At 73.4% G+C, this 55,986-nt stretch carries 51 protein-coding genes (2 of these 51 running past the window's edge); 12 read left to right on the forward strand and 39 right to left on the reverse strand.

Translation table 11 applies throughout. From position 1 onward, the window contains the following. The 3 genes from CP967_RS03055 to sigJ all read right to left on the reverse strand — a co-directional run. On the reverse strand, positions 1 to 613 hold the beginning of the coding sequence (locus CP967_RS03055) for an esterase/lipase family protein (protein WP_150486435.1). It extends 647 nt beyond the left edge of the window; the window shows 613 of its 1,260 coding nt (coding positions 1-613); the start codon lies at positions 611 to 613; the stop codon falls past the left edge of the window. A 518-nt stretch (positions 614 to 1,131) separates the two neighbouring features. Then, the gene (locus CP967_RS03065; protein WP_150486436.1) at positions 1,132 to 1,602 is read right to left on the reverse strand and encodes a hypothetical protein; all 471 of its coding nucleotides are present in this window, start codon (positions 1,600 to 1,602) and stop codon (positions 1,132 to 1,134) included. A gap of 172 nt (positions 1,603 to 1,774) precedes the next feature. Then, positions 1,775 to 2,674 carry an RNA polymerase sigma factor SigJ gene (gene sigJ / locus CP967_RS03070; protein WP_150486437.1) on the reverse strand — a complete coding sequence of 300 codons (900 nt, stop codon included), beginning with the start codon at positions 2,672 to 2,674 and terminating at the stop codon, positions 1,775 to 1,777. 103 nt (positions 2,675 to 2,777) lie between these two features. Here sigJ and CP967_RS03075 point away from each other — a divergent pair, with 103 nt between their 5' ends. Together CP967_RS03075 and CP967_RS03080 are read left to right on the forward strand one after the other, a co-directional pair. After that, the gene (locus CP967_RS03075; RefSeq protein WP_150486438.1) at positions 2,778 to 3,140 is read left to right on the forward strand and encodes a hypothetical protein; all 363 of its coding nucleotides are present in this window, start codon (positions 2,778 to 2,780) and stop codon (positions 3,138 to 3,140) included. Positions 3,141 to 3,268: 128 nt separating this feature from the next. Then, on the forward strand, positions 3,269 to 3,667 hold the full coding sequence (locus CP967_RS03080; RefSeq protein WP_150486439.1) for a hypothetical protein: 399 nt from the start codon (positions 3,269 to 3,271) through the stop codon (positions 3,665 to 3,667). Here the strand turns inward: CP967_RS03080 and CP967_RS03085 are convergent. After that, complete coding sequence (locus tag CP967_RS03085) at positions 3,624 to 4,565, reverse strand: aminoglycoside phosphotransferase family protein (RefSeq protein ID WP_150486440.1); 942 nt, start codon at positions 4,563 to 4,565, stop codon at positions 3,624 to 3,626. The two genes, CP967_RS03080 and CP967_RS03085, sit on opposite strands and share 44 nt — an antisense overlap. A 28-nt stretch (positions 4,566 to 4,593) precedes the next feature. Beyond that, complete coding sequence (locus CP967_RS03090; RefSeq protein ID WP_150486441.1) at positions 4,594 to 5,058, reverse strand: ATP-binding protein; 465 nt, start codon at positions 5,056 to 5,058, stop codon at positions 4,594 to 4,596. Positions 5,059 to 5,271: 213 nt separating this feature from the next. Between CP967_RS03090 and CP967_RS03095 the strand changes: the two genes are divergently transcribed. Both CP967_RS03095 and CP967_RS03100 read left to right on the forward strand, forming a co-directional pair. Further along, a complete protein-coding gene (locus CP967_RS03095; protein ID WP_150486442.1) occupies positions 5,272 to 6,147 on the forward strand; it encodes a helix-turn-helix domain-containing protein in 876 nt (291 codons plus the stop codon). Next, positions 6,144 to 6,350: a DUF397 domain-containing protein gene (locus tag CP967_RS03100; protein WP_150486443.1), complete on the forward strand. Its 207-nt coding sequence runs from the start codon at positions 6,144 to 6,146 to the stop codon at positions 6,348 to 6,350. Before CP967_RS03095 ends, CP967_RS03100 begins: the two co-directional genes overlap by 4 nt. 79 nt (positions 6,351 to 6,429) lie before the next feature. On the opposite strand, the gene CP967_RS03105 is transcribed toward CP967_RS03100, so the two are convergent. The 4 genes from CP967_RS03105 to CP967_RS03120 are packed head-to-tail and all read right to left on the reverse strand — an operon-like array spanning position 6,430 to position 10,200. Then, positions 6,430 to 7,587: an acetyl-CoA C-acetyltransferase gene (locus CP967_RS03105; protein ID WP_150486444.1), complete on the reverse strand. Its 1,158-nt coding sequence runs from the start codon at positions 7,585 to 7,587 to the stop codon at positions 6,430 to 6,432. 32 nt (positions 7,588 to 7,619) lie between these two features. Continuing rightward, positions 7,620 to 8,213, reverse strand: a complete 594-nt coding sequence (locus CP967_RS03110) for a TetR/AcrR family transcriptional regulator (RefSeq protein ID WP_150491671.1) — start codon at positions 8,211 to 8,213, stop codon at positions 7,620 to 7,622. A gap of 5 nt (positions 8,214 to 8,218) precedes the next feature. Next, the gene (locus tag CP967_RS03115; RefSeq protein ID WP_150486445.1) at positions 8,219 to 9,037 is read right to left on the reverse strand and encodes an SDR family oxidoreductase; all 819 of its coding nucleotides are present in this window, start codon (positions 9,035 to 9,037) and stop codon (positions 8,219 to 8,221) included. Continuing rightward, on the reverse strand, positions 9,034 to 10,200 hold the full coding sequence (locus CP967_RS03120) for an acyl-CoA dehydrogenase family protein (RefSeq protein ID WP_150486446.1): 1,167 nt from the start codon (positions 10,198 to 10,200) through the stop codon (positions 9,034 to 9,036). Before CP967_RS03120 ends, CP967_RS03115 begins: the two co-directional genes overlap by 4 nt. Positions 10,201 to 10,246: 46 nt before the next feature. On the opposite strand from CP967_RS03120, the gene CP967_RS03125 reads away from it, so the two are divergent. The 5 genes from CP967_RS03125 (at position 10,247) to CP967_RS03145 (ending at position 15,277) form a co-directional block, all read left to right on the forward strand. Continuing rightward, positions 10,247 to 11,095 carry an enoyl-CoA hydratase gene (locus CP967_RS03125; RefSeq protein ID WP_150486447.1) on the forward strand — a complete coding sequence of 283 codons (849 nt, stop codon included), beginning with the start codon at positions 10,247 to 10,249 and terminating at the stop codon, positions 11,093 to 11,095. Then, entirely contained in the window at positions 11,095 to 12,270 is a 1,176-nt protein-coding gene (locus CP967_RS03130; protein ID WP_150486448.1) for an acyl-CoA dehydrogenase family protein, read from the forward strand. The genes CP967_RS03125 and CP967_RS03130 overlap by 1 nt, the downstream gene beginning before the upstream one ends. Continuing rightward, positions 12,270 to 13,262, forward strand: coding sequence for an acyl-CoA dehydrogenase family protein (locus CP967_RS03135; RefSeq protein ID WP_150486449.1), 993 nt, complete (start codon positions 12,270 to 12,272; stop codon positions 13,260 to 13,262). Before CP967_RS03130 ends, CP967_RS03135 begins: the two co-directional genes overlap by 1 nt. Positions 13,263 to 13,319: 57 nt before the next feature. Beyond that, complete coding sequence (locus CP967_RS03140) at positions 13,320 to 14,396, forward strand: acyl-CoA dehydrogenase family protein (RefSeq protein WP_150486450.1); 1,077 nt, start codon at positions 13,320 to 13,322, stop codon at positions 14,394 to 14,396. Between the two features lie 92 nt (positions 14,397 to 14,488). Further along, on the forward strand, positions 14,489 to 15,277 hold the full coding sequence (locus CP967_RS03145) for an SDR family oxidoreductase (protein WP_150486451.1): 789 nt from the start codon (positions 14,489 to 14,491) through the stop codon (positions 15,275 to 15,277). A 314-nt stretch (positions 15,278 to 15,591) separates the two neighbouring features. Here CP967_RS03145 and hsaA read toward each other — a convergent pair whose 3' ends face one another. The 4 genes from hsaA to CP967_RS03165 all read right to left on the reverse strand — a co-directional run bounded on the left by hsaA (position 15,592) and on the right by CP967_RS03165 (position 20,917). Then, positions 15,592 to 16,758: a 3-hydroxy-9,10-secoandrosta-1,3,5(10)-triene-9,17-dione monooxygenase oxygenase subunit gene (gene hsaA / locus CP967_RS03150; RefSeq protein WP_150486452.1), complete on the reverse strand. Its 1,167-nt coding sequence runs from the start codon at positions 16,756 to 16,758 to the stop codon at positions 15,592 to 15,594. Positions 16,759 to 16,788: 30 nt separating this feature from the next. Further along, entirely contained in the window at positions 16,789 to 18,417 is a 1,629-nt protein-coding gene (locus tag CP967_RS03155) for a FadD3 family acyl-CoA ligase (protein WP_150486453.1), read from the reverse strand. A gap of 53 nt (positions 18,418 to 18,470) precedes the next feature. Further along, the gene (locus tag CP967_RS03160; RefSeq protein WP_150486454.1) at positions 18,471 to 19,265 is read right to left on the reverse strand and encodes an SDR family NAD(P)-dependent oxidoreductase; all 795 of its coding nucleotides are present in this window, start codon (positions 19,263 to 19,265) and stop codon (positions 18,471 to 18,473) included. A gap of 101 nt (positions 19,266 to 19,366) precedes the next feature. After that, positions 19,367 to 20,917, reverse strand: coding sequence for an FAD-dependent oxidoreductase (locus CP967_RS03165; RefSeq protein ID WP_150486455.1), 1,551 nt, complete (start codon positions 20,915 to 20,917; stop codon positions 19,367 to 19,369). Between the two features lie 188 nt (positions 20,918 to 21,105). Between CP967_RS03165 and CP967_RS03170 the strand changes: the two genes are divergently transcribed. Beyond that, complete coding sequence (locus CP967_RS03170; protein ID WP_229888518.1) at positions 21,106 to 21,801, forward strand: TetR/AcrR family transcriptional regulator; 696 nt, start codon at positions 21,106 to 21,108, stop codon at positions 21,799 to 21,801. 37 nt (positions 21,802 to 21,838) lie between these two features. On the opposite strand, the gene CP967_RS03175 is transcribed toward CP967_RS03170, so the two are convergent. The 15 genes from CP967_RS03175 to CP967_RS03245 all read right to left on the reverse strand — a co-directional run bounded on the left by CP967_RS03175 (position 21,839) and on the right by CP967_RS03245 (position 38,444). Continuing rightward, positions 21,839 to 22,825, reverse strand: coding sequence for a 3-oxoacyl-ACP reductase (locus CP967_RS03175; protein ID WP_150486456.1), 987 nt, complete (start codon positions 22,823 to 22,825; stop codon positions 21,839 to 21,841). Between the two features lie 130 nt (positions 22,826 to 22,955). After that, positions 22,956 to 23,744, reverse strand: coding sequence for a 2-keto-4-pentenoate hydratase (locus CP967_RS03180; RefSeq protein ID WP_150486457.1), 789 nt, complete (start codon positions 23,742 to 23,744; stop codon positions 22,956 to 22,958). Then, positions 23,737 to 24,618, reverse strand: coding sequence for a MaoC/PaaZ C-terminal domain-containing protein (locus CP967_RS03185; RefSeq protein WP_150486458.1), 882 nt, complete (start codon positions 24,616 to 24,618; stop codon positions 23,737 to 23,739). The genes CP967_RS03180 and CP967_RS03185 overlap by 8 nt, the downstream gene beginning before the upstream one ends. Next, positions 24,615 to 25,826 carry a lipid-transfer protein gene (locus CP967_RS03190; protein WP_150486459.1) on the reverse strand — a complete coding sequence of 404 codons (1,212 nt, stop codon included), beginning with the start codon at positions 25,824 to 25,826 and terminating at the stop codon, positions 24,615 to 24,617. Before CP967_RS03190 ends, CP967_RS03185 begins: the two co-directional genes overlap by 4 nt. Continuing rightward, the gene (locus tag CP967_RS03195; RefSeq protein WP_150491672.1) at positions 25,823 to 26,248 is read right to left on the reverse strand and encodes a MaoC family dehydratase; all 426 of its coding nucleotides are present in this window, start codon (positions 26,246 to 26,248) and stop codon (positions 25,823 to 25,825) included. Before CP967_RS03195 ends, CP967_RS03190 begins: the two co-directional genes overlap by 4 nt. A gap of 47 nt (positions 26,249 to 26,295) precedes the next feature. Further along, the gene (locus CP967_RS03200; protein ID WP_150486460.1) at positions 26,296 to 27,426 is read right to left on the reverse strand and encodes an acyl-CoA dehydrogenase family protein; all 1,131 of its coding nucleotides are present in this window, start codon (positions 27,424 to 27,426) and stop codon (positions 26,296 to 26,298) included. Further along, positions 27,426 to 28,523 carry a bifunctional MaoC family dehydratase N-terminal/OB-fold nucleic acid binding domain-containing protein gene (locus tag CP967_RS03205; RefSeq protein ID WP_150486461.1) on the reverse strand — a complete coding sequence of 366 codons (1,098 nt, stop codon included), beginning with the start codon at positions 28,521 to 28,523 and terminating at the stop codon, positions 27,426 to 27,428. The genes CP967_RS03200 and CP967_RS03205 overlap by 1 nt, the downstream gene beginning before the upstream one ends. Next, positions 28,520 to 29,686 (reverse strand): acyl-CoA dehydrogenase family protein, encoded by a 1,167-nt coding sequence (locus CP967_RS03210; RefSeq protein WP_150486462.1) that lies wholly within the window; start codon positions 29,684 to 29,686, stop codon positions 28,520 to 28,522. Before CP967_RS03210 ends, CP967_RS03205 begins: the two co-directional genes overlap by 4 nt. Positions 29,687 to 29,736: 50 nt before the next feature. After that, a complete protein-coding gene (gene casI / locus CP967_RS03215; protein WP_150486463.1) occupies positions 29,737 to 31,392 on the reverse strand; it encodes a steroid-22-oyl-CoA synthetase in 1,656 nt (551 codons plus the stop codon). Between the two features lie 385 nt (positions 31,393 to 31,777). Next, positions 31,778 to 32,539, reverse strand: a complete 762-nt coding sequence (locus tag CP967_RS03220) for an SDR family NAD(P)-dependent oxidoreductase (RefSeq protein WP_150486464.1) — start codon at positions 32,537 to 32,539, stop codon at positions 31,778 to 31,780. A 14-nt stretch (positions 32,540 to 32,553) separates the two neighbouring features. Next, positions 32,554 to 33,303 (reverse strand): PaaI family thioesterase, encoded by a 750-nt coding sequence (locus CP967_RS03225; protein WP_229888519.1) that lies wholly within the window; start codon positions 33,301 to 33,303, stop codon positions 32,554 to 32,556. Then, positions 33,300 to 34,190 carry a MaoC/PaaZ C-terminal domain-containing protein gene (locus tag CP967_RS03230; protein ID WP_150486465.1) on the reverse strand — a complete coding sequence of 297 codons (891 nt, stop codon included), beginning with the start codon at positions 34,188 to 34,190 and terminating at the stop codon, positions 33,300 to 33,302. The genes CP967_RS03225 and CP967_RS03230 overlap by 4 nt, the downstream gene beginning before the upstream one ends. 5 nt (positions 34,191 to 34,195) lie before the next feature. Continuing rightward, on the reverse strand, positions 34,196 to 36,391 hold the full coding sequence (locus tag CP967_RS03235; RefSeq protein ID WP_150486466.1) for an acyl-CoA dehydrogenase family protein: 2,196 nt from the start codon (positions 36,389 to 36,391) through the stop codon (positions 34,196 to 34,198). Between the two features lie 8 nt (positions 36,392 to 36,399). Further along, positions 36,400 to 37,560, reverse strand: a complete 1,161-nt coding sequence (locus CP967_RS03240) for a steroid 3-ketoacyl-CoA thiolase (protein WP_150486467.1) — start codon at positions 37,558 to 37,560, stop codon at positions 36,400 to 36,402. 134 nt (positions 37,561 to 37,694) lie between these two features. Continuing rightward, positions 37,695 to 38,444 (reverse strand): SDR family NAD(P)-dependent oxidoreductase, encoded by a 750-nt coding sequence (locus CP967_RS03245; RefSeq protein ID WP_150486468.1) that lies wholly within the window; start codon positions 38,442 to 38,444, stop codon positions 37,695 to 37,697. Positions 38,445 to 38,663: 219 nt separating this feature from the next. Here CP967_RS03245 and CP967_RS03250 point away from each other — a divergent pair, with 219 nt between their 5' ends. Together CP967_RS03250 and CP967_RS03255 are read left to right on the forward strand one after the other, a co-directional pair. Continuing rightward, positions 38,664 to 39,827, forward strand: coding sequence for a 3-ketosteroid-9-alpha-monooxygenase, oxygenase component (locus CP967_RS03250; protein WP_150486469.1), 1,164 nt, complete (start codon positions 38,664 to 38,666; stop codon positions 39,825 to 39,827). After that, complete coding sequence (locus CP967_RS03255; RefSeq protein WP_167535318.1) at positions 39,827 to 40,090, forward strand: ferredoxin; 264 nt, start codon at positions 39,827 to 39,829, stop codon at positions 40,088 to 40,090. Before CP967_RS03250 ends, CP967_RS03255 begins: the two co-directional genes overlap by 1 nt. 249 nt (positions 40,091 to 40,339) lie before the next feature. Here the strand turns inward: CP967_RS03255 and CP967_RS03260 are convergent, their stop codons facing one another. The 11 genes from CP967_RS03260 to CP967_RS03310 all read right to left on the reverse strand — a co-directional run. Continuing rightward, on the reverse strand, positions 40,340 to 41,881 hold the full coding sequence (locus CP967_RS03260) for an FAD-dependent oxidoreductase (protein WP_150486470.1): 1,542 nt from the start codon (positions 41,879 to 41,881) through the stop codon (positions 40,340 to 40,342). Then, positions 41,878 to 42,807, reverse strand: coding sequence for a VOC family protein (locus CP967_RS03265; protein WP_150486471.1), 930 nt, complete (start codon positions 42,805 to 42,807; stop codon positions 41,878 to 41,880). The genes CP967_RS03260 and CP967_RS03265 overlap by 4 nt, the downstream gene beginning before the upstream one ends. A 65-nt stretch (positions 42,808 to 42,872) precedes the next feature. Further along, positions 42,873 to 44,057, reverse strand: a complete 1,185-nt coding sequence (locus CP967_RS03270) for an acyl-CoA dehydrogenase family protein (RefSeq protein WP_150486472.1) — start codon at positions 44,055 to 44,057, stop codon at positions 42,873 to 42,875. A gap of 8 nt (positions 44,058 to 44,065) precedes the next feature. Continuing rightward, positions 44,066 to 45,145 (reverse strand): 4-hydroxy-2-oxovalerate aldolase, encoded by a 1,080-nt coding sequence (dmpG, locus tag CP967_RS03275; RefSeq protein ID WP_229888520.1) that lies wholly within the window; start codon positions 45,143 to 45,145, stop codon positions 44,066 to 44,068. A gap of 28 nt (positions 45,146 to 45,173) precedes the next feature. After that, on the reverse strand, positions 45,174 to 46,082 hold the full coding sequence (locus CP967_RS03280; protein WP_150486473.1) for an acetaldehyde dehydrogenase (acetylating): 909 nt from the start codon (positions 46,080 to 46,082) through the stop codon (positions 45,174 to 45,176). A gap of 58 nt (positions 46,083 to 46,140) precedes the next feature. Further along, a complete protein-coding gene (locus tag CP967_RS03285) occupies positions 46,141 to 47,181 on the reverse strand; it encodes a ferredoxin--NADP reductase (RefSeq protein ID WP_150486474.1) in 1,041 nt (346 codons plus the stop codon). After that, positions 47,178 to 48,854, reverse strand: coding sequence for an FAD-binding protein (locus CP967_RS03290; RefSeq protein ID WP_150486475.1), 1,677 nt, complete (start codon positions 48,852 to 48,854; stop codon positions 47,178 to 47,180). The genes CP967_RS03285 and CP967_RS03290 overlap by 4 nt, the downstream gene beginning before the upstream one ends. Next, entirely contained in the window at positions 48,851 to 49,738 is an 888-nt protein-coding gene (locus CP967_RS03295) for an alpha/beta fold hydrolase (RefSeq protein WP_150486476.1), read from the reverse strand. Before CP967_RS03295 ends, CP967_RS03290 begins: the two co-directional genes overlap by 4 nt. 364 nt (positions 49,739 to 50,102) lie before the next feature. After that, positions 50,103 to 53,939, reverse strand: a complete 3,837-nt coding sequence (locus CP967_RS03300) for a S8 family peptidase (RefSeq protein ID WP_150486477.1) — start codon at positions 53,937 to 53,939, stop codon at positions 50,103 to 50,105. A 255-nt stretch (positions 53,940 to 54,194) separates the two neighbouring features. After that, complete coding sequence (locus CP967_RS03305; protein ID WP_167535319.1) at positions 54,195 to 54,860, reverse strand: helix-turn-helix transcriptional regulator; 666 nt, start codon at positions 54,858 to 54,860, stop codon at positions 54,195 to 54,197. A gap of 567 nt (positions 54,861 to 55,427) precedes the next feature. After that, positions 55,428 to 55,986, reverse strand: partial view of an MFS transporter gene (locus tag CP967_RS03310; RefSeq protein ID WP_150486479.1) — the 3' end only. 914 nt of this gene lie beyond the right edge of the window; only the last 559 of its 1,473 coding nucleotides appear in the window; its start codon lies off the right edge, out of view — the gene reads right to left on this strand; it ends in the stop codon at positions 55,428 to 55,430.

The raw sequence follows: 55,986 nt of genomic DNA on the forward strand, positions 1-55,986 counted from the left end.
GCAGCGCGGAGAACTGGCGCAGCTTCTCCCCCACGAGGGGAGCCTCTCCCCAGTTGTCCGCCGCGAAGTGGGTGAACGCCTGGAGGGAGACGGGCAGCCACGCGCCCTCGTGCGGGGTGTCGTAGGAGAGATACAGGGCCGCCTCGTGATCGGGAAGCGCGGGGTCCCGCTCCATCCTGGCCAGCGCGTAGCGGGTGATCAGACCGCCCATGCTGAACCCGCCCACCACCAGCTTCGACCGGCCCACCCGTTCACTGAGGGCCCGGCGGACGCAGTCGATGGCGGTGTCGGCGTTCTCCGTGATCGACGCCGTGCGGTCGTCGTAGCCGAGGATGATCACGTCTCGGCCGGTTGCGTGGAGTTCGGAGATGAAGCGGAAGTCGCCGTTCTCCTCCAGGCCCTGCCACAACTGGTCCAGGTCGCTGGGTCCACCCGAGAAACCGTCGGAGAGGATGACGGGCCGGACCAGCTGCCTGCGGTTCAGCGGACTGTAGTAGATCCAGGCCGTGCCGCCGTGGAGGGACCATTCGTCGTGGGGTTCCGGCGCCGGGGCAGACGAGGTACGGGCCTCAGGGGCCACGCGGCCCCAGATGTCGACGACAGGTGCGGACATGATCGGTTGGCTCCTCGGGAAGGCGAGTGCGGGTTTCACCGGACGGCTGACCCGGTCGGTCACCCTATGCAGTCGAACGAGTACCGAGACATGCTGGCTGAGTGGTTTCACACGAAGGTGGCCCCGCATACCCGAGGAGGTGTGCATGCCCGAGATCATGGGCACACTGCGTCGGCCTCTCCGGCATCAGGCCATGGAACGCGGCACCAGATGCGGCGCCGGCGGACCAAGGCGGGGAAGCGACCGCTGGGACGCTCCCGGACCGACCGGACCGAGCAGGACCGAAGGTTGTCGCAGAACGCCTGGGGCAGGGCGTTCGTCTTGTACGGGTGGGGTGTTGCGGGCTGAACCGTCGCGGGCGGAGACGTACACCGGCTTGCGGACGGGCCGGTCCGGGAAGCTGGTGAAGGCGGTACGGGAGCGGGGCGGAAACGGCCCCGGGCCGGCTTCGGGCGGCCCCGGGCGGGCCTGGCGAGCCCGTTCCGGACCCGTAGGAGCCCGCTCCCGGCTCCGCGGGCTCATGGGGAGACGGCGGTGGGCCTCTGCCGCTTCGGCACGGTCAGCAGGAAGGCCGATATCCCCAGGCCCACGAGGGGGAAGAGGGCCCCCTCGACCACGGGCGGGTACCAGCTGTAGTCGGCTGTGTAGGCGGTCGGGCGGTTCGCTTCGTCGTCCAGGCGTACGTCGGTGACAGCGGCCGGCATCGGGTCGTCGCGCCGGACCTCCTCGGCGTCCTTCAGTTCCACGTGCTCCTCGGTGACCGTGCCGTCGGCGCCGGTGAACGTTCCCAGCCAGGCGCAGGAGGTTTTCCCGCATTCCCGGCCGGTGGGGGTGAACGTGCCCAACGGGCCGTGCGCGAGGGCACGGCGCCCGCCGAGGCCCTCGCCGACCAGGCTCAGGCCGACTCCGCAGGAGACGAGCAGGATGAACACGATCCCCGTCCAGACGAATATCCCGGTGCGGGTCCGCGACGGCTTCCGAGAGGTCATGGTGGGCAGATCCTGACGGCCGGAAGCGCCCCCACGGACTCGGACAGGATGCCGAATACGGCGCGGCGCACGGGCATCGGCTGCTCCGGTGGGCGGGCGGACGGGACTTCGGGACTCACAGCGGCCCCGCGGGAGCCGGGCCACCGCACGCGTCTCCGCGGCACGCTTCATTTCATTCCGCCCGCGTCCAGGGGCGCAGCTTCTCCGGGTTGCGGACCACCCAGATCCGGGTGACACGGCCGCCGGAGACCTCGAACGAGGCCACGGTCGTGACGGCGCCGGCGCGCCGGGCCACCAGGCCCGGCAGACCGTTGACGGACCGCTCCAGGAGTTCGAGGCCCGGGGCCTTGTCGGCGATGGCGGCCATGTACCGGGCGATGTGCGCGCCGCCTTCGACCGGGCGCAGCACGGTACCGGCCATGCCTCCGCCGTCGGCGGTCATCACGGCGGCCGGGTCGAGGAGGTCGACGAGGGCCGCGATGTCCTTCGTCTCCCATGCCTCCTTGACATGCCGTACCACGTCGGCCTGTCCCACCGCCGTCACCGGTGTGCGTGCGGCGCCCGCCCGCCGGCGGGCGGAGGCCGCCAGTTGCTTGCAGGCCGCGGGGGTCCGGCCGAGGACGACGGCGATCTCGGCGAAGGGGTAGCGGAAGACGTCGTGCAGGACGAACGCCACCCGCTCCGCGGGCGTCATCGATTCCAGGACGACGAGGAAGGCCATGGTCACCGATTCGTCCATGACCATCTGGTCGGCGGGGTCGGTGCCGTGGCCGTGGTCCCGTTCGGCGCGGTCGGGCAGCGGTTCGGGCAGCCACGCGCCGACGTAGCGCTCGCGCCGGGTCCGCGCCGAACGGAGCACGTCCAGGCAGACGCGGCCGGTCACCGTCGTCAGCCAGGCGCCGGGGGACACGATCTCCGCCCGCCGGTTCCGCGGCAGCGCGTACCAGCGTGCGTACGCCTCCTGGACGGCGTCCTCGGCCTCGGCCAGTGATCCGAGCAACCGGTAGGCGACATTGATCAGTTGGCGTCGTTCTCCGGCTATCCCGTCGGTGCCCGTCCCGGCCGTCCCCATGAACCCGATCGCCCCCTCGCCTTACCTTTCGCAGGCCCGTTCCGTCGGGCTGGTGAGACCTTATCGATCTACTGCCCCCGGGGCAGAGCAGGAGGACCGTGACATGGCCACCCAGGTGCCGGTACAGCGCAGCTTCTCGTTCCTGACGATCGCGGTCGGCCTGCAGACCCTGACCGTCTTCCTTCAGGCGGTCTCCGCCGGGCTGCTGTTGACCTCGTCCTACGGGGAGGCGCTGCACAGCGTCGGAGCCCGTGTGATGTACGGGGCGTCGATGCTGTACGTGCTCGCGGCGGTACTGGCGTGGAAGCCGGGCGGCGGATCACCCCGGCCCGTCTGGTACGCGTCCGGCTTCCTCGTCCTCGCCTCCGTCCAGGTCGTGCTCGGTATCGCGCACGTACCGTCGGTCCATCTCCCCCTGGGTGTCCTGATGTTCGGGCTGAGTCTGCTGGCGCTGGTGCGGCGGTGAGGTACGGGCCGGCGGCCGGGGAGCCGGGGCGGGCCCGGCTCGGACATGCGTACGGTAGGGTCCGGGCGTCCCGGTGAGCAGGCTGATCGCGCGGAGCGTCCGGGCCCGTTCCGTCGCAAGGGGGTCCGGTGAAGCACGGTGTCGCCCTCGCGGCCCTCTTCCTCGTGCCGGCGCTGTGGGGGGCGGCGGATCTCGCGAGCGCCCTGACAGCGTCCCCCGAGGTCGTGTGTCCCGGGGAGAACGTACGCGGCGGTGAGGAGCACCCCGGTCCCATGCGGCCGGAGGACACCCGGTGCGCGGTGCTCGACGGTTCCGCCTCCGTCGGTACGCGCACCTACGGTCAGCAGCGGACCGTCCAGTCCCTGGAGCGGCGCGAGGACGCTGTGCACGGTGTCCTGCTCCTGGCGTACGGCGCCGGGGGCGGGCTCCTGGTGTGGCGCGCCCGGCTGCGGGGGTCCCGGGCAGGGCGTACATCGCGTACGCCTATCCGCTGGAGCCCGGGGTCCGGGGGGCGGCCGTGGCGGTGAGGCGCCTCAGTGCGGCGTGCGCGGGCGGGCCCCAGGTGGCCTTGCCGCCGGGGCGGCCGTGGACGCCCGCGTCACCGACGAAGATGCCGCTGAACGCCTGGAGCAGGGCCCAGCCGCGGGCGCGGCGCAGTGCCGCCGGGTCGGCCGCCGGTCCGTAGGCGGCGTGGAAGCGGTCCATGGCACCGTCCGGCAGCAGTACCCAGGCGGATGCGAGGTCGCCGGCCGGGTCTCCCGCGCAGAGGTCGCCGAAGTCGATGACGCCGCAGAAGGTGCCGTCCGCGGTGAGGACGTTGGCCGGGTGCAGGTCCGCGTGGAGCCACAGGGCGGGGCCGGTCCAGGGCGGTGCGGTGACGGCGTCCTCCCAGACGGCCCGTACGGCCTCCGGGTCGGTGACCAGCCCCCGTTCGGTGGCCGAGGCGAGTTGCCGGGCGAACGGTTCGGCCAGGTCGGCCAGCGGTCCTCCACGGCCGTAGTTGCCCACGGGGGCGTCGGCGGGCGCGGGCCTGTGGAGGGCCCTCAGGAACGCGGCCAGGGTGTCGGCCGCCTCGGTGGCACGTGTGGCGGGGGCCAGGTCTCCCGGTGTGCCCGGGACCCAGGTGGTGACGGTCCAGGGGCGCGGGAAGCGGCCGGAGGGTTCGCCGAGGCGTTGCGGGACGGGGACGGGCAGGGGCAGGCCCGGCGCGAGGGACGGCAGCCACGCGTGTTCCTTCCGCAGCAGCGCGTCCGCCGTGGGGGTCGCCCAGGGCAGCCGGACGGCGAGGTCGTCGCCGAGCCGCCACAGCTGGTTGTCCCAGCCGCGCGCGCCGAGCCTCAGGGGGCGGCCGGCCAGGTCGGGGTGCTGGTCGGACAGCAGGCCGCGGACGAGTTCGGCGGTGACATCGGTCTCGGTGTCGTTCATGCGGGACCACGGTAGTCGGCCGGGGCTGTTACGTGAGGGGCCGCGGGTGTCCTGTCCGGACCTCCGCCCACACGCACTTGGTGTACGCGTCGCGGACGGCGCATCCCCAGCGGTCCGCGTATGCGTCGACGAGGAGCAGACCTCTCCCCGTCACGGCTCCGGGGCCGCCGGGTGCGGGCGCGGTGGCGGGCAGGAGCCGTTCGGGCCGTGCGTCGGTGACCTCGATCCGGACGGTTTCCGCCAGGAGCCGCAGGGTCAGCCGGAAGTCGCGGCCGGGCAGACGGCCGTGGGTGATCGCGTTGGCCGCGAGTTCGGCTGTGATCAGGGCAACCGTACGGGCCTCGTCGGAGTCGTACGGGCAGGCGCACCACTCGGTGAACTGCTGTACGGCGAGGGCGCGCGCCAGCCGCGCACCGCGCGGTGTGCTGCTGAGCAGGACGCGCGACTCCGCGCGCGGAGTACCGGCCCCGGGAATGTCCGTCTGTGGCTTCACCACGCCATCGTGAGCTGCGCGACCCCCCCTGACCAGGACCGACGGCCGTACGCGGGACGGCGGTACGGGACTGTCCGGAGGCACGGCGGCCCGGTTGTACGGGTCTTGTACGGGTGCCGTACGGGTGGCGGCCGTATCCCGGGAAACGGCCCTCCCATTGAACCTGTCCCCGTCAGGGTGGGGCCGGGGGCAGGGCGGACCGGGGAGGAACCGATGGCGGAGAGGGATGTGAGGCCGGTGCGGGAGACGAAGAGCAGCAGCGCGGTACGTACGAGGGCACGGGAGGACGGCGAGCTTCCGGGGGTGTGGGTGGCCTACGGCACGCTGCTGGGCCACCTGCGCAAGCGGGCGGACCTGAACCAGCAGGCACTGGGGCAGGCCATCGGTTACTCGCTGGAGCAGGTCGCCTCGGTCGAGCAGGGGCGCCGCCCGGCGAAGGAGGCGTTCACCGAGGCCGCGGAACGGGTGCTGGACGCGCGTGGTGTGCTGGAGGTGCTCCAGCCGGACGTGGACCGGGCCAAACTCCCCAGGTTCTTCCGCAACTTCGCGGCCGTCGAGGCGGAGGTCCTCAGCCGCTTCTCGTACGATCCGCTGCTGGTCCCCGGGCTGCTGCAGACGGAGGCGTACGCGCGAGCGGTGTTCGCCGGGCACTGCCCGCCGTTCAGCGAGGAGATCGTGGACCAGCACACGGAGGCCCGGCTGAGCCGCCAGAAGCTGCTCACCCGGGATCCGCTGGCGGAGTTGTCGTTCATCATCGGGGAGGAGGCGCTGCGGAATCCGGTGGGTGGCCCGGAGCTCATGCGAGGGCAGTGGGAGCAGCTTCTGGAAGTAGGAGAGTTGCGTAATGTCGAGGTCCAGGTCATGCCTGCCGGGACCGGTTTCCACGTCGGCCTGGACGGTCCGTTCGTCCTGATCGAGACCAGAGAGCTCCGACGGCTGGGATACGTCGAAGCACAGGAGATCGGGTGCATCGTCAGCGAACCGGCCGACGTCAGCGCGTTCGCCTCGCGGTATGGCAAGCTGCGATCGCAGGCCCTGAACACTCGGGAGTCTGCGCGGCTCATCGAACAGCTGGTGGGAGAGACATGAGCGTGAACCGAGACACCGGGGCCACGGGCGAACTGCGCTGGTTCAAGAGCAGCCACAGCGGATCCGGGGGCGGCGACTGCGTCGAGGTGGCCACCACCCGTCTCGCGGTACACGTCCGGGACACCAAGACCGCAGGACAGGGCCCCACCCTGCGCGTCGGCCACGCGCCGTGGGCCGCCTTCGTCGCCCACACCGGCACCTGAACCGGGCAGGGGCACAAAACCGCTCCGGAGCGCGGGCGGGGCGGGCGGGGCCGTGTCCGGCCCCGCCGGCCGTGCCGGCTCAGAGCCGTTCGATGATGGTGACGTTGGCCTGGCCGCCGCCCTCGCACATGGTCTGGAGGCCGTAGCGGCCGCCGGTGCGCTCCAGTTCGTGGAGGAGGGTCGTCATCAGCTTGGTGCCGGTGGCGCCCAGCGGGTGGCCGAGGGCGATGGCGCCGCCGTTGACGTTGACCTTGTCCGGGTCGGCGCCGGTCTCCTTCAGCCAGGCGAGGACGACCGGGGCGAACGCCTCGTTGATCTCGACCAGGTCGATGTCGTCGATGGACATCCCGGCCTTCTTCAGGGCGTACGCCGTCGCCGGGATGGGGGCGGACAGCATCCGGATGGGGTCCTCGCCGCGTACCGAGAGGTGGTGGACGCGGGCGCGGGGGGTGAGGCCGTGTTCGGCGACGGCCCGCTCCGAGGCGATGAGCAGGGCGGAGGCGCCGTCGGAGACCTGGGAGGAGACTCCGGCGGTGAGCCTGCCGCCCGCGACGACCGGCTTGAGGCCGGCCATCTTCTCCAGCGAGGTGTCGCGGCGCGGGCCCTCGTCCACGGTGACGTCGCCGTAGGCGACGGTCTCGCGGGTGAAGCGGCCCTCGTCGATGGCGCGCAGGGCCCGCTGGTGCGAGCGGAGCGCGAACTCCTCCATGTCCCGGCGGCTGATGCCCCACTTCTCGGCGATGAGTTCGGCACCGTGGAACTGGTTGACGGGGGCGTCGCCGTAGCGGGCGCGCCAGCCCTCGGAGCCGGCGTAGGGGCCGTCGGTGAGGCCGAGGGGTTCGGCGGCCTGGCGGCTGGCGAAGGCGATCGGGATCATCGACATGTTCTGGGTGCCGCCGGCGACGACCAGGTCCTGGGTGCCGGAGAGCACGCCCTGGGCCGCGAAGTGGACGGCCTGCTGGGAGGAGCCGCACTGCCGGTCGACGGTGGTGCCGGGGACCTCCTCGGGGAGGCCCGCGGCCAGCCAGGCGGTACGGGCGATGTCGCCGGCCTGGGGGCCGACGGTGTCCAGGCAGCCGAAGACGACGTCGTCGACGGCGGCGGGGTCGATGCCGGTGCGTTCGACCAGTGCCTTGATGACGTGGGCGCCGAGGTCGGCGGGGTGCACGGCGGAGAGTCCGCCCTTGCGCCGGCCGACGGGGGTGCGGACCGCTTCGACTATGTATGCCTCGGCCATGACTGCTCCTTCGTAAGGGGTATGACGTGGAATCAGGTACGTGGGGTGATGCCTTCCAGGACCATGGAGAGGTACTGGCGGGCGATCTCCTCGGGGCTGTGGGTGCCGCCGGGGCGGTACCAGGACGCGGCGACCCAGACGGTGTCGCGGACGAACCGGTAGACGAGGCGGATGTCCAGGTCGGCGCGGAAGACGTGCTCGGCGACACCGCGTTCCAGGGTGCGCAGCCAGGCGTCCTCGAACTTCACCTGGGAGTCGGCGAGGTAGCCGAAGCGCGGCTGGGCCGAGAGGTGCTTGGACTCCTTCTGGTAGATGGCGACCGCGGGGCCGTGGCGGTCGATCTGCCGGAAGGACTCGGTGACGAGGGCCTCGATGGTCTCCCGGGGGCCGAGTCCGGCGGCGAGGACGGTGTCGTACCCGGCCCAGAGCTCGCCGAGGAAGGCCGAGAGGATCTCGTCCAGCATCGACTCCTTGGAGTCGAAGTGGTAGTAGAGGCTGCCCGCGAGCATGCCCGCGGCGTCCGCGATGCGGCGGACGGTGGTGGCGTTGTAACCCTGGGCGGCGAACACTTCGGCGGCCGTGGCCAGGAGTTCGGCACGGCGTTCGGCGTTGGAGGCTCCGGTCATCGTGTTCACGCCCTCTGGCTGCTGACGGAGACGGTCTCCCCGGTCATGTACGAGGAGTAGCCGCTGGCCAGGAAGACGATGACGTTGGCGATCTCCCAGGGTTCGGCGTACCGGCCGAACGCCTCGCGTTCGGTGAGGTCGGCCAGGAGTCCGGGGGTGGTGACCTTCACCAGGTGGGGGTGCATGGCGAGGCTCGGGGCGACCGCGTTGACGCGTACGCCGAAGTCGGCGGCCTCCAGGGCGGCGCACCGGGTCAGGGCCATGACGCCCGCCTTGGCCGCGGCGTAGTGCGCCTGGCCGCGCTGGGCGCGCCAGCCGATCACGGAGGCGTTGTTGACGACGACGCCGCCGGTTTTCTCCTCCTGCCCGAGCCGGCGCCGGCCGGCGTTCTGCTCCTTGAGCCGGCGCAGGGCGGCGCGGGTGCAGCGGAAGGTGCCGCCCAGGGTGACGTCGAGGACCTTCGCCCACTGTTCGTCGGTCATGTCGACGAGGTCGGCGGTGCCGCCGAGTCCGGCGTTGTTGACGACGATGTCGAGGCCGCCGTGGTGTCCGGCGGCGAACGCGAACAGGGCGTCGACCTGCTGCTGGTCGGTGACGTCGCAGGGCAGTGCGGCGATCCGGTCCTTGCCGAACTCGTCGGCGAGGGCGGCGGCGCTCTCCTTCAGTCGGCGTTCGTGGGCGTCACCGATGACGATCCGGGCGCCTTCCTCCAGGAACTTGCGGGCGGTCGCTCCCCCGATCCCGGCGCCCGCGGCGGCGGTGATCACCGCGGTGCGTCCTTCCAGGAGGGAGTGCCCCGGTACGTAGGGCGGCCGGTGGGTCACGGGCGGATCTCCTTGGGCAGGCCGAGGACGCGCTCGGCGATGATGTTGCGCTGGATCTCGTTGGATCCGGCGTAGATGGTGTCGGAGCGGGAGAAGAGGAACAGCCGCTGCCAGTCGTCGAGGTCGTACGGCTCCCCGGCGGCGACCGTGCCGCCCGCGCCGAGGACGCTCATGGCCAGTTCACCGAGTTCCCGGTGCCAGGTGGCCCAGAAGATCTTACCGATGGACGCCTCCGGGCCCGGCGCGCCCGCCGCGACGCCGTCGAGCATCCGCAGGGCGTTGCAGCGGATGGTCTCCAGTCCGGTCCAGGCGCGGGCGAGGCGGTCGCGGATCAGCGGGTCGCCGGCGGCGCCGTTGCGCCGGGCCACGTCGATGAGGGTCTCCAGTTCGCGGCGGAAGCCGACCTGCTGGCCGAGGGTGGAGACACCGCGTTCGAAGCCGAGGGTGGCCATGGCGACGCGCCAGCCGTCGCCGGGGGCGCCGACGATGTGTTCGGCGCGGGTGCGGGCGCCGTCGAAGAAGACCTCGTTGAACTCGGAGGTGCCGGTCAGCTGCTGGATCGGCCGGATCTCGACGCCGGGCTGGTCGAGCGGGACCAGCAGGTAGGACAGGCCGGCGTGGCGGGTGGAGCCCGGCTCGGTGCGGGCGACGACGAAGCACCACTGCGACTCGTGGGCGAGTGAGGTCCAGATCTTCTGCCCGGTGACGACCCAGTCCGCGCCGTCGCGTTCCGCCCGGGTGCGGACGTTCGCCAGGTCGGAGCCGGCGTCGGGCTCGCTGTAGCCCTGGCACCACAGTTCCTCCGCGGCGACGATCGGCGGCAGGAAACGGGCCCGCTGCTCGGGTGTGCCGAAGGCCACCAGGGTCGGGCCGAGGAGTTGTTCGCCGATGTGGTTGACCCGGGCGGGGGCGTCGGCCAGGGCGTACTCCTCGTGGAAGGCGACTTGTTCCTCGATGGTCGCCCCCCGGCCGCCGTACTCCTTCGGCCAGCCCACACAGGTCCAGCCCTCGGCGGCCATGTGCCGTTCCCAGGCGAGCCGTTCGGCGAACGCCTCGTGCTCCCGGCCGGGGCCGCCGCGGCCCCGCAGACCTGCAAAGGCACCGGTGAGGCCGGCGGCCAGCCAGCCGCGGATCTCGGTGCGGAACTCCTCGACTCTGCTCATGGCGGTACGTTAATCTACCAAACACTTGTTAGGGAAGGAGGGGCCGATGCCCGCTGCCCACGACGAACCGGTGCGCTACGAGAAGCAGGGCCCGGTCGCGACGGTGACCATGAACCGGCCCGGCTACCGCAACGCGCAGAACTCCGCGATGACCTACGCCCTCGACCGGGCGTTCTACCGCGCGGCCGACGACAGCGAGGTGAAGACCGTCGTCCTGGCCGGGGCGGGCAAGCACTTCTCCGCCGGCCATGACATCGGGACCCCGGAGCGGGACGCCCACCTGCCGTTCGAGCGCAGGGCGGGGCTCTGGTGGGACCACTCGGACAAGGAGGGCGCGGAGAGCCGCTTCGCCCGGGAGTCCGAGGTGTACCTGGGGATGTGCCGGCGGTGGCGCGAGCTGCCCAAGCCGGTGATCGCCTCCGTGCAGGGGGCGTGCGTGGCGGGCGGTCTGATGCTCGCCTGGGTGTGCGACCTGATCGTGGCGTCCGAGGACGCGTTCTTCGCCGACCCGGTGGTCCGGATGGGCATCCCCGGTGTCGAGTACTTCGCCCACCCGTGGGTGATGCCGCCGCGGATCGCCAAGGAGTTCCTCTACACCGGTGACCGGATGAGCGCCCGGCGCGCCTACGAGGTCGGCATGGTCAACCGGGTCGTTCCCCGGGAGGAACTGGCGCAGCGCACCCGGGAGCTGGCGCTGCGCGTCGCCGAGATGCCCCGCATGGGCCTGGCCCTGACCAAGCGCGCGGTCAACCAGGCGGAGGACCTCCAGGGACTGCACACCGGTATGGACTCCGTGTTCGGCCTGCACCACCTGGCGCACGCGCACAACGCCGAGACCGCGCCGGACGCGCTCGGCGGGATGGACATCGGGGCGATGAAGAAGGCGGGCGGCTGATGGACCTCGCATTCGACGCGGCGGACGAGGAGTTCCGCGCGGAGGTACGCGACTGGCTGGCCGCTCATGTGCCCGCCGCTCCCCTGCCGTCCCTGGAGACCGCGGAGGGTTTCGCCGCGCACCGGGAGTGGGAGGCGGTGCTGGCCGCCGACCGCTGGTCGGCGGTCTCCTGGCCCGAGGAGTTCGGCGGGCGCGGGAGTTCGCTGCTGCGCTGGCTGGTCTTCGAGGAGGAGTACTACGCGGCCGGGGCGCCCGGCCGGGTCAGCCAGAACGGCATCAGCCTGCTGGCCCCGACCCTCTTCGAGCACGGCACCGCCGGACAGCGGGCGCGCGTCCTGCCGGCGATGGCGCGCGGTGAGGTCATCTGGGCGCAGGCGTGGTCGGAGCCGGAGTCCGGTTCGGACCTGGCCTCGCTGAAGTCCACGGCCCGGCGGACCGAGGGGGGCTGGCTGCTCAGCGGCCAGAAGACCTGGTCGTCCCGGGCCGCCTTCGCGGACCGGGCCTTCGGGCTGTTCCGCAGCAACCCGGACGCGGACCGGCCGCACCGGGGGCTGACGTATCTGATGTTCCCGCTGGACGCCGAGGGGGTCACCGTACGGCCCATCGGGCGGCTCGACGGGAAGCCCGCGTTCGCGGAACTCTTCCTGGACGACGTCTTCGTGCCCGACGAGGACGTCATCGGGGAGCCCGGGCAGGGCTGGCGGGTCGCGATGAGCACCACGGGCAACGAGCGCGGGCTGACCCTGCGCAGCCCCGGCCGCTTCACCGCGGCCGCGGACCGGCTGACCGCCCTGTGGCGGGAGCACGGCGACCCGTCCGACACGGCGCTGCGCGACCGGGTCGCCGACGCGGTGATCGGCGCACGCGCCTACCGGCTGTTCTCCTACGCGGGCGCCTCCCGTGTCCTGCACGAGGCGGACCGGGCGGCCCCGGCCGCGTCCAGCCTCAACAAGATCTACTGGTCCGAGCTGGACATCGCGCTGCACGAGACGGCGCTCGACCTGCTCGGCCCGTACGGCGAACTCGCGGACCACGCGAGCGATTCGCCCGCCCACGGCGGCTGGTCCGAGGGGTACGTCTTCTCGCTGGCCGGCCCCGTCTACGCGGGCACCAACGAGATCCAGCGCGACATCATCGCCGAGCGGCTGCTCGGCCTGCCGAAGGGACGCCGCTGATGCGTTTCCTCCTCGACGCCGAGCAGCGGGACTTCGCCCGTTCCCTCGGCGGTCTGCTCACCTCCTGCGACACCCCGGCCGCCGTACGGGCCTGGGCGGCGGGCGACCACGGGCCGGGGCGTGCGCTGTGGACCGGGCTGGCCGGGGCCGGGGTCTTCGCGCTGGCCGTACCGGAGCGCCACGAGGGTTTCGGCCTGCTCCCCGTCGAACTGACGGTCGCCTTCACCGAACTGGGGCGCCATGCGGTGCCCGGACCGCTGGTCGAGACGGTGGCCGTCGCGGCCCTGCTGGACCGGCTGGGTGACGAGGGCCTGGCCGCTTCCCGGCTGCCCAACCTCGCCTCGGGCACCACGATGGCCTCGCTGTGCCTGGCCGGCCACGGCCCGTACGCGCTCGACGCGGACGCCGCCGACGCGGTGTACGTGGTGGACGGCGAGACCCTGCGCCTGGCCGGGGCCCCGGGCCCGGTGCAGCCTTCGGCCGACCCGGGGCGGCGGCTGTCGCGGCCGTCCGGCGGGACGGTCCTCGCCCAGGGCCCGGCGGTGGCGGCGGCCGCCGCGTACGCCGCGGACGTGGCCGCGCTGGCCACGGCGGCGCAGGCACTGGGGGTGGGCCGCACCCTGCTGGCCCGTACCGTCGAGTACGTCACCGGGCGCACCCAGTTCGGGGTGGCCATCGGCTCCTTCCAGGCGGTCAAGCATCGGCTGGCGGACACACTGCTGGCGCTGGAGTTCGCCGAGCCGCTGATCCACGGGGCGGCCCTCGCCCTCGCCTCGGACGACGAGGACGCGGGCCGGGAGATCGCGGCGGCCAAGGTCACCGCCGGGGAGGCCGCCTACGGTGCCGCCCGTACGGCCCTCCAGCTGCACGGGGCCATCGGTTACACCGACGAGCTGGACCTGTCCCTGTGGATCCGCAAGGCCCGGCCGCTGCGTGACGCCTGGGGCACCCCGGCCGCCTGCCGGGCCCGCGTGCTGTCCGTCCGGCCGTGAGAAGACCCCGAGCTGACCGTGAGAAGACCGTGAGAACACCCCGAGGGGAGCAGTCCGGTGAGGCTGACTGAGGAGCAGGAAGAGCTGCGGTCGGCCGTCCGGTCGCTGCTGACCAGGCATCAGGACGAGGCGGCGTGGGCGCCGTTGGCCGAGCAGATGGGGGCGGCCTCGCTGGCCGTGCCCGAGGAGTACGGCGGGGCGGGCGGCGGGGCGCGGGACGTCCATGTACTGATGGAGGAACTGGGCCGGTGCCTGAGCCCGCTGCCGTTTCTGGGGTCGGCGGTGCTCGCCACCGGGGCGCTCCTGGCCTCGGGGGACAAGGACGCCTGCGGGCGGCTGCTGCCCGCGCTCGCCGGGGGCGGCTCGGTGGGCGCCCTGGCCTGGGCCGAGGGGGGTTCCTGGGAACCGGCCTCGGTACGCGCCGGGGCGGTGCCGGGCCGCGGCCCGGGTGCCTCCTGGGTGCTCACCGGGGTCAAGGAGCACGTCCTGGACGCGGGGCGGGTGGACGTCCTGCTGGTCGCGGCGCGTACGGCGGCCGGGATCTCGCTGTTCGAGGTGGCGGTGGACGCTCCCGGGGTGCGCCGGGAGCCCCTGGTGACGATGGACGGGACCAGGGGCCAGGCCCGCTGGGTGTTCGACGGAGCCGGGGCGCGCCTGCTGGGCGCGGACGGTGACGGCGGGCGGGTCCTGGAGCACGTACGCGACCTGGCGTGCGCGGCGCTCGCCGCGGAGCAGGCCGGGGCCGCCGGGCGCTGCCTGGAGATCACCGTCGCCTATGCCCGGGACCGGGTGCAGTTCGGGCGTCCGATCGGCTCGTTCCAGGCGGTCAAGCACCGGCTGGCGGACGCCTACGTCCTGGTGGAGTCGGCGCGTTCGGCGGCGCTCGGTGCCGCGTTCGCCGCCGACCTGGACCCGGGCGCGCTCCCCCGGGCCGCGGCCGTCGCGAAGTCGGTCTGCTCCGAGGCGTTCTCGGCGGTGGCCGGCGAGATGATCCAGCTGCACGGCGGTATCGGGGTCACCTGGGAGCACGACGCCCACCGCTACTTCAAGCGGGCGCACGGGTCCGGGGAGCTGTTCGGCTCCCCCGCCCGGCACCGCGCGCGGCTCGCGGCCGGGCTCGGCCTGACCGCCTGACGCCCGGCCTCCTGACCGCTTGACCGCTTGACCGACGGCGTACGCGGAAGCACCCGACCGACGGTGTCCGCGCGAGAAAGGGACCGCACAGCATGGAGATCGGCAACCCGTTGGACTTCACGGGACGCGTGGTGCTCGTCACCGGCGGCACCAAGGGCATCGGTGCCGCCATCGCCGGGGCGTTCCTCGGCGCGGGCGCGGAGGTGGTGGTCTGCGGCCGCGACGCGCCGCGGGAGCTGCCCTCGGCCCGGGGCCGGGAGGCGGTGTTCGTCCCGGCCGACGTACGGGACCCGGCGGCGGCGTCCTTCCTGGTGGACGCGGCGGTGGAGCGCTTCGGCAGGCTCGACGTACTCGTCAACAACGCGGGCGGTTCGCCGGACGCGGACGCGGCCACCGTCTCACCGCGCTTCGTGGAGAAGATCGTCGCGCTCAACCTCCTCGCCCCGTTCTACGTGGCGCAGGCCGCCCACCGCGTCATGAGCACCCAGGAGGACGGCGGCGCGGTGGTCAACATCGGCAGCGTCTCCGCCCATGACCCGCAGCCCGGTACCGCCGCGTACACGGCCGCCAAGGCGGGGCTGCTGGCCCTGACCCGGGCCCTGGCCCTGGAGTGGGCGCCGCGGGTGCGGGTCAACCACATCACCACGGGGCTGATCCGCACCGAGAGCGCGGCATCGGTCTACGGCGCGGACGGCGGCGCGTCGGTCGCGGCCGTCATCCCGATGGAGCGGATGGCGGTGCCCGGGGACGTCGCCCGCGCCTGCCTGTTCCTGGCGGGCGGTCTGTCCGGGTACGTCAACGGGGCGGATCTGGCGGTGCACGGCGGCGGCGAGTTCCCGGCCCGGTTCCTGGCGGCGAAGGCGGGCGACGCGGCGGGGTGAGCCGGGTACGGAGCGGCTCCGCCCTCCGGGGCGAGCCGCTCCGCCGGTGCCGCCGGTGCCGCAGCTACCGGACGGCGTGGTGGCAGCGCGCCGTCACCGCACCGGCGGGCGCGGGCGACGTCCTCGGGTTCGACGCCTCGCAGGCGGATCTTCCCGCCGGTCCACATGTCGCCCATGGCGCCCACTCCCCTGCCGGTTCCGCGGGCGCCGGCCGTGTGCCCGCGCCGGCCGCCCCGGAGGACCCGCCCACGACAGCGAGCGGGTCCTCCGGGGCGGGGCGGGGGTGCCCGGCGGGGTGTCCCGCCGGGCACCGGTCACACCAGGTTGTCCTCGACCGTGAGGCCGAACGCGCCCCGCCCGTACATGGCGAGGGCGCGTTCCACGTCGTTGGCGACGTGGACGCTGCCCGCGTGGGCGTCGCGCCAGGCGCGTTCGACGGGGTTGCCGCGGCGCAGGGCGTTGCCGCCGGCGGTCTTGAAGAGCATGTCGATCGCGGCGACGGCGCGTTCGGTGCCGCGTACCTGGTCGCGGCGGGTGCGCAGGCGGAGTTCCATGGGGATCTCCTTCCGGGCGGTGGCGAGCGCGGTCAGTTCGCGGATGTTCCGGTCCATCTGGAGGATGGTGGCGTCGATGTCGGAGGCCGCGCGGGCGAGGGCGACCTGGGCGAAGGGGTCCTCGGTGAAGCGGCCGCCGCCGAGGCTGAGCCGGACCCGTTCCTTCATGCGCGACAGGTAGGAGGCGTAGCCGCCGGAGACCGCGCCGAGGACGGGGGCGGTGATGGCGCTGGTGAAGACCGCGCCGAACGGCAGCCGGTAGAGCGGCCCCTGGTTGACCTGCTGGCCCGGCACCTTCAGCTGGGCCTGCTCGTAGTTGCGCAGCACGCGGTGTTCGGGGACGAACGCCGAGGTGACGAGGATGTCGTTGCTGGCGGTGCCGCGCAGTCCGACGACGTCCCACATGTCCTCGATGCGGTAGTCGGCGCGGGGGACGAGGACGGTGAGGAAGTCCACGGGTTTCCCCCGGGCTCCGACGACGAGGGCGCCGAGCAGGGTCCAGGTGGCGTGCTCGCAGCCGGAGGAGAAGCTCCACCGGCCGGTGAGTTCGTAACCGCCGTCGACGGGGGTGAGCCGGCCCACGGGCGCGTAGGAGGAGGAGATCCTGACGTCCGGGTCCTCACCCCAGACGTCGTCCTGCGCCCGCTCGGGGAACAGGCCGAGCTGCCAGGCGTGCACCCCCAGGATGGACGCCACCCAGCCGGTGGAGCAGCAGAGGGCGGAGATCTCCCGCACCACCTGGTAGAAGTCGGCCGGGTCGTTCTCCAGTCCGCCGTACCGCGCGGGCTGGAGCATGCGGAACACTCCGGCGTCCGCCAGTTCGCCGATCGTGGACTCCGGTATGCGCCGGGCCTCGTCCGCGGCGGCGGCCCGCTTCTCGATGGCCGGCAGCAGGGCGCGTACCGACTCCAGAACCTCGTTGTCCATTCGTCCCGTACCTCCATGCCCTCGCGGGGCTCAGATCGTCCGCAGGGCGGTCTTGTCCACCTTGCCGGTGGCGTTGCGTGGGAAGGCCCCCAGGACGACGATCTCGCGGGGGACCTTGAAGTTGGCGAGCCGTTCGCGGCAGTGGCCGGCGAGGGCACCGGGGTCGGCCTCGGCCCCCGGGCGTGCGGTGACGTAGGCGCGTCCTACCTCGCCGAGCCGGGCGTCGGGGATGCCGAGCACGGCGGCCTCGGCGACGGCTTCGTGTGCGGTGAGCACCTGCTCGACCTCGGCCGGGTAGACGTTGAACCCGCCGACCACGAACATGTCCTTGAGCCGGTCGGTGATGACGAGGTTGCCGCGTGCGTCGAGGTGGCCGACGTCTCCCGTGGCCAGCCAGCCGTCCGCGTCGACGGCGGCGGCGGTGGCCTCCGGGTCGTCGAGGTAGCCCCGCATCACGTTGTAGCCGCGTACCAGGATCTCGCCGTCCTGCCCGGCGGGGAGCACGGTCCGGTCCTTCCCGTCCACCACCCGGACCTCGACCCCGTCCAGGGGGCGGCCCGCGGTCAGGGCGACGGTCTCGGCGTCGTCGTCGGCCGAGCAGGCGGAGACCGTGCCGCAGCTCTCGGTGAGCCCGTAGGCGGTGAGTACGTCGGGGAAGAGCTCGGCGCGCATCCGCCGTACGAGGGCGACGGGGACGACGGCCGCGCCGGTGACCGCGAGCCGCAGCGACGACAGGTCGAAGCCGTCCCGGCCGGGCGCGCCGAGCAGTTCGGTGTAGATCGTGGGCGGGCCGGGCAGGACGGTGATCCGCTCGGCCTCGACGGTCCGCAGCACCCGCCCCACCTCGAAGACGGGGTGGAGGACCATGGCGGTGCCCCGCAGCAGGCAGGCCAGCACCCCGGCCTTGTAGCCGAAGCAGTGGAACATCGGGTTGACGATCAGGTAGCGGTCCTGGCCGGTGAGTCCGGTGCGGCCGGACCAGGCGCGGTAGGTGGCGAGGTTCTGCCGGTGGGTGGTGAGGGCCCCCTTGGGGCGGCCGGTGGTTCCCGAGGTGAACAGCAGGTCCGAGGGGTCGTCGGGCCGTACTCCGGCGGTGTGCGCGTCCGCCTCGGCGCCGGGCAGCCCGGCGCCGAGGCGGAGGAACTCCTCCCAGGCGAGGGCGGCGGGGCGGGTGGCGGCGTCGAAGGTCACCACCCGCTCCAGGGAGGCGGGACGGCCCGCGTCCCGTGGGCCGTCCCCGGTGTGCAGCATGGAGAGGTAGTCCTTGCCGAGGAAGCCGTTCTCGACGAACAGCAGCCGTGCGCCGCTGCGTTCCAGGAGCCAGCGCGCCTCGGCGCCCTTGTAGCGGGTGTTGACGGGGACGAGTACCGCCCCGGCCGAGGTGGTGGCGAGCGCGGCCACGACCCAGCGGTGGCTGTTGGGGGCCCATACGGCGATCCGGTCCCCGCGCCGCACGCCGAGGGCGATCAGCGACTTCACGGCGGCCCGCACCTGTTCGCGCAGCTGTGCCCAGGTCAGCCGGACGTCGCCGTCCACGACCGCCTCCCCGCCGGGGTCGCGCAGTGCGGCGGCGGTGAGCGCGGCGGGGATGGTCAGGGGGTGCCCGGGATCGGTCCCGTGCGTGCGGTCGGCCCCGGCTGCGGGCTCGGACTCGGTCATGTCTTCTCCGGTAGGGGGCGGTGTGCGGCGGCGGGGCCCTGGCCGGCATCGCGTCAGCTGGAGGGCGGCAGGAGCTTCCTGGACGCCTCGTGGGCGCCGAGGACCAGTTCGGCGCGCGGGAAGCCGCTGCGCCGTTCGGCCGTTCCCGCGTTCCCGCCGGCGACCAGGACGGGGCCGTCCGCGAGGTGTTCCAGCCCCTCCCGGGCGACGTCGTCGGGTTCGGCGACCCGCAGGCCCGGGATGTCCATGCGGAGTCCGGCGCGCTCCATCGCGGGGGTCCTGGTGACGCCGAGGACCAGTTCGAGCACGTGCACGCCGTACGGCCGCAGTTCCAGCCACAGCCCCTCGGCGAAGATCCGGCCGAACGCCTTCGCGGCGGAGTAGACGCTGATCTGCGCCTGGCCCATGTATCCGGAGAGCGAGCCGACCAGCATGATGCCGCCGCGCCGCCGTTCCTTCATCAGGGCGCCGAAGTGGTGGGTGAGGGCGAGCTGTGCGGTGATGTTCAGGTCCAGGACGCCCTGGACGCGGTCGAGTTCGCCGGTGACGAACTCGTGGCCGTAGCTGTTCGCGCCCGCGTTGAAGATCAGCAGGCCGATCTCCAGGGGGTCGGTGACGGCCCGGACCGAGGCCAGGGCGTCCGGGTCGAGCAGGTCGAGGGCGAGGGTGCGCACCTCGACGCCCTTGGCGCGGACCCGGCCGGCGGTCTCCTCCAGCGGGCCGGGTTTCCGGGCGATCAGGACCAGGTTGATCCCGGCGTCGGCGAGCTGGTGCGCGAACGAGGCGCCGACCCCTTCGGAGCCTCCGGCGATGACCGCCCACAGCCCGTACACGCTCTTGTCGATCATCGGGTTCCTCTCGTCACTGCGTTGCCCGGCGGTGCGGTGACCGTAGAACGGCCCCCGCACCGCCGCCGCCGGGCATCCCGGCCAGTGGGATGCCGTGCCGGTCAGGCGGGGCCGGGGCCGGTGGTCATGTGCCGTACGGCCAGGGAGGCGAAGACCATGGCGGTGCCGATGGGCACGCCGGGGCCCGGGTAGACGCGGCCCGTGAAGGAGGCGCTGGTGTTCCCCGCGGCGTACAGGCCCGGCAGCGGCCGGCCGCCGGTGTCCAGGACGCGGGCGTCGGGGTCGGTGCGCAGGCCGCCCTTGGTGCCGAGGTCGGCGGGGACCAGCCGGACCGCGTAGTAGGGCGGGCGGTCGAGCGGGACCAGGCAGGGGTTGGGGCCGGGGGCGTTCTTCCGGTCGGCGAAGAACAGGCCGTAGGGGTCCTCGCCGCGGTGGTGGTCCTCGTCGGTGCCGGTGGCGGCGAAGCCGTTGAAGCGGGCGACGGTCCCGGTCAGGGCTTCGGCCGGTACGCCGATGAGCGCGGCCAGCTCCGGGAGCGAGTCCGCCCGGACCCAGGCGGCGGCCGTCGGGTGCCCGGCCGGTCCGACGGGCGGCACGGTGATGGCGGGCAGGGCGCCGCCCTGGCGGGAGTCGAAGACCAGGTGGGCGGGCGCCTGCGCGGCGGCGATGGCGCGGCCCATCCGGTCGTAGGGCAGTGATTCGTCGGCGAAGCGCCGCCCGTCGCCGTCCACGACGATGCCGCCGCGCAGCCCGAGGGTGAACGCGGCCGACCCGTCGGGGAGTTCGGTGCCCGGACACCACCATGCCTCGTCCATGAGGCCGGTGGCGGCCCCCGCGGCGACGGCGGCGCGCAGGACCTCGCCGGTGTTGGTGCCCCGGGGGGCCATGCTCCAGGCGGCGGTGCCCGGGACCCGGTTCTCGGTGCGCAGCGTGTCGTCGCCCTCGAAGCCTCCGGCGGCCAGCAGCACGCCGCGTACGGCCCGTATCCGGACCGTGCCGTGCGGAGTGCGGGCCTCGACGCCGGTGATCCGGCCGTCCTCGGTGACCAGGCCGGTGACGTGGTGCCCGGTGCGGATGTGCGCGTTGCCGGTGCGGGTGGCGGCGAGCAGGAGGCGGCCGATCAGGGCGCGGCCCTGGCGGAGCGGCCCGTCGGGGTGGCTCTGCCCGGCCCGGTCGCGGTCGACGGCGGGGCGTACGAGCGGCAGGAGGTCGCCGAGTTCCTCCGGTTCCAGGTCGAGGGGGACGAAGGAGCGTCCGGCGTCCATCCGGCCGGGGGCGGGGACGTAGTCGGGGAAGGCCTGCCAGGCGAAGGTGAGGGCGGGGTCCTGTTCGAGCCGGGCGACCAGTTCGGGGGCGTGCCGCAGGAATGCCTCGCGGCGTTCGGGCTCCGCGTCGCCGGTGAGGGTCCGCAGATAGGTCTCCGCCGCTTCGGTGGAGTCGCCGAGGCCCGCCCGTTCCTGCACCTGGGTGCCGGGCAGCCAGCAGGCCGCCCCGGAGTACGCGGAGGTGCCGCCGAGCAGTGCCGTCCGTTCCAGTACGACGGTGTCATGGCCGTCCGCGGCGGCGATCAGGGCGCCGGTCATCGCTCCCGCCCCGGACCCGACGACGATCACCTCGTGGGTGGCGTCCCATTCCTGCCGGCGCTCGTGCATGTGCCCCTCCTGTGCCTCGGTGGTGTGGGGGCCCAGCAGATCCCGGGGACGGGGCCGGCGGCGGCCCGGGTCCCGCTGACCGGTACGGACCCGGCCCCTGGGCGGCGCCGGACGGCGCGGCGGGCCGGGCGTATCCTCTGAGGCCGCTGATCCGGCTGGCGGACGCGGTACGGGAATGGGGGGCGCGTGTGCCCAGAATCGCCGAGGCAAGGGCGGGGGCGGAGCCGACGTCGCCCCGGCAGCGCGCACGCCGGCAGAGCATCCTGCGGGTGGCGGCGGACCTCGCGGCGGAGACCGGGCTCGAACGGGTCCAGATGCACGAGGTGGCGAAGTCCGCGGGCGTGGCGATCGGCACCCTGTACCGCTACTTCCCGTCGAAGATCCACCTGTTCACGGCGCTGATGGCCGACCAGATCGAGGGTTTCGCGGCACGGCTGCCGCAGCGCGGGCCCGGTGTGTCCCCCGAGGACGCCGTCTTCGAGGCGCTGGGCAGCGCCACGCGCAAGCTGCTGCGCCGGCCGGCCCTGGCCACGGCGATGATCCAGTCGGCGAACGCGGCCCGCGCGTCGACCGTGCCGGACCTCGCGCGGATCGACTCCGGGTTCCTCGATCTGCTGCTGCGGGCCTGGGGCGTCGAGCGGCCCACGGAGCACCACATCACCCGGCTGCGGCTGCTGATCCTGCTCTGGTACGGGGTCCTCCAGTCCCGGCTCAACGAGCGGCTGTCCCCCGAGAAGGCCGACGCCGACCTGCGGATGGCCTGCCGGCTGCTGCTCGCCCCGGAGACGGACGGGGGCGCGGAGACGGACGGGGGCGCGGGGGCGGACGGGGGCGCGGGGGCGGATCCGGGCGCGGGGGCGGGCCGGGGTACGGGGACGGGCTGACTCCGCCCGGCCGGCGTCCGCCGGCCGGGCACGGGCGTCACGGGGTCTTCTGCGTGCCCGTCGTGTCGAGGCCGGCGACGCTGTACGCGGCGTAGGTCCGGTAGGGGTCGCGGCCGCTGAAGTACGGCGTCAGCTGGGCGTCCAGTTCCTCTGCGGTGAAGGTGCCGCCGGCGGCGGTGAACTTGTGTTCCACGGTGGGCGGGGCGAGCAGGGCGACCATGTCGCCGTAGGCGACGAAGACCTGCCCGTTGATCCCGTCGGCGGCCGGTGAGGCGAGGTGGCCGACGAGGGTGGCGACGCGTTCGGGCGCCATGATGTCCAGGCCGCCCGGTGCGCCCACCCCGTCGCCGAAGGCCTCGGCGGTCATGGCGGTGCGGGCCCGCGGGCAGATGGCGTTGGCGCGCACTCCGTAGCGGGCCAGGCCCTGGGCGGTGGCCAGGGTGAGGGCGGTGATGCCGGCCTTGGCGGCGGAGTAGTTCGGCTGTCCGGGGGCGCCGAAGAGGAAGGCCTCGGACGAGGTGTTGACCACCCGGCCGTAGACCGGGCCTCCGGACGCCTTGCTCGCGGCGCGCCAGTGCGCGGCGGCGGCCCGGGAGACGGCGGCGTGGCCCTTGAGGTGGATCCGGATGACGTCGTCCCAGTCGGACTCGGTCAGGTTGAACAGCATCTTGTCGCGCAGCACACCGGCGTTGTTGACGACGACGTCCAGGCTGCCGAAGCTGTCCAGGGCGGCCTGGACCAGCCGGTCGCCCATCGACCACTCACCGACGTCGCCGGTGACGGCCACCGCCCTGCCGCCGAGTTCCCTGATCTCGGCGACGACGTCCTCGGCGGAGGGGCCGACGTCGTTGACCACCACGTCGGCACCGAGGCCGGCGAGTGCGAGCGCCTCGGCGCGGCCGAGTCCGGCCCCGGCGCCGGTGACGACGGCGGTGCGGCCCTCCAGCGTCCGTGCCGGGGTCCCCGCCGAGGGGGTGTCCGCCGGAGGGGTGGGTGCCGAGGGGGTGTTCGCTGCGGAGCTCATGCTGCCTCTTTCCGTGTTCCGTGGAGCCGGGGATGCACCGGACGCACCCCGGCGGCCGCGTTGCCCGCCGGGGTGCGCCCCGCCCATGAAACTAGTATTGATTTCAGTTTTGGCGCCGTGGCTGTCCCGTTCAGTGGACGAAGCCGACGGAGACCGAGCCGAGCCCCTCGAAGTCGGCCCGGTACTCCTCCCCCGGCCGGACGTCCACGGCCCTGGTGCAGGAACCGGGCAGGATCACGTGCCCGGCCTCCAGCCGCACCCCGAAGGACGCGACCTTGCGGGCCAGCCAGGCGACGGCCTCGGTGGGGTCGCCGAGGACCGCGCTGGTGTTGCCCCGGGCGATCTCCTCCCCGTCCCGGTGGAGCACGGCGGCGATGCCGGCGGGGTCCAGGTCCTGGGGGCGGACCCGGGCGGAGCCGAGGACGAAGCCCGCGGACGAGGCGTTGTCGGCGATGGTGTCGGCGATCCGGATCCTCCAGTCCTTGATCCGGCTGTCGATGAGTTCGATGGCGGGGACGATGTACTCGGTGGCGGCGAGGACGTCGGCGGTGGTGCACCCTTCGCCGGGCAGGCTCCGGCCGAGTACGTAGCCGATCTCGACCTCGATGCGGGGGTAGCAGTAGCGGCCGGCCTCGACGGGGGTCCCCTCGGGCAGCACCATGTCGGAGAGCAGATGGCCGTAGTCCGGCTCGTCCACGCCCATCATCTGCTGCATGACCTCGGAGGAGAGGCCGACCTTGTGCCCGCTGACGGTCTTCCCCTCGTCCAGCTGCCTGCGGATGTTCAGCAGCTGGATCCCGTAGGCGTCCTCGGTGCCGATGCCCGGGTAGGTGGTGGTGAGCGGGTCGGCCGGGATCCGGTCGCGCTGTGCGGCCCACAGCACCGAGGCGGCCTCGGCGCGCTGCGCTGGTTCAAGCATCGGGGTTCTCCGTACGGTCGGCGAAGGCGTCGGGCGCCTCGGGGGTGGGGGGCTCGGCGGGCTCGCGGAAGCGGGCCCGCCCGCCGGTGAGCACGGCCCGGCCGTCGCCGGCGGCTGCCTCGAAGCACGCGGTACGCCCGTCCGGCGTCCCGTCGCCCGCCCAGCCGGTCAGGGCGAGCCGGTCGCCCGGATAGACCGGCGCGGCGAACCTGGCGTCCAGTTCCACGAGTCCGGCAGGGTGGACGCCGAGTGCGTCGGCCAGGGGCAGCAGGCTCGCGGCGAGGGTGCACAGTCCGTGCAGGAACGGCCGGTCCATCCCGGCCGCCGCGGCCGCCGCGGGGTCGATGTGCATCGCGTGCCGGTCGCCGAGCAGCCGGTAGAAGGCCGCCTGCCGGGCGTGCGTGGCGACGGTCAGGGTGTGTCCGGCCGGCCGGTCCGGGCGGCGCGGGGCGGACGGGCCGCGCTCACCGCCGAAGCCTCCGCTGCCGGGGGCGAAGACCGACCAGGTGGCGGTGAAGTGGTCCGAGGACACCTCGACGTCGAAGACGGCGGCGGAGCCCTTGTCCCACACGGCGGCCACCCGTGCGGTGGTGGCCATCTCGCCCGAGGGCTCCAACGGCCTCTTGACGACGAGCCGCTGGCTGCCGTGGACGGCGGTGGTGACGTCGAAGGCGCCGGTCGCGCCGAGCGCGTCGGGCGCCCACTGGGCCAGCGTCAGCGCGAAGGTCGGCAGGACCCGCAGCCGCTCCTCGTACACCAGGTCGAGCCGGTCGGCCGGGGCGCCGACCGCGAGTGCGTAGAGGATCGCGTCCCGCTCGGTCCAGGAGACCGTACGGGTGCCGAGCGCGCGGCCCTGCCACGGGGAGGCGGTCATCGGTCGGCTCCCAGGATCAGTCCGCTGGTGGGGACGCCGGTGCCGGCCGTCACCAGGACGTGGTCGGCCTTGTCCGGCTGGTTCACCGAGGTGCCGCGGACCAGCCGGACGCCCTCGGCGACGCCGTTCATACCGTGCAGGTATGCCTCGCCGAGCTGTCCGCCGTGGGTGTTGACGGGCAGTCTGCCGCCGACCTCCAGATGGCCGTCGGCGATGAAGTCCTTGGCCTCGCCGGGCGCGCAGAAGCCGAGCTCCTCCAGCTGGGGAAGGACCAGCGGGGTGAAGTGGTCGTAGAGGACGGCGGCGTCGACGTCCCCGGGGCCGAGGCCGCTCTGTGCGTACAGCTGCCTTCCGACCAGGCCCATCTCGGGGATGCCGGTGATGGTGGGCCGGTAGTAGCTGGTCATCATGTGCTGGTCGGCTCCGAGCCCCTGGGCGGCCGAGCGGATCACCGCGGGCGGGTGGGGCAGGTCGCGGGCGCGTTCGGCCGAGACGATCACCAGGGCCTGGCCGCCGTCGGTCTCCTGGCAGCAGTCCAGCAGGCGCAGGGGTTCGGCGATCCAGCGGGAGTCGCGGTGGTCCTGGAGGGTGATGGGCCGGCCGAAGAACCAGGCCGCCGGGTTGTTCGCCGCGTGCTTGCGGTCGACGACGGCGACCCGTCCGAAGTCGTCGGTGGTGGCGCCGTACTCGTGCATGTAGCGGCGGGCGAACATGGCCACCCACTGGGCCGGGGTGGACAGCCCGAAGGGGGTCATCCAGGCGTAGGCGGCCCGGTCGGCGGTGGTGTCCATGGGGCGGGCGGCCTGCCCGAGGCCGTAGCGCTCGCCGGAGCGCTCGTTGAACGCCCGGTAGCAGACCACCACGTCGGCGACCCCGGTGGCCACGGCCATCGCCGCCTGCTGCACGGTGGCGCAGCCGGCCCCGCCGCCGTAACCGATGCGGGAGAAGAAGCTCAGGTCGCCCATGCCGGTGTTGCGGGCCACATGGATCTCGGAGTTGGTCTCCGCGGTGAAGGTGACCAGCCCGTCGACGTCCGAGGGTTTCAGTCCGGCGTCCGCGAGGGCGGCCAGCACCGCCTCGCAGGCGAGCTGGAGTTCGCTGCGGCCGGAGTTCTTGGAGAACTCGGTGGCGCCGATGCCTGCCACGGCCGCCGCTCCGGAGAGCACGCCCCGCCCCCGGGCCGCCGGGTTCGTCGCGGCCGTGTTCATCGGGCCTCCTCGGGGAGCCGTACGGTGACGGTCCCGGTGACGTGGGCGCCCAGGCGGTTGGTGCCCCGGACACTGATCTCGACCCGGCGGCCGGTGTCGGTCTTCCCGGTCACCGTGCCGGTGAGCACCATGGTGTCGCCGGGGTAGTTGGGGGCGCCGAGCCGGATCCTGATGGCCTCGACGACGGCGGCCGGGCCGGCCCAGCCGGTGACGTAGCGGTCGACCAGGCCGTTGCTGGTCAGGATGTTCATGAAGATGTCCTCGGAGCCGCGCTCCCGGGCAAGGCCGGGGTCGTGGTGGACGTCCTGGTAGTCGCGGCTCGCGAGGGCGGTCGCGACGATCAGGGTGCGGGTGAGGGGTACGGACAGTTCGGGGAGCACCTCGCCGACGGCGACGTCGTCGTAACCGCGGGTGGGCGGCAGGGCGCCGGGGCGCGGGGCGTCCGCCCCGGGGGCGGCGGGCGGCGGTGTCACGGGACCACCGCCGTGGCCGGGGCGGGGCCGGTCAGCAGGGCGCCGAGGCGTTCGAGGTCGGCGCCCGCGCCGCCCAGGGTGCAGGCGGTCTGCTTGCCCCACAGGAAGTGGCGGTGGACCGGGTAGTCGGTGTCGACACCGATGCCGCCGTGGACGTGCTGGACCCGGTGGACGGTGTTCAGGCCGCCCTCGGTGGCCCACCACTTGGCGACCGTCGCGGCCCGGTCGGCCGCTTCCTCGTCGAAGGGCTCGCCCAGCGCGTCCACCGCCTGCCACAGGGTGACCCGCATCGCCTCGATGTCGATGTAGCAGTCGGCGAGCTGGTGCTGGACGGCCTGGAAGGTGGCGAGCGGGCGGCCGAACTGGGTGCGCTCGCGCAGATGGTCCGCCGCGTGGCGCAGCGCTCCCTCGGCCACCCCCGTCTGGACGGCGGCCAGGGCGGTGAAGACGCCCCGGACGAGGTGTCCGACGGCGCCGCCGCCCGGCGTCCCGACCGGTTCGCCCGGTGCTCCGGCGAGCGTGAGGTGGCCGCTCATGTCGTGGCTGGTGGTCTCGGCGTACTCCCAGGTGGCACCGGGGGCGTCGGCGGCCACCAGGAAGAGGCCGGGGCCCGAGGCGGTGGCGGCGGTCACCAGCACGTGCCGCGCGCCCCCGGGCGAGGGGACCGCCGCCTTGACCCCGTCGATCCGCCAGTGCGGGCCGTCCGGTACGGCGGTGGCGGACGGCCGGAGCGGGTCGGCGGGGCCGAACTCCTCCAGGGCCGCGGTCAGCCGGGCCGAGCCGTCGGCGAGGCCCGGCAGCAGCCGTGTCCGCTGCTCCGGGGTGCCGTACGCGGCGAGGGTGAGCGCTGCGGTCAGCGCGGGCCACAGGGGTACCGGCGCGACCCGCCGGCCCTGTTCCTCCAGGAGGACGCAGAGCCCGGCCGCGCCGAGCCCGGCGCCGCCGTCCTGTTCGGGCAGCACCGAGGCGAGCAGGCCCGCCGCGGCCAGGTCGGCCCACAGCCGTTCGTCGGTCCGGGACGGTGAGGTCTCCACCTCGCGCAGCCGCTCGGGGGTCGCGCGGTCGGTGAAGATCTCCCGGGCCAGGTCGCGGACCGCTTCGAGCTCTTCTCCCAGGGAGAAGTCCATCAGGGTGCCTCCGTCGGGGCGGGCCGGAACACCGGCAGGGTCAGTTCGGGATCGGCGTCGAGCCAGTCGAGGACGACGGGCATGCCGATGGTGACGTCCTCGGGCGCGACACCGGTCAGGTTGGTGATCAGCCGTGTGCCTTCGGCGAGTTCGACCACGGCGACGAGGTACGGCGACTCGAAGGCGGGGTGCCTGGGGTGGTGGTTGACCACGAAGCTGTACACCCGGCCCCGGCCTTCGGCCTCGACGGTGTCCCACTCCAGCGAGGCGCACCCGGGGCAGCAGGGGCCCGGCGGATGGCGGAGCGCGGAGCAGGCGGCGCAGCGCTGGATGAGCAGGCGGTGCCGCTTCGCGCCCTCGAAGAAGAAGGCGTTGTCCCGGTTGACGGCGGGGCGCGGGCGCAGGGCGGGGGCCGCCGGCGCGGACGGCTCGGCGCCGGCCGCCGGTCCGGACGCCTCCGGAGCGGCGGCCGTCCCGGTCGTCTCCGGAGTGGCGGCCGCCCCGCCGGTTCCGGTGGTGTCCGTGGCCGCCGGTCCGTCCGCCGTCCCCGCCGGGCGAAACCGCAGGGTCCGCCAGCGCTGGGTGGCGACGGTCCCGCCGTGCTGGTCGGTGTAGGTCTTCAGGGTGGTGACGAACCTCCCGGTGCCGAGTCCGGTCCTCTTCTCGGCCGAGACGGACTCCACGCTCTCGCGTACGGAGACGTGATCGCCCGGCACCAGCTCCCGCAGGAAGGTGAGTTCGGAGTCGGTGGCGACCACGGAGGTGTAGCCGCCCTCGTCGAGGAGGGCGACCAGTTCACCGAAGCCGTCCGAGCCCCCCGCTCCGGACGGGGCCGCTGTGGCCGCGTAGCCGCGCATCGTCCACGCCTGGACCATCGAGGCGGGGGCCACCACTCCGGCGCGCCCGGTGGCGCGGGCGGCGCCGGCGTCGGTGTACACGGGGTTGGTGTCGCCCATCGCCTCCGCCCAGTGCCGGATCATCGGCTGGTTCACGGGGTCCTGGGCGGGGGTGGGGGCACGCAGTTCGCGTCCGGTGAAGGCCTGGAGCCGCTCCTCGTACCCCGGCCCCGCAGGGGTGCCGTCCTTCCGCCCGGTCATGCGCCACGCCCCTTGCGCGGAAGGCCGAGGCCCTGGGTGGCGACCATGTCGCGGAGGATCTCGTTGACGCCGCCGCCGAAGGTGTTCACGATGCCCTGCCGGGAGAGCTGTTCGATCTGCCCGGCGAGGGCGGCGCCCGGTGACTCGGGCCGGATCCGTCCGGCCGCGCCGAGGATCTGCGTCAGTCCGCGCTGTACGGCGATGTGGGTCTCGGTGCCGTACGCCTTGGCGGCGCCCGCGTCCGCTCCGGTGAGCGCGTCCCGGGCGACGGCGGAGGTCATCTTCCAGTTCATCAGCCGCATCGCCTCCAGCCGGGCGTAGGTGCGGGCGAACTCCTGGCGTACCCAGGGGATGTCGGCGGTGCCGTCCTGGCGGGCCAGGTCCAGGACCCGTTCCCAGAGCTGGATCATGCGGCCGCCGAGGGCGGCCAGGCCGATGCGTTCGTGGTTGAGCTGGGCGGTGATGAGCCGCCAGCCGCCGTCCACCTCGCCGACCACGTCGGTGGCCGGGACGCGCACCCCGCTGTAGTACGTCGCGGTGACGACCATGCCGCCGACGGTGCGGATGGGGCTCCAGGAGAAGCCGTCGTCGGCGGTCGGCACGATCAGGATGGAGATGCCCTTGTGCTTGGGGGCGTCCGGGTCGGTGCGGGCGGCGAGCCACACGTAGTCGGCGGTGTTGGCGCCGCTGGTGAAGATCTTGCTGCCGTCGACGAGGTAGTCGTCGCCGTCGCGGACGGCGCGGGTGGTCAGCGAGGCGAGGTCGGTGCCGGCCCCGGGTTCGGTGTAGCCGATCGCGAAGACGATGTCCCCGGAGAGGATGCCGGGCAGGAACCGCTCCCTGTGCTCCTGCGAACCGTACGCCATCAGGGTCGGGCCGACGGTGTTGACGGTGACGAACGGGAAGGGCAGGCCCGCCCGTTGGACCTCGTCGAAGAAGACGTACTGGTCCTCGACGGAGCGGCCCTGGCCGCCGTACTCGGTGGGCCAGCCGATGCCCAGCCAGCCGTCCGAGCCGAGGCGTTTGACGACCTCGCGGAAGCGGTCGCCGCCGACGCCCTCCTCCCCGACGCGGCGGCGTTCGTCCTCGGGCATCAGGCCGGCGAAGTAGGCCCGCAGTTCCCGCCGCAGCTCCTGGTGCGCGGCGCTCTCGCGCAGTTGCATATGTGGTTCTCCTCGGTAGTCGCCGCAGTGGTCCGGTGGCGGACGCCCCGTCAGGGGAGGAAGCGTCCGCGTCCGTTGGCCAGGAACTCGCCGCGCAGCGCGGCCTTGTCGTCGTCGGTCATCGGCGTGTAGGCGGGCCGGCCCCGGCCGGCCCAGCGGTACACCGTGTCGCCGGTGCGCCAGCCCTCCAGCTGCATCTCCTTCTTGCGCAGCTTGTTGGAGCCGGTGGTGGGCAGTGCGTGCGAGACGCGTACGAAACGGGGGGCGCCCTTGGTGCCGAGGTCCTGCTGGCCTTCGAGGAAACCGGGCAGGTCCAGGTCCTCGAAGCGGGTGCCGCCGGCGATCTCGACCGCGGCCATCACCTGGTCGCCCGAGCGCGGGTCGGGCACGCCGAAGACCCCGGCGGCGACGACGCCCGGGTGCCGGCGCAGGATCCGTTCGGTCAGGAGGGCGGAGATGTTCTCGCCGTCGACGCGGATCCAGTCGCCGGAGCGGCCCGCGAAGTAGAAGTAGCCCGCCCCGTCGACGTATCCGAGGTCCCCGGTCCAGTACCAGCCGTGGCGGACGCGTTCGGCGTTCGCCGCCTCGTTGTCGTAGTAGCCCTCGAAGCGGGCGGCGCCCTCGGTGTCGACGATCTCGCCGATGGCCTCCTCCGGGTTGAGGACCCTGCCGTAGGAGTCGAGTTCGGCGGGCGGGCAGGTCAGGCGGGTCGTGGGGTTCACGATGCGTACGCCGTCGCGTGCGGGCCTGCCGAGTGCTCCGGCGGGGGCGTCGGCGACCCGTTTGAGCATGCCGGCGCCCTCGCTGGAGCCGTAGCCCTCGATCAGGCGGCAGCCGAAGCGCTCCAGGAAGCGGGTCGCGTCCTCGGGGGACGCCTCGGTGCCGAAGGCGTGGGTGAGGCGGTTGTCCGCGTCGTCGGCGGTGCCGGGGCGGGCCAGGATGTAGCCGATCGCCTTGCCGACGTAGGTGAAGTAGGTGGCGCCGAAGCGGCGTACGTCGGGGAGGAAGCCGGAGGCGGAGAACTTGCGGGTGAGGGCGATGGTGGAGCCCGCGGTGAGGGCGGGGGCCCACAGGGCCATCAGCGCGTTGCCGTGGAACAGCGGCATCGGGCAGTAGCAGACGTCCTCGCGGGTGATGTCGTACTTGGCGCTGTTGGCGGCGCCGAGCGCGGCGAGCCGGCCCTGGGAGCAGATCGCCGCCTTCGAGGCGCCGGTGGTCCCGGAGGTCAGGAGCAGCAGCATCCGGGTGGTGGCGGCGACGTCCGGGGCGGCCGGCGGACGGCCCGTGTGCGCGGCGAGGCCGGCCGTGTAGGCCGGTGTGTCCAGGACGAGGAAGCGGCCGGGGTCCACGCCGATGTCCAGGCCGTCGAGCAGGGCGGCGCCCGCCCGGTCGGTGACGATCACCTGGCAGTCGGTGTGGCGTACCTCCCGTTCCAGTTCGGCGCCGCGGCGGGTCGGGTTGATGCCGACCACGGCCGCGCCCGCGAGGGCGGCGGCCCCCAGCCAGAAGAGGTATTCGGGTTCGTTGTCCAGGAGCACGCCGATGTGGAACGGCCCCTCGGTGCGCAGTTCCCGGGCCCAGGAGGCACGGGCCGCGCTCTCCTCGACCACTTCGCCCCAGGTCCAGGACCGGTCGCGGGTCAGCAGGCCCGGGTGGCCGTCGCCGGCGCGGGCGAGCAGCAGGTCGGCAATCGTCTGGTGTGGCAACGTCGGTCCCTCTCACCCGGTGGCCGGGTCTGCCGGTGTCGGTGCGGTGACGGGGTGCACGGGTGGTCACCGTGGTGGTCGTGGTGCCCGTGGAGGCGTGCGGGCCGGGGCTCGGGGCCGGGTACGCGGGAGGGCCGGCCCGCGCCCGCGGGCGCTCCCGCCCTGTGGGGCGGGGGGCGGCGGTCCGCGTGGGCGGCCGGCGTCCGTGCCGGTCCGCGGCCGGGTTCCGTGCCCCGCCGTCGGCGACGTTATCCGCGGGCCCGGCGGCCCGGCCGGGCCGGTCCCGCTGACCGGGAAGGGCCCGCGGGCAGGGGGCGGACCACGGGTCCTTCCCGCCGGAGGGGGCCGTCCCGGCCGGGAGGGGGCGCCCCGGCCGGGGCGGGCGTCAGCCGAAGTTGGCCTGGCCGCCGTCGAGCGGGACGGTCGCGCCCGTCAGGTACCGGGCGTCCGGGCCGCAGAGCATGGCGACGGCCCGCCCGATGTCCTGTTCGCAGTCACCGACGTACCCCAGGGGGATGGAGGCGGCGAACTCCGCCGCCTCCTCGGGGTGGGCGTCCTGCCAGCCCGCGTACGCGGGTGACACGGCGTGCGGGGCGATGGCGTTGACCCGGATCCCGTCGCCGCCCCACTCGTTGGCGGCGGCCCTGGTCAGGGTGCGCAGGGCGGACTTGGCCGACGCGTACGCCCCGTAGGTGCTCAGGTCCCAGCGGACCATGGCGGAGGTGACCAGGTTGATGATCACGCCGCCGCCGTTCTCCTTCAGGTGGGGGTGCGCGGCCTTCATGAAGGCGAACGCCGCGAACGGGCCGCTCCCGAACCCCCGGCGGAACTGCTCGTCCGTCAGGGTGAGGAGCGGGCCGTAGCACCCGCTGTAGGCGTTGTTGACCAGGATGTCGATCCCGCCGAAGCGTGCGGCGACGTCCTCCACCACCGCCGGGATCCGTTCCGTGTCGAGGACGTCGAGGACGAAGGGTTCCGCCTCCACACCCCGCTCACGCAGCATGTGACAGGTCGTCAGCAGCTTGTCCGCGGTCCGGCCGAGGACGGCGACGGACGCCCCCTCCGCGGCCAGGGCCAGGGCGATGCCCTGGCCGACGCCCTGTCCGGCGCCGCTGACGACCGCGACCTTGCCGTCGAGCTTTCCCATGGGTCGGTCCTCCCTCAGCTCGGCCGGGGCAGCTGCTTGTTGATGAACAGCCCTTCGGCGGTGACACAGGTACGTCCGCCCGCACTGATCTCGCCGACGGTGCGGATACGGGAACCGTCCACGGACACCTGCCGGCCGGTGACCGTCAGGGGTTCGAACAGCGGGGTGGGCCGCAGGTAGCGCAGGGTCAGTTCGGCGGTCATCCCGGAGGGGCCTCCCCAGTGGTTGGCCACGCCCAGCGTGTGGTCGAGGAGCAGCGCCGAGATGCCACCGTGCACATGGCCGGGCGGCCCCTGGTAGGGCAGGTCGAGGGTGACGACTCCCTCCACGGAGCGGTCCTCGTTGCCGTGCAGCCGCAGCGGCGGGGCCAGGGCGTTCTCCGGGCCGGTGACGGGATCGTGGCGGGTGACGCCTTCCCCGCGCCACATCTCGGCGAGGCGATCGGTGACGGTGGGGGCCCCGGCGGTGAGCCGGTCGGCGACGGCGTCCAGCTGGGAGGCGACGGCGTCCAGGTCGGCGCCGGTGCCGTCACCGGAGCGCAGCAGGGCGGTGATCAGCCGGCGGGCGGCCGCGACGGCGGCGTCGACGCCCTCCTTGCGCGCTTCGGCGACCAGGCGGGGACCGGCCGGCGCGGCGGACGGGCGGGCGTCCTGCCGGGGGGCGGCGGGCGCGGTGGTCTCGTGGGTGTTCATCCGGGGGCTCTCCTGGTCGGGGCCGGGGGTGCTCGTCCGGGAGGTCTCCCGGTCGGGGCCGGGGGTGCTCATGCCCGCACCGTCGCCGTCGCGTGGGTGAGGACGGGTGCGCCGTCGCGGTCGGCGCACCCGGTGTGCAGAAGGAGCCGTTCGGTGCCGTCCCGGCCGGGCCCCTCCCGCCATACGGACGTCACGAGGGTCTCCCCCGGGACGACGGGGCCGGCGAAGCGCACGGTGAGGCCGGTGAGCCGGGTGACGTCACCGTCCAGCAGCCCGTCCACGACGGCCTTGCAGACCAGTCCGTACGAGGCGAGGCCGTGCAGGATGGGACGTTCGAACCCGGCGGCGCGGGCGAACTCCGGGTCGGCGTGCAGCGGGTTGAGGTCGCCGTTGAGCCGGTACCACAGGGCCTGCTGGGGTGTGGTGGCGGTGGTGAGGACGGTGTCGGCGGGGCGGTCGGGCGGGGTGGCGAGGGGTTCCTCCTGGCCGGCGCCCTGGCCGAAGCCGCCTTCACCGCGCGCCCAGATGCGGGTGGTGCCGGTCCACAGCGGTTCGCCGCCGGGGGCGGTGGCGGTGGTCTCCAGGACGATGAGGGCGGCCTTGCCCTTGTCCTGGACCTCGGCGACGCGTGAGCGGAGCGTGGCGGTGCCGGAGGCGGGCAGCGGCCGGTGGACCTGGAGCCCCTGCCCGGCGTGGAGCACGGCGCGCAGGTCGATGTCGATGCCGGGCAGGTGGAAGCCGGGCGGGGCGGCCTCGCCCGCGGAGATGCCGGAGCCGGCGACGACGGCGAAGGTCGGCAGCACGGTGAGGCCGCGTTCGTAGGTGAGGTGGGGTTCGGGGCCGGTGGCACCGGCACCGGCACCCAGGCTCAGGTGGTAGAGGAGGACGTCACGGGTGGTCCAGGCGATCTCGCGGACGGCCGGTTCCGCGTTCAGCGCCTTGTCACGGTCGATGGGCACGGGGGTCAGCCTTTCGGGGTGGGCTCGGGGTCGCGGGGCAGTCCGAGGAGGCGCTCGCCGATGATGTTCAGCTGGACCTCCGTCGTACCGCCGGCGATCGACAGGCAGCGGCCGTTGAGGAACATCCAGGTGGTGTCGTGGCGCCGGCCCTCACCGCTGAGGGAGGCGGTGCCCTGCCATTCCATGCAGGTCTCCCAGACCTGCTGCTGGTGTTCGACACCGAGCAGTTTGGCGATGGACGCCTCGGCGCCGGGCTGCTGCCCGGAGACCGTACGCAGGGTGGTGCGCAGGGCGAGTACGGCGCCGGACTGCGCGTCGCAGAGGTGGCCGCCGAGGACGGTGAGCTGTTCGTCGTCGAGGCCGCCGGAGGCGGCGGCGGTCTCCAGCAGGGTCTCGGCCCCGGAGCCGACCGAGTCGTGGGAGAGCGCGACGCGTTCGTTGGCGAGGGTGGTGCGGGCCAGCTTCCAGCCGTCGCCGGGCGCGCTGACGAGCAGTTCGTCCGGGACGAACACCTCGTCGAGGAAGACCTCGTTGAACTCGGCGTCGCCGGTGATCTGCCGCAGCGGCCGGATGTCGAGTCCGGGGCTCGTCATGTCGAGGAGGAAGTAGGAGATGCCCTTGTGCTTCGGCACGGCGGTGTCGGTACGGGCCAGCAGGACGCCCCAGTGGGCGTCGCGGGCCATCGAGGTCCACACCTTCTGACCGGTGATCCGCCAGCCGCCGTCCGTTTTCTCCGCCCGGGTGGTGAGTCCGGCGAGGTCGGAGCCCGCCCCCGGCTCGCTGAAGAGCTGGCACCAGACGATGTCGCCGCGCAGGCTCGGGGTGAGGAACCGCTCCTGCTGGGCCGTGTCGCCGTGCGCGATCAGGGTGGGCACCACCCAGCCGCCGATGATCATGTCGACGGGGGTGAGTCCGGCGGCCTGGAGCTCCTGGGCGATGACGAGCTGGGTGACCGGGCCGGCGTCCTTGCCCCAGGGGGCGGGGAGGTGCGGGGCGGTGTAGCCGTGGTCGGCGAGGTGGGTGAGGCGCTCCTTGCCGTCCAGGGCGGCCGCCTCCCGCAGTTCGGCACGGATGTCCTCGCGTACGGTCTCGGCCTCCGGGGGGAGTTCGACGCCCAGGGTGCGGCGGACGCCGTCCAGGGCGAGCCGGGCCACCCGGCGCCGCCAGGCGGCGGACGGGCCGAGGGTGAGGCGCAGCGTCTGGGCCCGGCGCAGCGCGAGGTGGGCGTCGTGTTCCCAGGTGAAGCCGATCCCGCCGAGCACCTGGACGCAGTCCTTCGCCGCGGTGAACGCGGCGTCCACCCCGACGGCTCCGGCGACGGCCGCGGCGAGCGACGCCTCGCGGGGGTCCTCGGTGCCGCCGGGCCCGGCGGCGCGGGCGGCGTCCCAGGCCGAGGCGCGGGCCTGCTCGGCCTGGGCGAGCATGCGGGCGCAGCGGTGTTTGACGCCCTGGAACTGTCCGATGCGGCGTCCGAACTGCTCGCGTACGCGGGCGTATCCGGCGGCGGTGGCCACGCAGCGGTCGGCGATGCCGGAGGCTTCGGCGGCGAAGAGGGCCGCGGCGAGGTCGCGGGGGGTCTGCTCGTCGACGGCGAGGAGGTCCGCGGCGGGTACGGGCACCGGGCGGGCCGTCACGCGGGAGGACCGGCGGGTGAGGTCGTGGCTGCGCAGGTCCTCGGTGTCGACGGCGGCGCGGGGCAGCACGATCCAGCGGGTCCGGCCGCCGTCGGCGGCGGGCAGGACGAACACGTCGGCGAGGTGGCCGCCGACGACCGGTTCGGAGGTGCCGGTGAGGGTGACGGTGCCGTCGTCCGCCCGGTTCAGGGCGAGGGTGCCGGCACCGAGGCCGACCGCCCCGACGGTGGTGCCCGCGGCGAGCGGGGCGAGGTAGGTGCGGTGGCCTGCGGCGTTCAGGACGGTGGAGGCGAGCACCGTCGGCAGGAAGGGGCCCGGTGCCATGGCGCGGCCCAGTTCCTCGGTGACGACGGCGAGTTCGACGAGTCCGTATCCGGCGCCGCCCGCCTCCTCCGGCAGGTGCAGTCCGAGCAGACCCTGTGCGGCGAGGCCGTTCCAGTGCCCGGGGAGGGTCTCCTTGTCCGCGTCGGCCGCCGTCCTCAGGGCCTCCTCGGTGATGTGGCGGGTCGCGAACGCGCGTACGGCGTCGCGGAGATCGCGGTGTTCCTCGGTGAGTCCGATGCTCATGACGTCCCTCAGATGCGTTCGATGACGGTGGCGGTGGAGTGGGCGCCACCGGCGCACATGGTGATCAGGGCGGTGGACTTCCCCGTGCGCTCCAGCTCGTACAGGGCCTGGGTGACGAGCCGGGCGCCGGTGGATCCGACGGCGTGGCCCAGCGCGATGGCGCCGCCGTTGACGTTGACCTTGTCCATGTCGGCCTTGTGGACCTGGGCCCAGGACAGGACGACGGAGGCGAAGGCCTCGTTGATCTCGACGAGGTCGATGTCGGCGAGGCTCATCCCGGCGTCGCGCAGGACCCGTTCGGTCGCGGCGACGGGCCCGTCGAGGTGGTAGTAGGGGTCGGAGCCGACCATGGTGGAGGCGACGATCCGGGCCCGGGGCCTCAGCCCTTCGCGGGCGGCGCGTTCCCGGCTCATCAGGAGGACGGCGGCGGCGCCGTCGCTGATCTGGGAGGAGTTGCCCGCGGTGTGGATGCCGTCGGCCAGGACGGGCCGCAGGGCTGCCAGGGCCTCGGGGGTGGTCTCGCGCAGACCCTGGTCGCGGCTGACGAGGGTCTTCTCGCCGGTGGGCCCCTCGGGCCCCATGACGGGGGCCTCGATGCCGATGATCTGTCCGTCGAAGCGGCCTTCGGCCCAGGCGCGGGCGGCCTTGTGCTGGGAGGCGAGGCCGAGGGCGTCCGCGTCGGCGCGGGTGATGCCCCGGTTGCGGGCGATGCGCTCGGCCGCGGTGAACTGGTCGGGCATGTCCAGGGTCCAGCTGTCCGGCACCGGGCTCCCGTTGTCCGGGGTGAGCGCGGCGCCGAGGAACACGCGGCTCATGGCTTCGACGCCGCAGCCGATGCCGGTCTCGATCGCACCGGAGGCGATCAGCCCGGCGACCAGGTGCACGGCCTGCTGGGAGGACCCGCAGGCGCAGTCGATCGTGGTGCAGGCGGTGGTGTACGGGAGGCCGGCGTGCAGCCAGGCGTTGCGGGTGACGTTGTTGGACTGCTCACCGGCCTGGGTGACGCAGCCCCCGATGACCTGGTCCACGCCGGCGGGGCCGATGCCCGCCCGCTCCAGGAGGCCCTTCTGGGCCGCCCCGAGGAGTTCGGCCGGGTGGAGCCCGGACAGGACTCCGCGGCGGCGGCCCACCGGTGTCCGTGCGGCTTCGACGATGACGGCCTCGGTCATGGCTCTCCGTAAGTGTGTGGGCCCGTCCGGGCCGGCGACTCCGACGGACCAGAAACTAGAATTCGTTCTGGAAACCGGCAAGGGCCAGTCCCGCTCAGTGGCCGCCGGGCGGGCGCGGCTTGGGGGACGCGCCCTCAGATGTGGGAGCCGCCGTCGGCCCGGATCTCCGCCCCGGTGAGGTAACCCGCGTCCCGTGAGGCCGCGAAGGCGATGACCCCGGCGATCTGCTCCGGCTCCGCGGTGCCGAACGGCGCCCGGATGCGCCCGTAGTACGAGGTGTCGAGGCCGGCCGGCAGCACGTGCGGGCCGGCCAGCGGGGTGGCGACCGAGCCGGGTGACACGGGGACGACCCGGATGCCCTGGTGGGCGACCTCGGCGGCCAGGGAGAGCGAGAAGCCAAGGACCGCCCCCTTGGAGGCGGCGTACGCGGTCATGTACGGGTTGCCGTGCGCGGCGGCCGAGGAGGCCACGTTGACGATGACCCCGGACCCGTGCGGCAGATGCGGCAGCGCCTCCCGGCAGAACAGGGCGGTGCCCACCGTGTTGACCCGGAAGAGCTGCTCCATATCGGCCACGGTCAGCTGTTCGATCGGTGTCGTCCGGTGGATACCGGCCACGTTGACCAGGACGTCGATACCGCCGAGCCCGTCGGCGGCGGCCCGTACCGCCTCCACCACCGCGGCCTCGTCGGCGGCGTCGGCGGTGCGGGTGAGGATCCGGCCCGGTCCGCCGCCCGCCGCCGCGGCGGTCTCCGCGAGGCCCGCCCCGGACAGGTCGACCGCGTACACCTCCGCGCCCTCGGACACCAGGCGGAGCGCGGTGGCCCGCCCGATGCCGGACCCCGCCCCAGTGAGCAGGACCTTCACACGGTCGAAACGGTTCATCACGGGCTCCTTCGCCGGTACGGGGCTGTGGACAGGGCGGCGGACTGTACGCGGGCCGACCGGGCCGCGAGGGCCCGGTCCCACCGACCGGGACAGGCTCCCGGAGGGCCCCGGGGAAGCGGTTCCGGTCAGTGGGACTCCCCCGCCGGGGCGCCGGTGTCCGGGCCTACCGTCCTGGCACCGTGACACCACGCGTCCTGATGAGGGGATGAGAACAACGTGAGCGCAGTCGAGTCAGCACCCGACGAGGTCAGGGCCATCGAGGCCGGGGCGGCACCCACCCGTTTCGCCCGGGGCTGGCACTGCCTGGGCCTCGCCGAGAAGTTCAAGGACGGCAAGCCCCACCCGGTCCGGGCCTTCGGCCAGAAGCTCGTGGTGTTCCAGGCGGGCGACGGCACCCTCAACGTCCTGGACGCGTACTGCCGGCACATGGGCGGCGACCTCTCCCAGGGCACCGTCAAGGGCGACCAGGTCGCCTGCCCGTTCCACGACTGGCGGTGGGGCGGTGACGGCCGCTGCAAGCAGATCCCGTACTCCAAGCGGGTCCCGCTGCGGGCCCGTACGGCTTCCTGGCCGGTCCTGGACCAGGACGGCATGCTCTTCGTCTGGAACGACCCGGAGGGCAACCCTCCGCCCGCCGGCGTGACCATCCCCCGCATCGAGGGCGCGGGCAGCGACGAGTGGACCGACTGGCTCTGGTACGAGACCGTCGTGGACGCCAACTGCCGTGAAGTCGTGGACAACGTCGTGGACATGGCCCACTTCTTCTATGTGCACTACTCCTTCCCGACGTACTTCAAGAACGTCTTCGAGGGTCACACCGCCACCCAGTACATGCGTGGCACCGGCCGGCCCGACGCCCGCCCGCAGGAGCAGGACGACAAGCCGAGGACCACCGGCAGCAACTCGGTGGCCTCCTACCACGGCCCCTCGTTCATGATCGACGACCTCACCTACCACTACGAGTCCGGTGACGACGTCCAGTCGGTCCTGATCAACTGCCACTATCCCGTCGACGCCGACCGGTTCGTCCTCCAGTACGGCATCGTCGTCAAGCGCTCCCCCTCCCTCTCGGGCGAGGCGGCCGACGAACTCGCGGCCGGTATGGCGCAGTTCATCAAGCTGGGCTTCGAGCAGGACATCCAGATCTGGAAGAACAAGACCCGCATCGACAATCCCCTGCTCTGCGAGGAGGACGGCCCGGTCTACCAGCTGCGCCGTTGGTACGAGCAGTTCTACGTGGACGTGGCCGACGTGAAGCCGGAGATGACCGACCGCTTCGAGTTCGAGCTGGACACCACGCGTCCGGTCGAGGCGTGGCAGAAGGAGGTCGAGGCCAACCTCGCCCTCAGGGCCGCCACGGCCCGGACCGGACCGGCCTGATGCGCGTCGACGACCGGCTGCTCGACGGTCCGCCGATGCGGTCCCTGGCCTGCGAACGGTGCGCGGCCGAGGTCCTGGTGCGCAAGAGCAGCTGGCAGCAGACGAGCGTGCAGTGGGACGGCCGGGCCACAGCCCTCTGCGCCGAACGCGACCCGGCCGCCGCCTCCTTCGAGGGCTGCGCGTCCCTCCGCGACACCATCCGCGCCTCCGCGCTGCGGGGGACGCTCCCGGTGGCGGACGGGGACGCGGACGGGGCGGCCTGAGACCGGCCCGGGGACGCCTCCCGGCCCACCGGGCCGCGCCCGCCCACGGGCCCCGGCGGCCCACCGGGCGGCCGGGGCCCGCTCGTCTCCTGACGAGTCCCCGCACACAGCCTCAACCGCCGTCGGCCTCACCGAGGGCTGCGGGCCCGCCGTCGACGGAACCGCCGACGACCTGTGATCCGCTCAGGGGCCGGGGCCCACGCCGGTTCCGGTGCCTTGGAGGACCGGGACCGGCGTGGCGGACCGCGCTCAGGCCCCGCCCGCGGCGGCCTTCCCCGCGCGGCGGCCGAAGAACGTGCCGTCGCCCAGTGAGGTGCCGCTGATGTAGCCCTCGCCGTGGATGCCGGCGGCGGCCCGCCCGGCGGCGTACAGGCCGGGGACGGGTTCGCCCGACACGTCGAGGACGGCGCCGTCCACCGTGGTGTGCAGACCGCCGAGGGTGAACCCGGCGGCCCCGGTGCCGGCTCCGGCGCTCGGCCGGCCGCCCTGGTGGAAGCCGGCGCGCGGGTCGACCGCGGCGAAGGGGCCCTTCAGCGGGCGCAGCCAGCGCGGGTCCTTGTGGAAGAACGGGTCCTGCCCGCGTGCCGCGTAGGTGTTGTACGCGGTGACGGTGGACTCCAGCGCGCCCGCGGGCATGCGGAGTTCGGCTTCGAGCTCGGCCAGGGTCCCGGTGACGTGGAGGGGCAGGACGCCCCAGCGGTCCTTCTCCGGGATCGACTCGTAGCCCTCCTCGTCGATGATCACCCAGTAGGGAGCGGGCTGGGTCAGGACGGCGGCGACGCTGAACAGGCCGGGGTAGACGTCCTCGTTGATGAAGCGCTGTCCGTGGGCGTTGACGAGCATGCCCCGGGTGACCATGGCGGGCAGCGCGGTCAGCGCGATCTCGACCGTGGCCATCCGCCGGGTGGCGGCGCCGAGCGCACAGGCCATCCGGATGCCGCTGCCGTCGTCGAGGCCGTCGCTGACCTTGCCGTGGCCGATGAGGTGCGGGGCGTGGTCGGCGAGCATCTCCTCGTTGTCGGCGAATCCGCCGGTGGTGAGGACGACGGCCCTGCGGGCCCGGTAGGTGAGCTCCCGGCCGTGGCGGCGCGCCCGGACGCCGACGACGCGCCCGGTGTCGTCGTCCACGACGAGTGCGGTGGCGAGGGTGTCGGCGTGCGTGGTGGCCCCGGCGGCCTCCGCCGCGGCGACCAGTTTCTCCATGACGAGCCAGCCGCCGAAGGCGTCGGTGGCGCAGCGGTGGCCGCGCGGTGCGGGGCGGGCGATCTCGTTGTACGGCCAGGCGTTCTCGCCCAGCCACATCAGGCCGTCCTTGGTGGTCGGCATCCAGGTCGGCTGGTCCCACAGGGTCGGTTCGAAGGTCAGGCCGCGGTCCACGAACCACTGGAAGTGCTCGGTGCTGCCGTCGCAGTACAGCCGGAGTTTCTCCTCGTCGGCGTGGGGCCCGAGCGCGGCGGCGAGGTAGGCGTACATCTCGTCCGCGCTGTCCTCGAAGCCGCAGGCGTGCTGGACCGGGGTGCCGCCGCCGAGGTAGAGCTCTCCGCCGGACTGGGCGGAGGACCCGCCGGGGCCGCCGGCCCGTTCCAGGACGAGGACGCCGGCGCCGGCGGTGGCGGCCTCGTACGCGGCGGCGGCCCCGGCGCAGCCGTAGCCGACGACCAGGACGTCGGTGACGGCGTCGTAGTGCTCGACGGTGGACGCGGGGACCGGGGTGACCGGCCGGGACGTACGCGCGCGTCCTGTCCCCCCGGCCCCGGCTCCGGCTCCGGCCCCGGCTCCGGCGGGGCTCATCCGGTCTTCCCCGGCGGGAGGAACGCGGCGAGGGGTTCGGAGCCGGACCAGTCGTGGCCCCAGTAGCTGTCGGCGGTGATCTCCTCGGCGGTGTAGTGCCGTTCGTCGACCCGCATGCCCTCGCAGCCGTACTCGATGTCCCAGCCGCCGGGGGCGCGGACGTAGAAGGAGACCATCTTGTCGTTGGTGTGCCGGCCGAGGGTGGAGGAGAGGGAGAAGCCCTGCTTGCCGACGTTGTCGAGGGCACGGCCGACGGCGTCGAGGGTGTCGACCTCGACCATCAGGTGCACCAGTCCGGGCTCGCCGGCGTGCGGGGCGGGGCAGACGGCGAGGCTGTGGTGGCGTTCGTTGACGCCCATGAAGCGGACGCGGCGGGGCGGGGCGTCGGGTGACTGGCCGCTGAGGCGGATGCCGCCGCGCGGCAGGAAGCCGAGGACCTCGGTGTAGAAGGCGACCGTCTCGTCCATGGCGGTGGTGGGCAGGACGACGTGTCCCATGCCCTGGCCGCCGGTGACGAAGTGCTGGCCGAGGCCGGTGAGGACGGGGCTGTGGTCGAGGACCGGTGCGAAGAAGACCTCGACGGGCACCCCGGCCGGGTCGGTGAAGGCGATGGCCTGCTCGACGCCCCGGTCGTCGGCCTCCTTCTGGCCGAGCAGTCTCACCGGTGTGCCGGATGCCTCGACGGCGCGGCCGACGGCGGCGAGGGCGAACTGGTCGCGGACCTCCCAGCCGACGGACAGCACCTTGTCGCTGTCGCCGGGCAGGACGGCGAGCCGGGCTCGGCGTTCGTCCATGCGCAGGTAGAGGCCGTCGGGGTCGGGGCCCGTCCCTTCCGCGAACCCGAGGGCGTCCACGGTGAGTTCGCGCCAGCGGCCGATGTCCTGGGTCTGGACCCGGAGATATCCGAGTCCGCGGATCTGTGTCATGGGGTGGTCCTCTCTGGTCCGGTGTGCGTGCGGATCCGGTCCGGTGTGCGCGCGGACCGCGGGTCTCAGATCATCGAGCGCATCGGGCCCTGCGGCGGTTCGATGCCGATCTGGGTGAGCGCCGAGGCGTGGAAGACGGAGCCGGGCACGTGGATGGCGTGGGTGAGTCCGGTGTGCACGTCGCGCCAGAACCGCTGGATCGGGTTGTCCATGCGCATCGCGTTGCCGCCGGAGCGGGCCACGATCTCGTCGACGGCGCGGACGGCCCGCCAGGCGGCGGCGGCCTGGGTGCGGCGGCCGACGGCACGCCGTTCGAAGGTGATCTCCTCGCCGGCGGCGACCATGTCGTACATCTGGGTGATGTTGTCCAGGAGGGCCGCGCGGGAGGCGGCGATCTCGGCGGCGGCGTCGCTGACGGCGTAGAGGACGTACGGGTCGTCCCTGACGGCCTGGCCGGTGATCTGGACCCGGGTGCTCTGGTAGGCGAGGTGGTGGGCGAGGGTGCCCTCGCACATGCCGATGACGGCGGAGGTGATGCCGAGCGGGAAGGCCGCGGAGAAGGGCAGCCTGTAGGCGGGGTTGGCCAGCCCGGACTCGGTGGCGAGGGAGCCGTCGACGACCTTGGCGTACTCGATGACGCGGTGGGCGGGGACGAAGGCGTCCTTGACGACGACGTCCTTGCTGCCGGTGCCGCGCAGCCCGACGACGTCCCAGGAGTCCTCGACGATCTCGTAGTCGGCGCGGGGCAGGATGACGTGGACGGACCGCGGAGGGCTGAGCCGGTCGCCGTTCTCGTCGGTGAGGAAGCCGCCGAGGAAGATCCAGCGGCAGTGGTCGGTGCCGGAGGAGAACTGCCAGCGGCCGTTGAAGACGTATCCGCCGTCGACGGGCTTCAGCAGGCCCATGGGGGCGTACGGGGAGGCGATCCAGGTGTCGGGGTCCTCGCCCCAGACCTCCTCCTGGACCCGGGGGTCGGCCATCGCCATCTCCCAGGGGTGGACGCCGACGACGCCGGCGACCCAGCCGGTGGCCCCGTCCAGGGAGGCGATCCTCATGACGGTCTCGGCGAACTCACGGGGGTGCAGTTCGAGACCGCCGTACGTCTTGGGCTGGAGCATGCGGATCGCGCCGACGTCGCGCAGGATCTTCGCCGCCTGGTCGTCGAGGCGGCCGAGTGCCTCGTTGGCGGGGCCGAGGGCACGGATCTCGTCGGCGCGGGCCTCGACGGCTTCGAGTACCGGGTTGGACATGGCGGGTCTCACTTCCCCGTGGAGGTCTGGGTGGTCTGCGGCCGGTTCCTCGCGGCGAGGGAGGCGGCGATCTCGATGAGCTGGTCCTCCTGGCCGCCGACCAGCTCCCGGCGGCCGGCCTCCATGAGGATCTCGGCGCCGGACACCTGGTAGGCGGCGGCCTGACGGGCGGCGTGCTTCAGGAAGCTGGAGTAGACGCCGGCGTACCCCATGGTCAGGGAGAGGCGGTCGAGCAGGCACTCGCCGTCCATGACGGGGCGTACGACGTCCTCGGCCGCGTCGATGATCTTCAGTACGTCGATGCCGGTGCGGATGCCCAGCTTCTCGGCGACGGCGGCGAAGCCCTCGACGGGTGTGTTGCCGGCGCCGGCGCCGAAGCGGCGGGTCGATCCGTCGATCTGCTTGGCCCCCGCGCGGACGGCGAGGACCGAGTTGGCGACGCCGAGGCCGAGGTTCTCGTGGCCGTGGAAGCCGACCTGGGCGTCGTCGCCGAGCTCGGCGACCAGGGCGGCGACGCGGTCGCCGGTCTGCTCCATGACGAGGGCGCCCGCGGAGTCGACGACGTAGACGCACTGGCAGCCGGCGTCGGCCATGATGCGGGCCTGCCGGGCCAGCGCCTCGGGCGGCCGGCTGTGCGACATCATGAGGAACCCGACGGTCTCCAGGCCGAGTTCGCGGGCGAGGCCGAAGTGCTGGACGGAGATGTCGGCCTCGGTGCAGTGGGTGGCGATCCGGCAGACCGAGGCGCCGTTGTCGGCGGCCTCCCGGATGTCGTCCTGGAGCCCGAGGCCGGGCAGCATCAGGAAGGCGATCTTCGCGCGGCGGGCGGTCTTCACCGCCGCCTTGATGAGTTCCTGCTCGGGGGTGTGGCTGAAGCCGTAGTTGAAGGAGGACCCGCCGAGGCCGTCTCCGTGGGTGACCTCGATGACCGGGACCCCTGCGTCGTCGAGGGCGGCCACGATGGAGGTGACGTGCTCGACGGTGAACTGGTGCTGCTTGGCGTGCGATCCGTCCCGCAGGGACGAGTCGGTGACCCGGATGTCCAGCTCGGAGCTGTAGGGCGCGGGTACGGCTGTGGGCATGGGCATGGTTCGTGAACTCCTCGGTGGGCGGGGGTCAGGCGGCCTGGCGGCGGGCGGTGATCCGCCGGGCGAAGCCCTCGCCGACCTCGGTGGCGGCGGCCGTCATGATGTCGAGGTTTCCGGAGTAGGGCGGCAGGAAGTCGCCCGCACCCTCCACCTCGATGAAGACGGCGACCCGGGCGAGCCCGCCGCTGACCGCGGTCGGGCCGTCGAACTGCGGTTCCGTACGCAGCCGGTAGCCGGGGACGTAGGAGGCGACGCGGGCGACGGTCGCGTGGATCGAGGCGGTGACCGCGTCCCGGTCGACGTCGGCGGGGACGGCGCAGAAGACGGTGTCCTGCATCAGCATCGGCGGTTCGGCCGGGTTGAGGATGATGATGGCCTTGCCCTTGGCGGCACCGCCGATCGTCTCGATGCCCCGGCCGGTGGTGAGGGTGAACTCGTCGATGTTGGCGCGGGTCCCGGGCCCCGCCGACGGGGAGGCGACGCTGGCGACGATCTCCGCGTAGGGCACCTCCGTGACGGCGGAGACGGCGTGCACGATCGGGATGGTGGCCTGTCCCCCGCAGGTGATGAGGGAGACGTTCGGCGCGTCGAGGTGCTCGCCGAGGTTGACGGCGGGCACGACCGCCGGGCCGATCGCGGCGGGGGTCAGGTCGATGGCCTGGATGCCGAGTGCGGCGTACCTGGGGGCGTTGGCCCGGTGGACGTAGGCGGAGGTGGCCTCGAAGACCAGGTCCGGACGTTCGTCACCGGCCAGCAGCGCGTCCACACCGTCGGCGCTCGTGTGCAGGCCGTGGTCGGCGGCACGCTTCAGGCCGGGGCTCTGCTCGTCGATGCCGATCATCCAGCGCGGCTCGATGGCCTTTGAGCGCAGGAGCTTGTACATCAGGTCGGTGCCGATGTTGCCGGATCCGACGATCGCGGCGGTCGCCTTGGTCACGGTTCGAACCTCATCCGGGTCGAGTGGGTAGGGGAGAACGGGTGCGGGAGGGGCGGGCTCAGCCGTCGTAGGTGGCCTTGAGGCGGTCGGCGGCCGGGCGTGCCTGGCAGGCGAGGATCAGGCCGTCGGCGAGGTCCTGGGCGTCGAGGACCTCGTTGCGCTCCATGACCACCTCCCCCTCGGTGAGGACACAGGCGCAGGCGCTGCACGCGCCCTCCCGGCAGGAGTACGGGGCGTCCAGACCGGCCGCGAGCAGTGCGTCGAGCAGGGGCGTGTCCCGCGGCCACCGGACGGTGTGGCGCTCGCCGTCCAGCTCCACCTCGGCGGTGGCGGCGGGTCCGGAGGAGTCCGGACCGGGCCCCGGGCCGGCGGCGGGTTCCGCGAAGGGGTCGCCGGCCAGCGAGGTGAAGCGTTCCACGGTGATCCGGTCCGGGGGCACGCCCAGCCCGGTGAGCGCGCCGGTGGCCAGGTCCATGAAGGGGCCGGGCCCGCAGACGAAGGCGTCCCGTCCGGTGTACGGGGCGGCGAGGGCCCGCAGGGCGGCTTCGGTGGGCCGGCCCTGGAGGGACTCCAGCCAGTGCAGGACCGTGAGCCGTTCGCCGTACTCCCTCACCAAGGCGGCGAGTTGGTCACGGAAGATGACGGACTTCTCGTCGCGGTTGGCGTAGAGGAGGGCGACGCGGCCGGTCCCCGCGTGCAGGACGGAGGTGAGGATGGACATCACCGGGGTGACGCCGCTGCCGGCGGCCAGCAGCAGGAAGTCGCCGTCCAGCGACCGCGGGGTGAAGGTACCGGCGGGCCGCAGGACTTCGAGGGTGTCGCCCTCGGTGACGTGGTCGCAGATCCAGTTGGAGGCGTAGCCCCCGGCGGTGCGCTTGACGGTCACCTTCAGGTGCTCGTCGCGCCCCGGGGAGCTGCACAGCGAGTAGCAGCGGGCGGCTCCGCCGGGCCGGTCGGAGGGCACCCGTACGGTGAGGAACTGCCCCGGCCGGTACGCGAACCGGGCGCGGTCGCCCTCCTCGGGCTCCAGGACGAGCGAGTGCGCGTCGGCGGTCTCCCGGACGACCTCGACGACGCGTACGGTCAGGGCGGGGCTCATGAGGCGCCTCCGCCGGCGGCGTGGCGGGCGGCGATGTAGCCGAAGACGATGGACGGGCCGATGGTGGCGCCCGGTCCGGCGTACTCGTTGGCCATCACGGAGGCGGAGGTGTTGCCGGTGGCGTAGAGCCCGGCGACGGCGGAGCCGTCCTCGCGGAGCACCCGGCTGTGCTCGTCGCAGACCAGGCCGCCCTTGGTGCCGAGGTCACCGGCCTCGATGCGGATCGCGTAGTAGGGGGCCTTGTCGAGCTCGTCCAGGTTGGGGTTCTTCAGGTTCGGGTCGCCGTAGTAGCGGTCGTACGCGCTGTCGCCCCGGCCGAAGTCGGTGTCCTTGCCGGTGCGGGCGAAGCCGTTGAACCGTTCGACGGTCTCGGTGAGGGCGCCGGCGGGGACGCCGATGCTCCGGGCGAGTTCGCCGAGGGTGTCGGCGCGGTGCACGGTGCCGTTCTCGTAGAACGCCTTCGGGAAGGGCATCCCGGGGAGGATCTGCGCGAAGGGGTAGCGGGCGCGGGCCTTGGCGTCCATGACGAACCAGGCGGTGGTGTGCCTGCCTTCGAGCTGGTCGTGGACGAAGTTGACGTACGGGGACGACTCGTTGGTGAAGCGCCTGCCGTCGCTGGAGACGATCACCGAGGGCGGGATGCACCGCTCGGAGACCAGGGGGATCGTGGCGCCGGAGGGGTGGTGCACGGAGGGCATCCACCAGGCGTCGTCCATGAAGTCGAGTGCCGCGCCGAGCTCCTGGCCGGCGAGGATGCCGTCGCCGGTGTTCTCGACGGCTCCGGCGCTGTGGTCGTCCCGGCCGCCCTCGGGCAGGTACTTCTCCCGCATCTCCTGGTTGTGGTCGAACCCGCCGGTCGCCAGGAGGACGCCCCGCCGGGCTCCGATCCGTACGGTCCGGCCCTCGCGGGTGACGACGATCCCGGTGACCGCGCCGTGCCCGTCGGTGACGAGTCCGGTCATCGGGCTGCGCAGCCACACGGGCACACCGGCGTCCTTGAGGGCCATCCGCATCCGGGCCACCAGGGCCCGGCCACCGGTGGCCATGTGCCGGCGGCGGACCATGTTGGACGAGACGCGCCAGGCGGCGACGACGGAGGCCCAGCGCCCGCGCCAGGTCCGCTTGACCATGGCGAGGTTGCGGTAGTCCTTCGCGGTGATCCAGAGGCCGAGGGGGCCCTTGAGGCTGTTGGGGCGCTGGTACTTCTCGTCCTCGCCCAGCTTGCGGGTGTCGAAGGGCAGCGCCTCGACCGAGCGGCCGAGCGGCCGTCCTCCCTCGTACTCGGGGTGGTAGTCGGCGTAGCCCTTGACCCAGAAGAACCGCATCCAGCGGCTCTTCCCCAGCAGTTCCATCGCGGCGGGGCCCTGGTCGACGTACGCGTCGAGGCGGGCGGCGGGGACGCGGTCCTCGGTGAGCAGGTCGAGGTAGCGGCGTACGGAGGCGCGGCTGTCGTCGTGCCCCTCGGCGCGCAGGGTGGGGTTGTTGGGGATCCAGATGCCGCCGCCGGAGATGCCGGTGGTACCGCCGTACATCCTGCCCTTCTCGACGAGGACGGTGGACAGTCCGCTGTCGGCGGCGGTGAGGGCCGCGGCCATCCCGCCCCCGCCGCTGCCGACCACGACGAAGTCGAACTCCTCGTCCCAGGCGGCGTCCTGGGCCGCCCCGGCGCTCACGCGGCGTCCTGACGGGTGAGGGCCGCGTCCTCGCGGGTGAGGAAGGCGAGGACCGCGCTCTCCCAGGCGGCCTTCTGCTCGATCATCACCCAGTGCCCGCAGTCGGGGAACACGTGCAGTTCGGCGTCGGGAATGGTGCGCATCGGCAGCATCGCCATGTCGACGGGGCTGACCCGGTCGTCACGCCCCCAGGTGAGCAGGGTCTTCGCGCGCAGCCGGTGCAGCATCGCCCAGTACGGTGCCTGGTCGGACGCGGCGGCGGCCGCCGTGCGCGCCGCGAACGCCTCGCTGCCGTACATCATGCGGGCGGAGGCGAGGGTGGCGGGGTCGGTGGCCTGGGCCCAGCGTTCCTCGACGAGTTCCTCGGTCACCAGCGCCGGGTCGTACACCATGGAGTGCAGCCAGCGCACCAGTCCTTCGCGGGACGGGGCGTCGGTGAACTCGGTGAGCAGCTTGATGCCTTCGCCCGGGCCGGGGGTGAACACGTTGCGGCCGATCCCGCCGATCGTGACGAGGCGGCGCACCCGGCCGGGGTGGGCGAGCGCGAACTGGGTGCCGACGATGCCGCCCATCGAGTTGCCGATGACGTCGACCCGGTCGAGCCCGAGCCCGTCCAGGAACCGGGTCACCGCGCCGGCGGCGGTCGCCATGGGGTGGCCGTCGGCCGGGTCGCTGACCCCGAAGCCGGGGAACTCCAGGACGAGGCAGCGGAAGTGCTCGGCGAAGGTGCTCAGGTTGTGCCGGTAGTTGCGCCACCCGGTGACCCCGGGGCCGGAACCGTGCAACAGCAGCAGGGGCGGGCCGTCCCCGGCCTCGTGGTAGCGCAGCACGCCTTGTGCGGTGGCGAGTTCACGCAGTGTGGAGTCGTGGCTCAGCTCCGTCATCATCCCTGCCTCGGTTGACCTCGGGGGTCGGTGGTCGGTGATGGGTGGTCCCGCCGGCCGGGGCCTCGTGGCCGGCGGCCCGGGGAGCGCCCCGACAGCCGCGGACGTCGTCCGGTCGGTTCCTGGACGGTAGCCAGGGCCGCCCGGGGGGCGTGGCGTACGTCTCGGTCAGCGGGATGCGTACGGGGAGCCGGGGGCGGGCGGTACCCGGGCGGCCGCGGCACCCCGGCGTTCCACTCATCGGGACCGTCCCGCACGAACACGCCGGCCGTACCGGGAGGGGTCCCCGGTACGGCCGGCGCGGTGTCCGTCCAGCTGGTCGTGCACGACGTGACTGCCGTGCTTGTCGTGCCCGGCAGCCGGGCTACTTCAGCGCGTACGCCCGGGTGACGGTCTCGACCGTGCGGCTGCCCGAGGTGTCCCACAGCTCGGCCTTGAGGGCCACATGCCCGTCGGTGCCCGCGAGCTTCGGGTGCCGGACCGAGACCCTGAAGGAGTCGCCGTCCAGGCGCCGCACGTCGGCGGCCTTCCAGGTCTTCCCGCCGTCGTAGCTGACCGACAGCTTCGCGCCGGCCAGCTTCTCCGGTCCGCTCCATCCGCTGGCCCGGTAGCCGTCGAGGGTGAACGTGTAGGCGCGGCCCGCGCTCACCCGGTTCAGCAGGTCGGCCTTCAGGGTGTAGTGCGGAAGGATCACGGGCAGCGGCTGGCAGGTTTCCACCATGCCGATGAAGTCACGGCACGCCGTCTCGTTCATGCCCTGGGGCGCGTCCGCCGTGAAGGAGTACTCGGTGTGGCTGGTGGAGTCGGCCAGGCCCTGCTCCGCCGCGTACGCGATGTCCAGGTCCAGGCGGTAGTCGGCCTTGTCCTCGATGACCCAGGGTGCGGGCTCACCGTTGCGGTGGAAGGCCATCGCCGTGTCTCCCCCGACCCCGGTGTAGTGCTCCGGGTCGGAGTCGCCCGCCATGCCGGGCATGGGCAGGACGTCCTTGCCGAGGACGCAGTAGTTGCAGGACATCTGGCTCCCCCGGGCCGCGGGGTGCAGGACGGGGGCGAACCACTCCTCGGTCACCGCGCGGCCGGGCCGGTACGTCTCCACCCTGCCGGTCATGTGGGTTCCGTTGCGGTCGGCCCCGGTCTGCTGGCGGTAGGCCAGGCCTGTCTTCGCATAGGTGTAGTCGTCCCGGCTGTGGCCCCGGAGGAGGCTCTCCGGCACCCGCTCCACGTGTTCGGCGCTCGCGCCGCTCCACACCTGCTGCGTGAAGTTGCCGGGCTGCTCGGCGCCGTAGCCGTGGAAGACGTTGGTGACCTTCGCGAAGTCACCGCGCCGGGTCCGGACGGTCAGGTCGTCGGGGATGCCGTCCGCGAAGTCCCACTGTCCGCCGTAGGAGAACGCGGACTCCTTGGTCCCGTCGAGTGTCACGGTGACCGGCGCCCTGCCGGCGGCGGCGATCCGGGCCGCGAGCCTGGTGCCGTCCCGGTGGTCGAGGTCGGCGAAGGGAACGGTCCGGTCCGTGATGTGCACGGCGTGGACCGTGCGGTCGGTGACCGGCGCCCGGAGTACGGCGGCGGCTCCCGCCTCGGCCAGGGCCTCCGCCTTCTCGACGACGTAGGCGGCGTCGTCGTGGAGGAGGACGGCCTTGCCCTTGACGGCCTTCCCGGCGATCTCCTCCGGGCTGCCGCCGCCCACGTCGACGATCCCCAGGGTCCGCTCGCCATCGAAGCGCGCGAACTCGTCGTAGGTGCGGGGGGTGAGGGTGAAGCCGCCCCGGCCGGGGACCTTCACCGTCATCAGCGGGGCGCGTTCCCGGTGGTAGAACGAGGCGACCTGCTCACCCGACTCGGGGGCGCCGGCCGGGACGGCACCGAAGTGGCCGGTGGTGAGGAAGGCGTCGCCGATGAGGGAGACACCGGTGCTGCGGCCGTCGGGGGCGGTCCGGCGGACCGAGTAGGAGTACCCGGACGCGACCCTGCTGCGCTTGTCGCCGGCGACGTCGAGCCGGAAGTCCGTCGCCTCGGTGGCGTCGACATCGACCTCGTTCGGCCGGTCGGTGACCTTCACCTCGGGGATGGTGAAGAGGTCCATCGCATCGGCGAAACCGCCGCGGAAGCCGAGGTCACCGGTGGTGATCCCGCCGAGGAGCGCGTACGAGCCCAGGGGCATCCTCAGTTTCAGGCTGTCCTTCCCGGCGAGGGGGAAGGTCTCGTAGTAGTCGTTGTCGAGCCCCATGGCGATCAGGAGGCCGTTCTCCGGAGCGGTGCCGTCGCGGTCCTTCAGGCCGACGGTCACCCCGTACATTTCCGCTTCCTTGGTGAAGCCGAGCGCGGAGGTCGCGGTGGCACCGCCGGCGGCCGTGGCGGTGATCTGCCCCGAGTACGTGCCGGCGGCCAGCCGGCCGGGATCGAGGGTGACCGTGACGTCGGTGCTGCCGTTCGCGGGGACGGTGACGGTCTTCTCGCCGAAGGTCAGCGCCCCGTCGGTCAGGGTGCCGGTGCGGGTGCGCGCGGAGAGCTCCACCGTGGTGGCGGTGGCGGCCGGGTTGCTGACGGTGAGGGTACGGCTCAGCTTCTCGTACGGGACGTCCTTCCCCGGATACCAGATCATCCCGAAGTCGGCCGGTCCGGAGAGATCCACCGCGGCGTCGAGGGAGGCGGCCACGTCGATGCGGCCGTTGCCCTGCTCGTGCACCGTGTACGCCTCGGACGCGGTGGTGTGGGAGGTGAGCGCCGCCTTGATCCGCTCCCCGGACCAGTCGGGGCGGCGCTGGGCGAGGAGGGCCGCGGCGCCCGCGACGTGCGGGGTGGCCATCGAGGTGCCGTTCGCCGAGGTGTAGTGGCCGTCGACGACGGTGCCCATGGCGGTGCCGGCCGCCCTGGCGGCGACGATGTCGACCCCGGGGGCGGTGACGTCGGGCTTGATGGCCCGCTCGTCACCGACCGGGCCCCGGCTGGAGAAGTCGGCGAGCGCGTCGGACTTGTCGACCGCTCCGACGGTCAGGGCCGAGGGGGCCGCGCCGGGGCTGCCGATGGTGGCCCTGCCGGGGCCGGAGTTGCCCGCGGCGACGACGAACAGCGAGTCGCTGGTGGCGCTGAGCCGCTCCACGGCCTGGGAGGACGGGTCGTCGGCCGTGCCGCCGTCGCTGCCCAGGCTCATGCTGACGATGTCCGCGCCCTGCTCGACGGCCCATTCCATCCCGGCGATGACGCCGGAGTCGGCTCCGGAGCCGTTGTCGCCGAGCACCTTCCCGACGAGGAGGTCCGCCCCGGGCGCCACGCCCTTGAGGCGGCCGCCCGACTCGGCGCCGCTGCCGGCGACGGTCGAGGCGACGTGTGTCCCGTGGCCGTGCCCGTCCTGGACGGTGTCCGTGCCCACGAAGCTCTTGGAGCCGACGACACGGTCCTTGACGTCGGCGTGGCCGAGGTCGATCCCGGTGTCGAGTACGGCGACCTTGACGCCGCTCCCGTCGTAGCCGGCCTCCCATGCCTCGGGGGCGTGGATCTGCGGGACGCTCTCGTCGAGGGAGACCTTCACGGGGGCGTCGTACCAGATTTTGGCCACGCCGGAACCGGCGGCCGCGGAACGGCCGCCGGCCGCCGTGCGGGGTGCGGCCGCCTTCCAGAACGACGCGGCCTCGTCCTTCCGGACCCGGAGCGCCGCCATGTCCGTCCGGTCCAGGACGAGACCGCGTTCGGCTCCCGGGAGCCGGTCGGCGCGCTTGCCCAGGGTGGACCGGGACGGCTTGTCGGTGTAGGAGACGATGACGGGGAGGGCACCGCTGCTGGTGTCCGCCTGGCCGTCCTCGATGAGCTGGGTGACGTTGAACAGGCGCCGGTCCAGGGTCTTGTCCCCGAGGCCCTGGAGCGCGGACACCGGATAGACGTGGAGGTCACCGTCAGGACCGGTGACCGTCTGGAACTGCGCGGGGTTGCCGGGTGCCGGGACGACGGTGGCGGACTGCCGCCCGTCGGCCGCGGTGGTGACGGTCACCCGGTCGCCGGTGACCAGGGTGATCCGGGCGGACTTCGCCGCCTCGGCCCGGGGGCCGGTCTTCACCGCGGCCTGCGGGGCGGCGGGCCGGGCCTCGGCGGTACCGGAGCCGACGGCGGGTATGAGGGCTCCGGTGGCGAGCGCGGTGGCGACGGCGATCAGCCGCCCGCCGCGCCCGCCGGTTCTTCCGCTTCTGTGGTGAGAAGGGTTCGGCACGTACGTCTCCTTGGGTGGAGGGGAGGAAAAGCGCACGCCGAGAACCGGGCACGGTGGCCCCGCGAACGGAGGGATCTGGCCGGATGATCAGCGCATCCGGAGGCTATAGCCCGTTCGTTCCCGTGGTGAAGATCTTGCGATGTCACATGTGCGCCACCTGTGGACGCGAAAAGCGGCCACCGGTGCGGGAAAAGACCCGGACCACACGTGAACGGCCCGCCACCACACATATCCTGACCAATCGTCATGAATCTCTCAGCCAGGTGCCTCTATCCAGCCGTGGTGCGCCGCGTACCAGCCGAGCTGCATCCGGCTGTGCGCCCCCGCCCGGTCCATGAGGCTGCGCGCCCGGCGGAGCACCGTACGCCGGGCGACACCCAGATGACGGGCGACCGCGTCATCGGTGAGCCCGCTGAGCAGGAGGGCCAGGAAGCGGACCTCCTCGTCGTTCAGCTCGCCCCTGCCGCCTCCGCCGAAGCGTCCTTTCGGGTCGAAGGGCACACTCTCCGCCCAGACCCGCTCGAACAGCTCGATCAGCCCGTCCAGCAGGGGCCCCCGGCCGACGGCCACGGCCTCCCCGGGCCGGAGCGGATCGCCGGTGAAGGCGCAGAGAACGGCCTGTTCACGGTCGACGATCATCATCTTCATCGGAAGCCGTGCGGTGACCCTCGCCTGCTCGCCGGCCTCCAGGCACTGGTCGATGCGTGTCATCGCCCCGGGGTACTCGACGGCTTCGCTGCCGTACACGGTCCGGTAAGCCACCCCCTCCGCCAGCTGGCCGAGTTGGGTGCTGTTGTCCACGGACAGATAGGGCGGGGCATCGAAGTACAGGACCTCGTGGCGCGCCCGGATCTGCACATCCAGCGGTGATTCGGTGGGCCCGGCCGGCTGCGCCGCCGCACCCGGGGGGCCGGCGAGCACCCGTGGGAGAGGAGCGCCCACCCGCACCGGCGCGGCCTGCCGGACGGCTCCCCCACGCATCCGGTCCGGCCCCCCGTACCCGTTCCCGTCCCTGAACCCCTGCCCCTGCCCCTGCCCCTGCCCCCCGCAGGCTCTCGCTTCCCCGTCCGTCAGCTCCATCGCTTCCACGCCCGCACCCCACTCTTTCCCGCACGGCCGCGCGCGTCCGCGCCCCGGTGCTCCCCGGATACCGTGATGATCCCGGGTACCTACCCGGATGCAGGCAGCACCTACTCCCGGAGAACCGGTGCCCGGCGTCCGGGCCGGTCAGGACCCCGGTCTCCGCGACCGCCATGGGCGTCTCGTCCCCGGGACCGTCAACGGCCGGACGGGACATACCGGTACGACCTGCTCGGCCGCCGCACCGGCCGCATCGCACCCGGCGGCGCGACCGGTACCTGGGCCTACGACGCCGCAGGGCGGCACACCTCCCTCACCGCCTCCGGCCGCACCCTCGCCCATTGGCAGACGCCCAGGCGCTGCCCGGGCGGGGCAGAACCGTACCGTCAGGAGCGGCCGAAGTGGCGGCTACGTGCGGTTCCCGTGGTCGGCCGCAGGTTCTCCGGCGTCGAGCGCACCTTCCGGGTGGTGGTTCTTCCCGGGCAGGGCGGCCACGAGGACGGCGCCGAGCGCGAGGAGGGCGGCAGCGGCGGTGAGCGCGTGGGAGAAGCCTTCCGTCGCGGCGTGCTGGAGGCCGGCTTGTGCGGCCAGGGCGTCGCTGCGGCGCGTGGCCAGAGCGACGAGCACCGCCACCCCCACGGCGCCTCCGACCTGTTGGACGGAGCTCAGGACCGCCGAGCCGAGCCCGGCGTTCTCCTCGGTGGTGCCCGTGAGTGCCGCGACGGTCAGGGCCGGCAGGCTCAGCCCGCACCCGAGGCTCGTGACGAGCATGCCGGGCAGTACCCCGGAAGCGTATTCGTCGCTCGGTGCCACGCCGGACAGCAGCAGCAGCCCGGCCGCACTGATCAAGAACGAGATGACGAGGGCCGGTCGCACGCCGAGCCTGATCACTGCTCGGGAGGAGAGCCACATGCCCGAGAGGATGCCGGCACCGTAGGGCAGGTAGGCGAGGCCGGCTGTGAGGGGG

This window comes from Streptomyces nitrosporeus, assembly GCF_008704555.1.
In the GTDB taxonomy this organism is placed as follows: Bacteria; Actinomycetota; Actinomycetes; order Streptomycetales; family Streptomycetaceae; genus Streptomyces; species Streptomyces nitrosporeus.

Coding starts and splice junctions, on each gene's coding strand:
- CP967_RS03065 (WP_150486436.1), bottom strand. CDS start 1,602: ATGACCTCTCGGAAGCCGTCGCGGACCCGCACCGGGATATTCGTCTGG.
- sigJ (WP_150486437.1), bottom strand. CDS start 2,674: ATGGGGACGGCCGGGACGGGCACCGACGGGATAGCCGGAGAACGACGC.
- CP967_RS03075 (WP_150486438.1), top strand. CDS start 2,778: ATGGCCACCCAGGTGCCGGTACAGCGCAGCTTCTCGTTCCTGACGATC.
- CP967_RS03085 (WP_150486440.1), bottom strand. CDS start 4,565: ATGAACGACACCGAGACCGATGTCACCGCCGAACTCGTCCGCGGCCTG.
- CP967_RS03095 (WP_150486442.1), top strand. CDS start 5,272: ATGGCGGAGAGGGATGTGAGGCCGGTGCGGGAGACGAAGAGCAGCAGC.
- CP967_RS03100 (WP_150486443.1), top strand. CDS start 6,144: ATGAGCGTGAACCGAGACACCGGGGCCACGGGCGAACTGCGCTGGTTC.
- CP967_RS03105 (WP_150486444.1), bottom strand. CDS start 7,587: ATGGCCGAGGCATACATAGTCGAAGCGGTCCGCACCCCCGTCGGCCGG.
- CP967_RS03110 (WP_150491671.1), bottom strand. CDS start 8,213: ATGACCGGAGCCTCCAACGCCGAACGCCGTGCCGAACTCCTGGCCACG.
- CP967_RS03120 (WP_150486446.1), bottom strand. CDS start 10,200: ATGAGCAGAGTCGAGGAGTTCCGCACCGAGATCCGCGGCTGGCTGGCC.
- CP967_RS03125 (WP_150486447.1), top strand. CDS start 10,247: ATGCCCGCTGCCCACGACGAACCGGTGCGCTACGAGAAGCAGGGCCCG.
- CP967_RS03130 (WP_150486448.1), top strand. CDS start 11,095: ATGGACCTCGCATTCGACGCGGCGGACGAGGAGTTCCGCGCGGAGGTA.
- CP967_RS03135 (WP_150486449.1), top strand. CDS start 12,270: ATGCGTTTCCTCCTCGACGCCGAGCAGCGGGACTTCGCCCGTTCCCTC.
- CP967_RS03145 (WP_150486451.1), top strand. CDS start 14,489: ATGGAGATCGGCAACCCGTTGGACTTCACGGGACGCGTGGTGCTCGTC.
- hsaA (WP_150486452.1), bottom strand. CDS start 16,758: ATGGACAACGAGGTTCTGGAGTCGGTACGCGCCCTGCTGCCGGCCATC.
- CP967_RS03155 (WP_150486453.1), bottom strand. CDS start 18,417: ATGACCGAGTCCGAGCCCGCAGCCGGGGCCGACCGCACGCACGGGACC.
- CP967_RS03160 (WP_150486454.1), bottom strand. CDS start 19,265: ATGATCGACAAGAGCGTGTACGGGCTGTGGGCGGTCATCGCCGGAGGC.
- CP967_RS03165 (WP_150486455.1), bottom strand. CDS start 20,917: ATGCACGAGCGCCGGCAGGAATGGGACGCCACCCACGAGGTGATCGTC.
- CP967_RS03175 (WP_150486456.1), bottom strand. CDS start 22,825: ATGAGCTCCGCAGCGAACACCCCCTCGGCACCCACCCCTCCGGCGGAC.
- CP967_RS03180 (WP_150486457.1), bottom strand. CDS start 23,744: ATGCTTGAACCAGCGCAGCGCGCCGAGGCCGCCTCGGTGCTGTGGGCC.
- CP967_RS03185 (WP_150486458.1), bottom strand. CDS start 24,618: ATGACCGCCTCCCCGTGGCAGGGCCGCGCGCTCGGCACCCGTACGGTC.
- CP967_RS03190 (WP_150486459.1), bottom strand. CDS start 25,826: ATGAACACGGCCGCGACGAACCCGGCGGCCCGGGGGCGGGGCGTGCTC.
- CP967_RS03200 (WP_150486460.1), bottom strand. CDS start 27,426: ATGGACTTCTCCCTGGGAGAAGAGCTCGAAGCGGTCCGCGACCTGGCC.
- CP967_RS03205 (WP_150486461.1), bottom strand. CDS start 28,523: ATGACCGGGCGGAAGGACGGCACCCCTGCGGGGCCGGGGTACGAGGAG.
- CP967_RS03210 (WP_150486462.1), bottom strand. CDS start 29,686: ATGCAACTGCGCGAGAGCGCCGCGCACCAGGAGCTGCGGCGGGAACTG.
- CP967_RS03220 (WP_150486464.1), bottom strand. CDS start 32,539: ATGGGAAAGCTCGACGGCAAGGTCGCGGTCGTCAGCGGCGCCGGACAG.
- CP967_RS03225 (WP_229888519.1), bottom strand. CDS start 33,303: ATGAGCACCCCCGGCCCCGACCGGGAGACCTCCCGGACGAGCACCCCC.
- CP967_RS03235 (WP_150486466.1), bottom strand. CDS start 36,391: ATGAGCATCGGACTCACCGAGGAACACCGCGATCTCCGCGACGCCGTA.
- CP967_RS03240 (WP_150486467.1), bottom strand. CDS start 37,560: ATGACCGAGGCCGTCATCGTCGAAGCCGCACGGACACCGGTGGGCCGC.
- CP967_RS03245 (WP_150486468.1), bottom strand. CDS start 38,444: ATGAACCGTTTCGACCGTGTGAAGGTCCTGCTCACTGGGGCGGGGTCC.
- CP967_RS03255 (WP_167535318.1), top strand. CDS start 39,827: ATGCGCGTCGACGACCGGCTGCTCGACGGTCCGCCGATGCGGTCCCTG.
- CP967_RS03260 (WP_150486470.1), bottom strand. CDS start 41,881: ATGAGCCCCGCCGGAGCCGGGGCCGGAGCCGGAGCCGGGGCCGGGGGG.
- CP967_RS03265 (WP_150486471.1), bottom strand. CDS start 42,807: ATGACACAGATCCGCGGACTCGGATATCTCCGGGTCCAGACCCAGGAC.
- CP967_RS03270 (WP_150486472.1), bottom strand. CDS start 44,057: ATGTCCAACCCGGTACTCGAAGCCGTCGAGGCCCGCGCCGACGAGATC.
- dmpG (WP_229888520.1), bottom strand. CDS start 45,145: ATGCCCATGCCCACAGCCGTACCCGCGCCCTACAGCTCCGAGCTGGAC.
- CP967_RS03285 (WP_150486474.1), bottom strand. CDS start 47,181: ATGAGCCCCGCCCTGACCGTACGCGTCGTCGAGGTCGTCCGGGAGACC.
- CP967_RS03295 (WP_150486476.1), bottom strand. CDS start 49,738: ATGACGGAGCTGAGCCACGACTCCACACTGCGTGAACTCGCCACCGCA.